Raw genomic sequence first — 54459 nt, forward strand, 5'->3', positions numbered from 1 at the left:
CAATAATAATCATTCTCGTTTGCAAGTCAAATGCTTTTATCTGCGCGATTGGAAAAATCTTTCCCGTCCTCCTAGCAAGCACCCGTGTCTCACCCGTTCTGATCGCCCTCCAGGGATCGATCCACCATCGCCCTGGCCATGTCGATCATGTGCACCGCCGAAAACGCCAGGTCCCGACTTGCGCCTTGCAAATTGCTGGCTGACTCGTACGCGATGGCGGCGGCACAACGTAGCAAATCCGTGGCATGGACCAGCGCCTCTTCGCAGCTGATGTTGCGGTTTACGTCAAAGAAACGCTCTTCGACCACTTCCTCTGAAACAGCTGGTTTCAAGTAATAGTCCAGCGCTCGTTGCGCGGCGGCAGAGCCTTTGGGCGAGGTGAGAGAAGTGTCGATTTGCATGTCAGGCAGGTCGTTGCAGGGGATGGACATGGCGATGGCAAACTCCGTGATAGATTCAGATCCGTGAACTAATCCTAGTACGTACTGTATTTATGACGAGAGATTAAATACTACAATTTGTGTTTTGACGGCCGGAGGCGCCCACGTATCGTGCCGCACATGGATAAATGGATTGAATTGGTCAAGGCCAAGATGAGTGAACTCAAAGTCACTCAAGAAGAACTCGCAGATCGCCTCGGGATGTCCCAGGGCGGCGTCGGCCACTGGCTGAACAAACGCCGCGACCCCGGCGTCGTCAACATGAACCGTGTGTTGAAGGCGCTGGGCATGGACTTTCTCGAAGTGGCGCTGGTGATCCGCGAACCACTCATCTTGGAAGAGGAGGAGATGCCTCTGGCGCTGAAGTACAACCCGTACTTCCGCTACCCGGTCAGTGACTGGAAGGAGCCGGCGCAGCTGCGCGATGGTGAGCTGACGGTGTATCGCAAGGAGGAACGCTTCGAGCTGACCGACTACCACGCCCAAGGCCCGGCCTTCTGGCTGAGTGTGGTGGGCGATGCGATGACCGCGCCCACGGGTATCAGCATTGCCGAGGGCATGATGATCCTGGTGGACCCGGCCATTGTGCCGGAACCCGGAAAGTTGGTGATTGCCCACTGGCCGGACAGCGCCGAGGCGACCTTTCGCAAGTTGATCGAAGAGGGCGGGCAGCGTTACCTGGTCCCGCTCAATCCGACCTATCCGAAGGCTATCTTCACCGACGAGTGCCGAATTATCGGCGTAGTGGTTCAGGCAACCGCCAAATTCTAATCAGATCGGTCCTCGCAAAGCGTAGGACCGATCTTCATTTCATGCTTCTTCAAACTCGACCAACGCACTGCCTTCACTGACCATTTCGCCTTCCTGGCAATACAGCGCCTTGATCACCCCGGCGTGTGGCGCACGAATGCTGTGCTCCATCTTCATCGCCTCCAGCACCACCAGCTGCGCCCCGGCTTCGACCGTTTGCCCGGCTTCCACCAGTACCCGCACGATGCTGCCATTCATGGGCGCGGTCAGCCCGCCGTGATGGCTGTGACTGGCTTCGACGGCACTGATCGGGTCGTAGGACTCGATGCGGCGCAATTCACCTTCCCATTGCAGATACAGAACGTCGCCACGGCGGATTGCCCGATGCTGGCGGCGCAGGCCGTTGTGCTCGGTCAGCAGTTGCTCGCCCTTGAGTTGAGCGGTGTGGGCATCAGCGTCACCCAACGTCAGCGCGCGATCCTGGCCTTCACAACTCAAATGCAGCGTGATTTCTGTCGGCAGTCCGGCACGGAAACCATTGCTGTTGGCCCAAGGCGAAACCGGGTCATCGGCACGGGTCGTACTCGGCTGGCTCTGGGCAAACGCCTGAGCGGCGGCTTGCCAGAATTCGTCACTGAGGTCCGAGGCGACTGGCAGCAGTTCTTCCTGATAACGCGGAATGAACCCGGTATCCAGTTCGGCCGCAGCAAACGCCGGATGGCCGACGATCCGGCGCAGGAAGTTGATGTTGGTCTTGAGCCCGCCAATGGCAAACTCATCGAGCATGCTCAGCAGCCGCAGTCGCGCCTGTTCACGATCCTCGCCCCAGGCAATCAGTTTGCCGAGCATCGGGTCGTAGAACGGTGAAACTTCATCGCCTTCTTCGACGCCACTGTCCACCCGCCGTCCCGGACCTTGCGCGGATTCGCGATACAGTTCCAGTCGGCCGGTAGCCGGCAGGAAATCATTGCTGGGGTCTTCGGCATACAAGCGCACTTCGATGGCATGGCCGATCAGCGGAACCTCGGCTTGAGTCATCGGCAGCGCTTCGCCACGAGCCACACGAATCTGCCAGGCCACCAGATCGAGGCCGGTGATGGCCTCGGTGACCGGGTGTTCGACCTGCAGGCGCGTGTTCATCTCCATGAAGAAGAACTCACCCCGCGAATCCAACAGAAATTCCACGGTGCCGGCGCCGACATAGCCGATGGCCTGTGCCGAACGCACGGCGGCCTCACCCATGGCGCGACGCAGTTCCGGGCTCAAGCCTGGAGCGGGTGCTTCTTCAACGACTTTTTGGTGCCGACGCTGGATCGAGCAATCACGTTCGTTGAGGTACAGGCAGTTGCCGTGCTGGTCGGCGAAAACCTGGATTTCCACGTGGCGCGGTTTGAGCAGGTACTTCTCCACCAGCATCTGGGAATCACCGAACGAGGATTTCGCTTCACGTTGGGCCGAGGCCAAGGCTTCGGCCAACTGGCTGACATCCTCGACCACTTTCATGCCTTTGCCGCCACCGCCCGCGGTGGCCTTGAGCAGCACCGGATAACCGATGCGTTCGCAGGCGTCGCGGAAGGTGTCGAGGTCCTGAGCTTCGCCGTGATAGCCGGGCACCAGCGGCACACCGGCAGTTTCCATCAAGGCTTTGGCGGCAGATTTGCTGCCCATCGCGTCGATGGCCGAGGCGGGCGGGCCGAGGAAAATCAGGCCAGCTTCTTCGATGGCACGGGCGAACCCGGCATTCTCGGAAAGAAAGCCATAACCCGGATGAATCGCCTGAGCGCCGCTGGCCTTGGCCGCGGCGATCAGTTTGTCGATTTGCAGGTAACTGTCAGCGGCTTTGCTGCCACCGAGGTCGACGCGGATATCCGCTTCGCGGCTGTGTCGGGCTTCACGGTCAGTGGCGCTGTGAACAGCCACGGTGGTCAGGCCCAGGGCTTTGGCGGTGCGCATCACCCGGCAAGCGATTTCGCCGCGGTTGGCCACCAGCAGGGTGGTGAGAACAGGTGCGCTCATCAACGCGGCTCCTTGGTGGTGGTTTCGGCTTGCCAGCTCGGCGGACGTTTTTGCAGAAAGGCCCGCAGGCCTTCCTGACCTTCGGGGCTGACGCGAATTCGGGCGATGGCGTTTTCGGTGTAGCGGCGTAGCGCCGGGGTCAGCGCGCCGTGGCCGACTTCGCGCAGCAAGTCCTTGCTGGCGCGCATGGCGGCCGGGCTGTTGAGCAGCAGGTTATCGATCCACTGTTCGACTTTCTGTTCCAATTCAGCGATCGGATAACTCTCCGACAACAAGCCGATTTCCCGCGCTCGTTGTCCGCCGAAACGCTCGGCAGTCAGCGCGTAGCGACGTGCCGCGCGTTCGCCGATGGCTTGCACCACGAACGGACTGATCACCGCCGGGGCCAGGCCGATGCGTACTTCCGACAGACAGAACTGTGCGTCATCGGCGCCGATGGCCATGTCGCAGCAACTGATCAGGCCCAGCGCGCCACCGAATGCAGCGCCTTGCACCACCGCCAGCGTCGGGACTTTCAGCTTGGCGAGGTTGTACATCAACTCCGCCAGTTCCCGGGCGTCGTCGAGGTTGGTGTGGTAATCGAGTTCGGCCGATTGCTGCATCCAGGCCAGGTCTGCACCGGCGCTGAAATGCTTGCCGCGTCCGCGCACTAACAAGAAACGCAGACTGGCATCGCTCGACACTTTGTCCAGCGCGAGGATCAGTTCGCGGATCATTTCGGCGTTGAACGCGTTGTTCTTTTCTTCACGGCTGAGCCACAGGGTCGCAAAACCACGCGGGTCGCTCAGCAGTTCGAGGGTATTGAAGTCGCTCATGATTTTCTCCCGATCACATCCGGAACACGCCGAAGCGGCTCTGTTCGACAGGCGCATTCAGCGACGCCGACAAGGCCAGGGCCAATACATCGCGGGTTTGCGCCGGGTCGATGACGCCGTCGTCCCACAACCGGGCGCTGGAGTAGTAGGGATGACCCTGTTCTTCATACTGGTCGAGGATCGGTTGCTTGATCTCGGCTTCCTGCTCGGCGCTGAAACCGTGACCACTGCGCTCGGCCTGCTCGCGTTTAACCTGCACCAAAACACCCGCCGCCTGCTCGGCGCCCATCACTCCGATGCGTGCGTTTGGCCACATCCACAGGAAACGCGGATCGTAAGCCCGGCCGCACATGCCGTAGTTACCTGCACCGAAACTGCCGCCGATGATCACGGTAAATTTCGGCACCTTCGCGCACGCCACGGCGGTCACCAGTTTCGCGCCGTGCTTGGCGATGCCGCCGGCCTCGTATTTCTGGCCGACCATGAAGCCGGTGATGTTTTGCAGGAACAGCAACGGAATGCCGCGCTGACAGGCCAGCTCGATGAAGTGCGCACCTTTCTGCGCGGCTTCGGCGAACAGAATGCCGTTGTTGGCGAGGATGGCGATCGGATAACCGTGCAAGTGGGCAAAGCCGCACACCAAGGTCGTCCCGAACAGCGCTTTGAATTCGTCGAACACCGAACCGTCCACCAACCGCGCAATCACTTCGCGCACGTCGAACGGCTGTTTGGCATCCGCCGAGACCACTCCGTACAACTCGTCGCTGTTGTAGAGCGGGGCGATTGGCGTGCGCTGTTGCAGCTCACCGAGTTTGCGCCAGTTGAGGTTGGCGATGCTGCGCCGCGCAATGGCCAGAGCGTGTTCGTCGCTCTCGGCGTAGTGGTCGGCCACCCCGGAAATCTTGCAGTGCACATCGGCCCCACCAAGGTCTTCGGCGCTGACCACTTCACCGGTTGCGGCTTTCACCAGTGGCGGGCCGGCGAGGAATATGGTTGCCTGCTCGCGCACCATGATCGCTTCGTCGGCCATGGCCGGCACGTACGCGCCACCGGCGGTGCAGGAACCCATGACCACCGCGATTTGCGGGATGCCCATGGCGCTCATGTTCGCCTGGTTGAAGAAGATCCGTCCGAAGTGCTCGCGGTCCGGGAACACTTCATCCTGACGCGGCAGGTTGGCGCCGCCGGAGTCCACCAGGTAGATACACGGCAAGCGGTTCTGTTGAGCAATGGTCTGCGCGCGCAGGTGTTTTTTCACGGTCAGCGGGTAATACGAGCCACCTTTTACGGTGGCGTCGTTGGCGACGATCATGCATTCGACACCTTCGACCCGGCCGATCCCGGCAATCACGCCAGCGGCCGGAACGTCTTCGCCATAAACCTCGTAGGCCGCCAGTTGGCTGATCTCGAGAAACGGCGAACCTGGATCGAGCAGACGATTGATTCGTTCACGAGGCAGCAGTTTGCCTCGCGAAGTGTGGCGCTCTTGCGCCTTCGGGCCGCCACCTTGCTGCACTTTAACGAGCAGGGTGTGCAAGTCGTCGACCTGTTTGAGCATCGCCGCGCTGTTGGCCGCGAACTCCGCCGAACGGGGGTTGAGCTGGGTATGCAGAATAGCCATGGACAGCTCCGTTTAGCGGGTTTCGTTGAACAGTTCGCGACCGATCAGCATGCGACGGATCTCGCTGGTGCCGGCGCCGATTTCGTACAGCTTGGCGTCACGCAGCAGACGACCGGCTGGGAATTCGTTGATGTAGCCGTTGCCACCGAGAATCTGGATCGCGTCGAGGGCCATTCGGGTCGCGCATTCGGCGCTGTAAAGGATCACACCGGCGGCATCCTTGCGGGCGGTTTCGCCGCGTTCGCACGCTTGCGCTACCGCATAGAGGTAGGCGCGGCTGGCGTTGAGTTGGGTGTACATGTCGGCGACCTTGCCCTGAATCAGCTGGAATTCGCCGATGCTTTGGCCGAACTGCTTGCGGTCGTGGATGTACGGCACGATCAAGTCCATGCAGGCCTGCATGATCCCGGTCGGGCCGCCGGACAGGACAACGCGTTCGTAATCGAGGCCGCTCATCAGCACTTTCACGCCGCCGTTGAGCACGCCGAGGATGTTTTCTTCCGGCACTTCGACGTCATCGAAGAACAGCTCGCAGGTGTTGGAGCCGCGCATGCCGAGCTTGTCGAATTTGTTGCTGCGGCTGAAGCCTTTGGAATCACGTTCAACGATGAACGCGGTGATGCCGTGAGGGCCTTTTTCCAGGTCGGTCTTGGCGTAGATCACGTAGGTGTTGGCGTCCGGACCGTTGGTGATCCAGGTCTTGCTGCCGTTGAGGACGTAGTGATCGCCGCGCTTGTCGGCACGCAGTTTCATCGACACCACGTCGGAACCGGCATTTGGTTCGCTCATGGCCAGGGCGCCGATGTGCTCGCCGCTGATCAGCTTCGGTAGGTATTTGGTTTTTTGTTCGTGATTGCCGTTGCGGTTGATCTGGTTGACGCAGAGGTTGGAGTGCGCGCCGTAGGACAGGGCGACCGAGGCCGAACCGCGGCTGATCTCTTCCATGATGACCACGTGGGCCAGGTAACCCAGGCCAGCACCGCCGTATTCTTCCGGGACGGTCACGCCCAGCAGGCCCATGTCGCCGAATTTGCGCCACAGGTCAGCGGGGAACAGGTTGTCGATGTCGATCTGAGCGGCGCGTGGGGCGATCTCTTTGGCGACGAAGGACTGAACCTGATCGCGCAGCATGTCGATGGTTTCACCGAGGGCAAAGTTCAGGGATGGGTAGCTCATGGGTCACCTTTTGGCTTTTTTGTAGGGTAAGGAGGGCTGTGATTTAGCTCTCACCTTTACGTTAACGTAAGCCTGTGACGAATGGCTGTCAATCACCCTTTACGTTAACGTCAACTTGAGCGAGAGTAGAGCCAGTTCTGAATGATCGGGGCTAGCCATATGCCTCGTTCCAACAACCCACTAATAAAGACAATAGGGGTCGTCATGGATCAACCCAGTGCAAGCCCGCAGCGCAGCTATACCCGTGGTTCACAGGACAAAGCCTTGCTGGCGATGACCATCGGCCAGGCGTTCGATAACACCGTCGCGCAGTATCCGACCGGGGAGGCGCTGGTCGTGCGCCATCAACAGTTGCGTTACACCTGGCAGCAACTGGCCGAGGCCGTGGATCTGCACGCCAGAGCACTGTTGGCGCTGGGCTTGCAGGCCGGTGATCGTCTGGGTATCTGGGCACCGAACTGCGCCCAGTGGTGTATCAGCCAGTTTGCCAGCGCGAAAGTCGGCGTGATTCTGGTCAACATCAACCCGGCCTACCGCAGCTCCGAACTCGAATACGTGTTGAAACAGTCTGGCTGCCAATGGCTGGTCTGCGCCGGTGCCTTCAAGACCTCCGACTATCACGGGATGCTGCAAGGCCTCGTTCCCGAGCTGGCTGAGCAATCCATCGGAAAGTTGCAGAGCGAACGACTGCCGGAACTGCGCGGTGTCATCAGCCTTGATGCTCAGCCGCCATCGGGTTTCCTGCCGTGGTCGCAATTGACCGATCTCGCGGGGAGCGTGTCGGCAGAGCAATTGAGCGAACGTCAGCACAGTCTGCATTTCGACCAGGCGGTGAACATCCAGTACACCTCCGGCACCACTGGTTTCCCGAAGGGCGCGACCCTTAGTCATTACAATATTCTGAACAACGGTTACATGGTCGGCGAAAGCCTCGGCCTGACCGCGAGTGATCGTCTGGTCATCCCGGTGCCGCTGTATCACTGTTTCGGCATGGTCATGGGCAACCTTGGCTGCATGACCCACGGCAGCACCATGATTTACCCCAACGATGCGTTCGATCCACTGCTGACCCTGACCACCGTCGCCGAAGAAAAGGCCACCGCGCTTTACGGCGTACCGACCATGTTCATTGCCATGCTCGATCAGCCCAAACGTGCTGAATTCGATCTGTCGAGCCTGCGCACCGGGATCATGGCCGGGGCGACCTGTCCGATTGAGGTCATGCGTCGGGTCATCAGTGAGATGCACATGAGCGAAGTGCAGATTGCCTACGGCATGACGGAAACAAGTCCGGTGTCGTTGCAGACCGGTCCGTCAGACGAACTGGAATTGCGGGTCACCACCGTCGGTCGCACCCAGCCACAACTGGAAAGCAAGATCATCGACGAGGCAGGCAACCTGGTGCCGCGCGGCACTATCGGTGAGTTGTGCACCCGCGGCTACAGCGTGATGCTCGGTTACTGGAACAACCCGCAAGGCACCGCGGAAGCCATCGACCAGGCTGGCTGGATGCACACCGGTGATCTGGCGAGCATGAACGACGAAGGCTACGTATGCATTGCCGGACGTAACAAGGACATGATCATCCGCGGTGGTGAGAACATTTACCCACGGGAGCTGGAAGAGTTCTTCTTTACCCATCCGGCGGTGGCGGATGTGCAAGTGATCGGGATTCCGTGTTCGCGGTATGGCGAAGAGATTGTCGCCTGGATCAAATTCCATCCGGGCCACAGTGCTACCGAGCAGGAGCTGCAAACGTGGTGCAAGGAACGCATCGCGCACTTCAAGACACCGCGTTACTTTAAGTTCGTCGATGAGTTTCCGATGACCGTAACCGGGAAGATCCAGAAGTTTCGGATGCGCGAGATCAGTATCGAGGAGTTGAAGACCAATAACATCTGACGAAAATCCCATGTGGGAGCGAACTCGCTCCCACATGGGATGGCGCTGCAAATTACAAACGCCAGAAAGCACAAAGGGGAGCCGAAGCTCCCCTTTAATTTTGTCGTTGCGCGTGCTCTTTTTTTATTATTGAGGGGCGGTCTGTTGTTGTTTTTGGAAACCGTGGCCCTTTACCGCTGTTTTTGTCGATCCCCATCCGGGATCAAGAGCAAACGTATTTTTTTGAGCGCTGATCTACTTTTTCGCTAAGCGATCCAACCAGTTCGGGAGCTACCTGAAGGTAGTTTTATTGTTCTCTGCCCGGTTGCGGGTTACTCCGAAAAGCACCCTGAAAAGCACATCCTCTCCAAAAAAATCTGTTAGCTGCGTCTCTGCCGTGTTGTTTTTGTTATGTCAGAGTCGTTACGTCTTATTTTTATTAGGTTTGCCGCTTTTTTTGTTCTTGTTATGCAATAGAGATAGCAGAAGCCGTGCCAACTTTTAAAAAGTCTTTAAAATCAATGGCTTAAGTTTTTATCGGATTTTTCGTTCAGTCAAAACCCGACAATTTGTTTCCGTGTTACTCGCTTGCGCCCCACGTTTCAGACGCAGCGGTAACACCCGGACGCCTCACTGTGCGCTACGAGCCTTGGCCACGCGCGAACCAGTCGGTCGCCCCAGCACCGTGCAAATCTGCTGACCGGCCCGAATCAAGGCGTCCAAGTCGATACCGGTCTCGATACCCAGGCCATTGAGCAGGTAAACCACGTCTTCAGTGGCAACGTTACCGCTGGCGCCCTTGGCGTACGGGCAGCCGCCGAGGCCGGCGATGGAGCTGTCGAATACCGAGATGCCTTCCAGCAGGCTGGCGTAGATGTTGGCCATGGCCTGGCCATAAGTGTCGTGGAAGTGCCCGGCCAGTTTTTCACGGGGTACGTCGGCCGAGACCAAGTCGAACATCTTGCGGGTCGCGCCAGCGGTGCCGGTGCCGATGGTGTCGCCCAGGGAAACTTCATAGCAACCCATCGCGTAGAGCTCGCGAGCGACCCGAGCGACTTGCGCAGGCGCGACGTTACCTTCGTAAGGGCAGCCGAGCACACAGGACACGTAACCACGCACGCTGACACCGTGTTGCCTGGCGGCGTCCATGATCGGCACGAAGCGCTCCAGGCTTTCGCTGATCGAGCAATTGATGTTGCGCTGGGAAAACGATTCCGACGCGGCAGCGAACACCGCGACTTCCTTGACCCCGGCTGCAATGGCGTCTTCAAACCCGCGCAGGTTGGGTGCGAGTGCACCATAAGTCACGCCAGGCTTGCGCTGGATCTGCGCGAAGACGTCGGCGGAACCGGCCATTTGCGGTACCCATTTGGGCGACACAAAACTGCCGACTTCTATATAGCCGAGGCCGGCGGCGGTCAGCGCGTCGACCAGTTGCACCTTGTCCGCAACGCTGATGGGTTGGGCTTCGTTTTGCAGACCGTCGCGCGGGCCGACTTCGACCAGGCGTACGTGAGTGGGTAGGGACATGGGATGCGACCTGTGCTGGTTGTCTGAATGCTCAGAGAGCCCTGTGGGAGCGAGCTTGCTCGCGATGGCGGTAGCACTTCAACACGGATGTCGACTGACCTGACGCTATCGTCGGAACGCCGCCCGGAACAAGCTCGCTCCCACAGGGGATTGTGTTGACCTACTGAACCGTCTGCTCGCTCTTGATGGTCTGTTCCAGCGCCTGGGTGCAACGCTCCTGCGCGGTGTCCAGTTCCAGCTTCATCTGTTCGATGTCGAGCATTTGCTGCTCGAGCTGTTCACGACGTTCGGCGATTTTGGTCAGCATGGTTTGCAGCTGTTTTTGATTGCCGCCGGTGGGGTCGTAGAGTTCGATCAACTCGCGGCATTCGGCCAGGGAGAAGCCAATGCGCTTGCCCCGCAGGATCAGCTTCAGGCTGACCTTGTCACGGGGTGAGTAGATGCGTTCCTGACCGCGTCGCTCGGGGCTGAGCAGGCCTTGCTCTTCATAAAAGCGAATGGCCCGGGTGGTGATGTCGAGCTCGCGGGCGAGGTCGGAAATGCTATAGGTCTGGCTGCTCATGGAAGCGCTCGAAAAAGGTCATGGCGCTAAGCTAATGGCAGGTTGACGTTTACGTCAAGCGTCGCGCCCTGATCCTTCGTCTACCAGGTGTTTCCTACACCTTATCGAGTTTCTTCTCATGTGCCGTCACCTGCTGGCACAACTCGATCATCTGCTCGCGCATCCAGCGGTTGGCTGGGTCCTGGTCAGTGCTTTCGTGCCAATAGAGGTGGGTTTCCACCGGCGGCACATCCTTGACCGGCAGATTCACCGAGTACAGGTCATGGCGACGGGCGAAACGTTCCGGCACGGTCATGACCATGTCGGTCTGCTGCAATACCTGAGATGCCATCAAGTAATGCTGGGATCGCAGGGCGATCTTGCGTTGAATGCCCATTTTTCCCAGGGCCAGGTCGACATGCCCCAGACCGCTGCGGCGGCTGGAGATGTGGATGTGGGTCAGCGACAGGTAATCATCGAGGGTGAATTTCTCTTTGCCGGCCAGCGGATGGCCTTTGCGCATGGCGCACACGTAACGGTCTTCCATCAACTTGACGTGGCGCACTTGCGGGTCAGTGTTGAGCGGCGCATCGACGGCGAAATCGAGACGCCCGGCCGCCAGTTCCTTGGTGGTTTCGCGGCGTTTGGACAGAAAACTTTCAATGATCACCGTCGGCGCCAGGCGCCGCAGACGTTGGAACAGTGGCGGCAGGATCACCGCTTCGGTGAGGTCGGTCATGCTGATGCGGTAGGTCTTGACCGCCTGCAACGGGTTGAAAATACGGCTTTCCTGCACCGACACCCGCAGCAAGGAGAGGGCGTTGCGCACCGGCCCGATAATGTTCTGCGCCATGGGCGTCGGGACCATGCCCTGAGCGGTGCGTACGAACAACGGGTCATTGAAGGTCTCGCGCAGACGGGCCAGAGCGTTCGAGACCGCCGGTTGAGTAATGCCGACAATCTGCCCTGCACGGGTCAGGTTGGCTTCGGTGTAGATCGCGTCGAAGACGATGAAAAGGTTGAGGTCGACCTTGCTCAGATTCATTGCGCTGCACTCTTATTGTTGGGCTCTCGATCAGCCGATCATATATCGGTGATGAATGTTAATACACGCCGAGAATAGGCTAGGTAAATTTTCGTAGCTGTTCTAGCATCGATTGCATGACCTGAACAACTCATCAAAACCCTCCGTTAAAAGGTAGAGCTGCCCATGGATTTCGCTTATTCGCCCAAGGTGCAAGAACTGCGTGAGCGCGTGACCGCGTTCATGGACACCTACGTTTACCCCGCCGAAGCGGTGTTCGAGCGCCAGGTCGCCGAGGGCGATCGCTGGCAGCCGACCGCAATCATGGAGGAGCTCAAACTCAAGGCCAAGGCTGAAGGTTTGTGGAATTTGTTTCTGCCTGAGTCCGAACTCGGCGCCGGCCTGACCAACCTCGAATACGCGCCATTGGCCGAAATCATGGGCCGTTCGCTGCTGGGCCCCGAGCCGTTCAACTGCTCTGCGCCAGACACCGGGAACATGGAAGTGCTGGTGCGTTACGCCAACGAAGAGCAGAAGCAGCGCTGGCTCGAGCCGCTGCTGCGCGGCGAGATTCGCTCGGCGTTCGCCATGACCGAGCCGGACGTGGCCTCGTCCGACGCCACCAACATGGCCGCCCGCGCCGTGCGTGATGGCGACGAGTGGGTGATCAATGGCAAAAAATGGTGGACCTCAGGCGCTTGCGATCCACGCTGCAAGATTCTGATCTTCATGGGCCTGAGCGATCCTGATGCGCCGCGTCATGCGCAGCACTCGATGATTCTGGTGCCGGCGGATGCCCCGGGGGTGAAGATCGTTCGTCCGCTGCCAGTGTTCGGTTACGACGACGCACCTCACGGCCACGCCGAAGTGCTGTTCGAAAACGTCCGCGTGCCGTACGAAAACGTCCTGTTGGGCGAAGGACGCGGCTTCGAAATCGCTCAGGGTCGCCTTGGCCCGGGTCGGATTCACCACTGCATGCGCTCAATCGGCATGGCCGAACGTGCATTGGAACTGATGTGCAAACGGGCGGTAACCCGTACTGCATTCGGTAAACCTTTGGCACGTCTGGGCGGCAACATCGACAAAATCGCCGATTCGCGGATGGAAATCGACATGGCACGGCTGCTGACATTGAAAGCGGCGTACATGATGGACACCGTCGGCAACAAGATTGCGAAAAGCGAAATCGCTCAGATCAAGGTTGTCGCACCGAACGTGGCCTTGCGGGTGATCGACCGGGCGATCCAGATCCATGGCGGGGCAGGGGTGTCCAACGATTTCCCACTGGCCTACATGTATGCGATGCAACGCACCCTGCGCCTGGCCGACGGCCCGGACGAAGTGCACCGCGCGGCGATCGGCAAGTTCGAGATCGGCAAGTACGTGCCTAAAGAGATGATGCGCAGCAGTCACTAAGACCGCGACGCTTGTATCGCGGGCCTGGATCAGGCTCGCGATAGCGTTGAGGCTGCATCAATCAACAGAAGGCAACCCGTAGAACGCTCGCGCACACGCCGTGCTGTGAGCAGCCAGATCTTCCTCGCTCTCCCCGCGATGCAACGCCAATTCCCGCAACACTTCGGTCAGATACGCCGGTTCGTTGCGACCATTCTTCGGCTTGGGTCGCAGACTGCGCGGCAACAGATACGGCGCATCGCTTTCCAGCATTAGCCGTCCCGGTTTGATCTCTTTCACCAACGGATGCAGGTGCGTGCCCCGGCGCTCATCGCAGATCCAGCCGGTGATGCCGATGTGCAAATCCAGATCGAGGTAACTGAACAGCGCCTTCTTTTCGCCCGTGAAGCAATGCACCACGGCGGCCGGCAACTGATCACGGTAATCGCGAAGGATCTCCAGCAAGCGCTGACTGGCATCGCGCTCGTGGAGGAACACCGGCAATTGCAGCTCGACCGCCATCGCCAGATGCTCTTCGAGGACTTTTTCCTGCTGCGGGCGCGGCGAGAAATCACGATTGAAATCCAGCCCGCATTCACCCACCGCCACGACGTTCGGCTCCTTGAGCAAACTGCGCAGACGCTGGGCGCTGTCGGCGTTCCAGTCGCTGGCGCTGTGGGGGTGAATGCCGGCTGTGGCGAACAGCCGTTGAGCCGTTTCGTCCAGTTGCCGGCACAGTTCCAGCGCCTGCTCGCTGCCCTCGACACTCGTGCCGGTGAGCACCAATTGGCAGACCCCGGCAGCGTAGGCACGGTCGAGTACAGCCTGGTGTTTGTCGGCAAAACTGGGGTTGGTCAGGTTGACGCCGATATCGATGAGTTGCATGGTGCTACCTCGGACCAAAGGCCGGAAAGCATATCAGAGCTGTAGATTTATAAGAAAAGCCAAGAACTACAACGAGTTAAAGCTGTCTCTTGATGCCGCGAGACAGGTCAGGGTGGCTAAGGTGCCATCACTGTGCCAGTCTTTCGCACTTTGCCAGCGCTCAAGGCGCTCTGTTTCTGTCGTTCGATTTCATGAAAATTCTTGAGATCGGCCCAGTATTCTTTCTGGAGAGTGGATGATACGTCCCTCGGTTTTGCTACTGCTGTGTTGCTCGTTGCTGCTGCCGATGCCGGCGGTTGCGCGTCTCGCCGGGCCGCTGCAAGCCGTGCCTTCGACCAAAGCGCGCGACTTGGCGGAAATCCGCAGCAGTCGCGTGCTGCGCGTGTTGGTCAACCAGAGCCGCAACAGTTCCGGCGAAGTCCAGGGCCAGGCCATCGGTGTTGAGTACCACCGCTTGCGTGCCTTCGAGCAATACCTCAACGGTCACACCCGTGACGGTCAGGAAATTACCCTCAAGATCATTCCCAAGGGCAAGGATCAACTGATCGGCGCTTTGCAGCGCGGCGAGGGTGATCTGGTCGCACCGGGGGAATTGCTGGACCTGCAACCGGGTCACGCGGTCAGCACCAGTGCACCGCTTGCCAGCAATATCCCGTTGATATTGGTCGGGATCAAAGGCGAGCGACGTTACACCCGTCTCGAACAACTCTCCGGCAAAACCCTGGCGTTACCCACCGGCAGTGCCGCCGGGGACGCGGTCAGTCAGATCAATCAAAAGCTCGCGTTGCTCAAACTGCCACCGGTGATCATCGAGTGGGTTGATCCCAGTCTGGCGGTCGAGGATGTGCTGGAGATGGTCCAGGGCGGAATCTTTCACCTGACGATCGTCGAACAACCCATTGCCGAACGCTGGGGCAAGATTCTGCCTAAATTGCGTTTCGATCGGCAGGTGCTCATCAGTGAACCGGGCGAAGAGTTCTGGTTCGTGCGCCGCGACGCCTCAATGTTGCGCGCGAGCATTGATCGCTTCCTGACCGGTTACAAAAAACCGTCGGATCAGGATGCCGCGTTCCTGCGGATCTATCGACGTCTGTATCAAGTGCACTATCCATTGGCCAAGGCTGATCGGCAGCGCCTCGAGAAACTTCGGCCGGTGCTGCAGAAACACGCGGAAGCCCAAGGCATGGACTGGTTGAACCTTGCGGCACTGGCGTTCAAGGAATCGGCCCTGCAACCCAATGCCCGCAGTGGCAGCGGCCCTACCGGCCTGATGCAGATCACCCCGTCCGCCGCCCAGCGGGTGGGGGTCAACAACATTCAGAATCTCGACGCCAATGTGCAGGCCGGGGCGAAGTATCTGGCGATGATTCGTCGCAAGTTCTTTGCCAGCCCCAAACTCAACGAGCGCGAGCGCATGGCGTTCGTGCTGGCGGCCTACAACATGGGGCCGGAGCGGGTTCAGGGCATGCGTGCCGAGGCTCGTCGGCGCGGTTTGAATCCCAATCAGTGGTTTTTCCAGGTCGAACGCATCGCCATGGAGCAGGTGGGAATGGGCGCCGTCAGCTATGTTAATAGCGTGAACAAGTATTACCTGGCGTTCGATCGGGAGCGGGAGTCGTTGGAGCCCCAGGGGCAGAAAGTTGCCTCACGTAAGTAATCGAATAAACTGATTGTTATGGCGAATATATTGCGCTTATAACATGAGATTTACTGATTAATATAGCGGCCAACCAACACACACTGACAACGGATGACACAGCATGAGCACACTGATCAACAAGGTACTGTTTACCCGCGCTGGCTACGGCCTGACTGTCTTGCGGATTTTCGTCGGCATCATCTTCGCTGCCCACGGCTCGCAGAAACTCTTTGGGGCGTTCGGCGGTTACGGCCTGGCCGGCACCGCGCAGTACATGGAAAGTATCGGTCTGGCACCGGGTTATCTGATGGCGACGCTGGCGGGCGGTACTGAGTTTTTCGGCGGTCTGGCCTTGATCATCGGTCTGCTGGCACGCCCGGCGGCGCTGGGACTGACCTTTCTCTCGTTGGTCGCAATCTTTTCCGTGCATATCAGCCACGGTCTGTTCATGGCCAACAACGGTTATGAATTCGCCCTGGCCCTGCTCGGCGGCAGCATCGCGGTGCTGATCGAAGGCGCAGGCAAGCTCTCGGCTGACCGCGCTATCGCTGGCTGACCGCTCTGGCTCAATGAAAAGGCTCGCATTGCGCGGGCCTTTTTGTTGCTCGTCATTCTTGACACTGTCCGGTCAGCTTCTCTAGGATGCTGCCCATGCGCCGATTTAAACAGCTACTTGCGGGGCGCCAGGTGACTCATACAGTTGCCGATAGAAGCCTGAAGCAGGCTTCGAAATACCGCTAAAGCGCTGGTTCGGTGTTGCCTCTCACCTGCCATGCAGACTTTTGAGGCAGAGACACGACACAATGAATGCACTAAGCCCTGTTATACGCCCCGCGCCGATCACGGCACACCTCACCCAGCGCAATCCAAAAATCCTGCTTGGCGGCAAACATCAGCCGACACTCTTGCGTTATCTCGACGGCTGGCCACGTCGCACCGGTGGGCCTGCGGCCTTCCTGATCCAGTTTGTCGAAGAGGGTGAATCGCTGGCTCGATTTGCCAGCGACAGTTTCGATCTGGCGGTGATTCAATCGCCCAGCCTCGAGGATGCCCCCGAAGTGATCAGGCAATTGACTCGCGTTGCCCGGCAGGGGCTGATTACCCGCCGTTGAGGCTTTAAACGCTGCGGTTCAAAGATAGTCGATCGCCACGATATACACGCACTGTTCACCGGTCGGTGTCTGGACCCGAACCTCGGCGTCCAGCGCCTTGCCGATCAGGGCGCGGGCCAGCGGTGAGTCGATGCTGATCAGACCCAGCTTCAGGTCCAGCTCATCCGGCCCGACAATGCGATAGCGCGACTCTTTACCGTCCTCGTCTTCAATCGTGACCCAGGCGCCGAAATAAACTTTGTTCGGATCGCTCGGTTTTTCGCTGACGACTTTGAGCGCTTCCAGCCGTTTGGTGAGAAAACGTACGCGACTGTCGATCTCGCGCAGCATCTTTTTACCGTAGGTGTATTCGGCGTTTTCCGAGCGATCGCCCTGTGCCGCGGCCTCGCTGACTGACTGTGTCACCTGCGGCCGCCGAACATGCCAGAGCTCATGAAACTCGGCCCGCATCCGCGCTTCACCTTCGGGGGTGATCAGCGCGGTGCCAGCGGTGCGGGGAGGGCGATAACGGCTCATGGCAACTTCTTGTGATAGAGAGAGCTTGAGTCTATCAACCCTCGCGCAAGACTGTCAGGGGGCTGGCGTTCAGCGCACGGCGAGTACCGAACACACCGGCGCCCCCGATCAGCACCGCACCGATCAGTGGCAGCACCAACAACCACGGATGCGGGTGCCACGGCAGGTCGAAGGCGTAGCGGTAGAGCACCATACTCACCAGTTCCGAACCCAGCGCTGCCAACAATCCGCTGACCGCCCCCAGCAAACCGAACTCGATCCGCCGGGCCTTGACCAATAGTTGCCGCTCGGCCCCCAGCGCTCGCAACAAGGCACCTTGGCGAATGCGTTCATCGAGCGTCGCTTGCAAGCCTGAAAACAACACAGCCATCCCCGCCGCCAACACGAACAACAACACGTATTCCACCGCAAGGGTGACTTGGGCGAGGATGCTGCGCAGCTGTTCGAGCAAGGCTTCGACTTGCAAGATGGTCACCGCCGGGAAGGCTCGCGACAGATCCACGATCTGCTGATCATGACCGGCCGCCAAATAAAAACTGGTCAGGTAGGTCGCCGGCAGATCCTTCAGCGTGCCGGGCTGGAAGATCATGAAGAAGTTAGGCTGGAAGTTGTCCCAGTTGATCTCCCGCAGGCTGGTGACTTTCGCTTCGCGATTGACGCCACCCACGGTAAACACCATGTGATCGCCGAGCTTGAGCTTCAGGCTTTCGGCGACTTTGCCTTCCACCGATACGCCGGGAATCTCGTCCGGCGTCTGTTCGGCCCACCAGTTACCCGCAGTGAGTTTGTTGCCCGCCGGCAAATCCGCCGCCCAGGTCAGGCTCAGATCACGCTGGATCGCTCGATCACCGGCCGAATCCTTGCTGACGATTTCCTGTACCGGCTCGCCGTTGACGCTGATCAGCCGTCCAGGTACCACCGGGTATAGCGGCGCCGATTGTGCCGACAGTTTGATCAGGCGATCGATGAACGCCTGTTTGTCCGCCGGCAGAATGTTAAGCGCGAAATAGTTAGGCGCGTTTTTCGGTAGCTGGTTCTGCCAGGTGTCCAGCAACTCGCCGCGCAGCAATGCGATCAGCGCCATGGACAGCAGAATCAAACCGAAGGCCAGGGATTGCCCCGCGGCCGCCAGTGGGTGACGCAGCAATTGGCCCAGCCCGAGGCGCCATGGCAAAGAGGCGCGCGCCAGCATTCGGCGCAGACTCTTCAGAAGTAGTAACAGCAAGCCGCCAAGTACCAGCGCTGCGATCACACCGCCACCGAGCAGGGCGAAGGTCAACACCAGATCCAGGCTCAGACGCCACATGATCAGCCCGAGGGCGCCCAATGCCGCGCCGTAAACCATCCAGGTGCTGGAAGGAATCGGCAGCATGTCCCGACGCAATACCCGCAATGGCGGAACCCGGCCCAGTGCCGCCAGTGGCGGCAAGGCAAAACCGGCCAACGCCACCAATCCGGTGCCGATCCCGGCAATGGCAGGAAACAGACCGCCCGGTGGAACGTCGGTCGGTAATAAATCATGCAGCAGCGCGAACAGCCCCAACTGCGCGAACCAGCCGATCAGCGCGCCGCTGATACTGGCGAGCAATCCGAGCACCGTCAGCTGCAAACTGAACAGCACCATGGTTTCCCGTCGGGACAGCCCCAGGCAACGCAGCAATGCACTGGCATCGAACCGGCGGGTGGCGAAGCGCGTCGCCGACAGCGCCACCGCCACACCAGACAGCAGCACCGCCACCAGACTGGCCATGTTCAAGTAACGCTCGGCCTTGCCCAACGCGCCGCCGATCTGTCGGTTGCCATCGCGGGCATCCTGCAAACGCTGGTTGGCGGCCAGGCCGGGTTTGATCAATTGACGATAGGTTTCCAGCGCCTCGGCTTTACCGCGCCAGAGTTCGCGGTAACTGACCCGACTGCCGGGTTGCACCACGCCGGTCGCGGCGAGGTCGCTGAGGTTGATCAGCACGCGCGGCGTGAGGCTGTAGAAGTTGCCGGCACGGTCCGGTTCGTAGGTCAGCACTCGCGCCAGTTTGAGGGTTCGAATGCCGACGTCGATGCTGTCGCCGATCTTCAGGTCCAGCGCGGTCAGCAGTCGTGCTTCGACCCAGGCTTCACCGGGTTTCGGTCCGCCACCGGGTTCTTCCGGGGCGAAGGGCGCCGGGGCGCTTTTCAGTTCGCCACGCAGCGGATAAACGTCGTCGGCCGCCTTGATGCTGGACAGCTGAATGCCGTTGTCAGTGGCGATGACGCTGGAGAATTCCACCACCTGAGCGTGTTCGAGCCCAAGCTCCGTGCCGCTTTTAATCTGTTCGGGTCGCGCGGGAGAGCTGCCTTCAAGCAGCAAGTCGGCACCGAGAAACTCGGTGGCGCGCAGCATCATGGCGCCGTTCAGGCGGGCGCCGAAGTAGCCGATGGCGGTACTTGCCGCAACGGCCACAAGCAAGGCAAAAAACAACACGCGCAACTCACCGGCGCGGGCGTCGCGTAGCAGCTGGCGGATGGCAAGACTGAACAGGCGCAACAGCGGCAGGCGTGCCATTAAACCTCCAGAGGCGGGACGAGCAGGCCGGCGTCAAGGCGGATCAGGCGCCGGCAGCGGTGTGCCAGTCGTTCATCGTGGGTCACCAGCACCAGAGTCGTGCCACGTTCCTGATTGAGTTCGAACAGCAGATCGCTGATGCGCTCGCCGGTATGGCTATCGAGGTTGCCGGTGGGTTCGTCGGCAAACAGCACATCGGGCTCGGCGGCAAAGGCTCGGGCAATGGCTACGCGCTGCTGTTCACCACCGGAGAGCTGACGGGGCGAATGGGTCAGCCGTTGGCCCAGCCCGACGCGTTGCAGCAGTTCGGTAGCGCGCTCACGGGCGTCCTTGCGGCCATCGAGTTCCAGCGGCAGCATGACGTTTTCCAGGGCATTGAGACTGTCCAGCAACTGGAACGATTGAAAGACAAAACCCACATGCTCGGCGCGGATGCGCGCGCGCTGGTCTTCATCGAGATTGCTCAGGGCTTGCCCGGCGAGCGTGACTTCACCGCTGCTCGGCAGATCGAGACCGGCGAGCAGGCCCAGGAGGGTGGATTTGCCGGAACCGGAGGCGCCGACGATGGCCAGACTGTCGCCCTTGTTCAGTTTCAGGCTGAGTTCGTGCAGGATAGTCAGTTCACCTTCCGCGCTGGGAACCACTTTGCTGAGGTTCTTCGCGGTGAGAATGCTTGCGCCCATGGAGAATCCGATGCGTGTGTGGTTTTTGAGTGCTGGCCTGGCCTTGATGTGCATGGCCCAGAACGCAGCGGCGGGTACAGTCCTGATCGTTGGCGATAGTATCAGCGCGGGTTTCGGGCTGGATACCCGGTTGGGATGGGTCTCCCTACTTGAGGACCGGCTCAAGCGCGAAGGTTTCGACGATAAGGTAGTCAATGCGTCCATTGGCGGCGACACCAGCGCCGGAGGCCGGGCGCGCCTGCCCGCGCTGCTTGCAGAGCATAAGCCTGAGCTGGTAATCCTCGAGTTGGGCGGTAACGATGGCCTGCGCGGATTGCTGCCAACGCAATTGCAACAAAACCTTGCAGCAATGATCGACAGCTCCCGCGCCAGTGGCGCCAAGGTGCTGCTGCTCGGCATGCAATTGCCACCCAACTACGGCGTTCGTTATACCGAGGCCTTCGCGAAGGTCTACAGCACACTGGCCGAGGAGAAAAAGATCCCCCTGGTGCCGTTTTTTCTCGACGGCGTAGGCGGTCATCCGGACTTGATGCAAGCCGATGGCCTGCACCCGACTGCCGGGGCTCAGGACAAGTTGCTGGAAAATGTCTGGCCTACACTGAAACCGCTGCTTTGACGCTTTTCTAGCGGCGGTGTTTCGGCTAAGGTGGCGCCCCCGATTTGGAGCCCCCGATGCCGCGTCCCGCCTGGTCACTTTTTGCCTACCAACTGATCGAGCCTGACGAACAGCTGGATCTGTTCGCCTGCCAGGAAGTGCGGGTACATCTGGTGACCCGTCAACTGGAGTTGGGCGGCTCGGCGGACCGCACCTTGTGCGGCAGCCTGTTGCCAGCACAACCGCGCTGGTCGAGCGTCGATCGCCGTGTGTTCCAGGATCAGCGCCTGTGCTCGCTGTGCCGGGCCATTCTGGAATCGCAAAAACGCGGCACATCGCCGATCTGGCCGGAATTGCGTTTCGAGCTTTAGATCTCGATAGATTGCTTGCTATCGGTCAACTCCCCGATTTTCCAGATGCCGGTGTACAATCCCGTTTTTATACCCTTGTCGATCATGCGAAGGATTTTCCGGATGTTGCCGCGCTTTCCTGCCGTCACCCGCTACCTGTCTCTCGCCGCCCTCTGTGTGGCGGGTCCCGTAGCAGCATTGGAGCTGCCCCTGCCACCGCCCGGTGAAGACATCATCGGTCAGGTCCAGGTGATCAAGGCCAAGTACGAAGATACCTTCGCTGACCTTGGCACCACCTACGATCTGGGCTATTCGGAAATGGTCGCGGCCAACCCAGGCGTCGATCCATGGCTGCCGGGCGCTGGCACCGAAGTGGTGCTTCCAACACGCTTCATCCTGCCGCCGGGTCCGCGTGAAGGCATCGTCATCAACCTGGCCGAGTACCGCCTCTATTACTTCCCGAAAGGCCGGAACGTGGTGTACACCTTCCCGCTGGGTATCGGCCGTGAAGGCTGGGGCTCGCCGATTGCCCATACCAGCATCATCGCCAAGACGCCGAACCCGACCTGGACCCCTCCAGCGTCGATCAAGGCCGAACACGCTGCCGATGGCGATCCGCTTCCGAACGTGGTGCCTGCCGGCCCTGACAACCCGCTGGGGCCGTTCAAGTTCACGCTGGGCACGCCGGGCTACCTGATCCACGGTTCGAACAAGAAGTTCGGCATCGGCATGCGCACCAGTCATGGTTGCTTCCGCATGTTCAATAACAACGTGCTGGAAATGGCGGGCATGGTGCCGGTAGGGACGTCGGTGCGCATTATCAGCGACCCGTACAAGTTCGGTGTCAGTGGCGGCAAGGTGTATCTGGAAGCGCACACTCCGCTGGACGACAAAGGCAACCCTTCTGTGGTCGACAAACACACTGCGGTGATCAACGCGATGCTCAAGCGTGAGGACATCACCAACAACCTGCGCATGAACTGGGATGTGGTCCGCGACGTGGTTGCCGCCGAAGATGGTCTGCCGGTGGAAATCGGAGTGCCGAACTCCTCGGCGCCGATGGTGACGAGTGCACCGATCGACCCGTTGCAGTAATGCTTGAAAGGAACCCGCCGATGCTGACCGCATCGGCGGGTTTTTTATTGCCGGTACGAAATAGCGGGCAATAAAAAAGCCGACCCAAAAAATGGGTCGGCTTGATAACAATCCCGAAGGATTATTACTTGCGGCTAGCTTTGTCCAGCATGCGCAGAGCACGCTCGTTAGCTTCGTCAGCAGTCTGTTGTGCTTTTTGAGCAGCAGCCAGAGCTTCATCAGCTTTACGGTAAGCTTCGTCTGCACGAGCTTGGGAGCGAGCTGCTGCGTCTTCAGTAGCGGTCAGACGTGCTTCGGTTTCTTTCGATACGCTGCTGCAACCGGTAGCCAGAACTGCGGCCAGAGCCAGAGCAGAGAATTTCAGAACGTTGTTCATCGTGTTCCCCTTCAAGGACTTTCTATTAAGTTAGCTGTCTCCTCAGAGTGAGGAAATAGCCGGCGTACATACTACCCATTACTTGTCGTAAGTAAACTGACGTAAAGCAAGAAGCCAAAAAAATTGTAGGCGTTGATTCTTTTTCGAGCAACTTTTAACTGCATTGTTTAAAAAATATCCAGCTGGGAGGCCCGAGCTGAGCGAGCCGCCAAAGAAAAGTTCCGCGAGCGCAGGGCTCTTTTCTCCGTATTGGCTAAAGTCTGCCTAGATGGATTCGTCCACACTTTTGTTCGGATTTTGCGTGGCGCCTCTCATATCTTTCTCCATGTTCAGGTGACTTTAACAACGGGCGCTCGTCTTAAGTCTCAACATCCGGCAATGTTCAGGCTGTCGACCTTCAGAGATCTTGGTCGAGCCGTCTCTGCGTAACCCGGAGCAGCACCCCCGCCACCAGCGTGATGACGAGCGTACCTTGAGCATTTCTGCCAATAGTGCCTACTATTTGATACGTGCTCGGTTGCGCGAGATTGGTGCAGCTCTTCTCGGTGTCCATTCAGGCACGGGGTGGCGTAGATGTTCCTTCGCCGGAAAAACATCGGTAAGGTAGGGGTCAGAATTCCAGACCCGCGAGGAGTAGTGATGAGCGAGGCGTTGTCCATCCACCATGACCAGGCTGGTCATCAGTTCGAGACCAATGTGGACGGTCATCGTGCCTACCTGACCTATATGGATCTGGGGAAACAGACCCTGGATATCTATCGCACCTTTGTGCCCAACGCACTGCGTGGTCGCGGTATTGCGGCAGCCTTGACCGAGAAGGCGTTGGAGTACGCTGAAGAAATGGGTTACACCGTCATTCCATCGTGTTCCTACGTGGAACGCTACATGGAGCGCCACCAGCGGCATGCAGCCAAGCTGAGCCAGTAACCTTTCAAAGAATCGAACGCATAAAAAAACGCCGGGTCAAGCCCGGCGTTTTTTTTGTGCGGCGAAAAGTGATCAGCTGCGATCGCGTTTCGGCAGCACGTCCTTGAGCTTGGCATGCATGCTGCGCAAGGTGTTTTCGGTGGCGGTCCAGTCGATGCAGGCATCGGTGATCGACACGCCGTATTGCAGGTCGGCGAGGTCTTTCGGAATCGCCTGGCAGCCCCAGTTCAGGTGACTTTCGACCATCAGGCCGATGATCGACTGGTTGCCTTCGAGGATCTGGTTGGCGACGTTCTCCATCACCAGCGGTTGCAGGGCCGGGTCCTTGTTGGAGTTGGCGTGGCTGCAATCGACCATGATGTTCGGCTTGATCTTCGCTTTGTTCAGCGCTTGCTCGCAGAGCGCGACGCTGACCGAATCGTAGTTCGGCTTGCCGTTGCCACCGCGCAGTACCACGTGACCGTAGGCATTGCCCTTGGTGGTGACGATCGACACGCCACCTTCCTGGTTGATACCCAGGAAGCGGTGAGGGCTTGAAACCGATTGCAGGGCGTTGATAGCGACGGTCAAGCCGCCGTCGGTGCCGTTCTTGAAGCCGACGGCCGAGGACAGGCCGGAGGCCATTTCACGGTGAGTCTGGGATTCGGTGGTGCGCGCACCGATGGCCGACCAGCTGATCAGGTCCTGCAAGTACTGCGGGGAGATCGGGTCGAGGGCTTCAGTTGCGGTCGGCAGGCCCATCTCGGCCAGGTCCAGCAACAATTGACGACCAATGTGCAGACCGTCCTGAATCTTGAAGGAGTCGTCCAGGTACGGATCGTTGATCAAGCCTTTCCAGCCGACGGTGGTGCGTGGCTTCTCGAAATACACTCGCATGACCAGATACAGGGTATCGGACACTTCGGCCGCCAGCGCCTTCAGGCGCTCGGCGTATTCGTGGGCAGCCTTGATGTCGTGGATCGAGCAAGGCCCGATGACAACAAACAGGCGGTGGTCGGTGCCATCAAGAATGTTGCGAATGACTTCGCGGCCCTTGGTGACGGTGCGCAGGGCAGCGTCGCTCAGAGGGATATCACGCTTGAGCTGATCGGGAGTGATCAGCGTCTCGTTGGAGGCGACGTTTAGGTCGTTGATCGGTAAATCAGCCATCGTTTACTCGTCAGGTCACGGGTGCCGGCCGCCAGCGAACCCGCGCGGCGGAGCACAGCAAATTAAGCGCGTCGGGGAGCAGAACCTTAGCGCGTTACACCGTGGCTCGACAATGGGCAGACACCGGTTTAATCCAGCACGGCCTGTGCAAATGCCTTGCGAACCGTGTCTTGAGAGAACTCGTCGGCGTGCTGCTGGACCCATTCGAGGGCCAGGGCTTGAGTTTCCTGCAGGTCGTCGTGCGCGTCATGCAGGCGACAGTAACGTTCGATCTGGCAAACCTGCTCGCCCATCCGGGCACTGAACATCATCTGCTCGTCAACAAAGGCAATGCCTACCAGATAGCCGCGCTTGCGTCGCAGGCACCAGGCCACATAGCCCAGATAGCGCAAGTCGGGGTTTAAGGTCGGCATGCGCACTTCCAGTGCCGTACCGTGGCGCCACGCCCGGTGATAATTGCAAGCCATGCCCCCGAGGCTGATAGTGTGCAGCTGTTGCCGCGAAATGCATTCAGGTGTGAGCAACGTTAATTCGACGGGCACATCGTCAGGGTGAGGAATAAAACGTCCCATGAACACGGACTCCATGTGTCAGCCATCTGACATTGTTCCACCCAGTATAGTGGTCGAATTGGAACTGACTGATTTCGACGCCGACCAACGGCTGCTGGCGATGAGCGGTGTGTCGCTGGTCATTTTCACCAGCGTCGGCTGCGCCAGTTGCCGTTTTGCCCGTGAGCAATTGCCACGACTCGATCTGGAGGTCGATCGGCTGTGCTGGATCGATGCCGGGAACAATGGCGGGGTGGTCGATCGTTATCAGGTTTTTTATTTGCCGGCGCTGTTTGTGGTGCGCGACGGTGAATTCTTCGGGGCACTAAAATCGCGCCTGACCCGCACCGAGCTCAATGACGCCGTGGGTCAGGCGTTGAGTCGAATTGCAGAGGAGTTGCCATGATGGGGGCAGTGACCAAACCGACAATCGGTATTATCGGAACCGGCGCGATCGGCGGTTTCTACGGGTTGATGCTGGCGCGTGCCGGTTTCGATGTGCATTTTCTGTTACGCAGTGAGTTTTCGGCGGTGGCCGAGCGAGGGTTGAAGCTCGACAGTGCGGTGCACGGCGCGCTGACGTTGAATCCGGTTCAGGCGTATTCGACGGCCGAAGACATGCCGCCCTGTGACTGGTTGCTGGTGGGCGCGAAAACCACCAGTAACGCGCAGCTTGCACCGACGATCATTCAAGCCGCCACCCCCGATGCGAAAGTGCTGCTGATGCAAAATGGCCTGGACGTTGAAGACAGTCTGCGAGCTTTGCTCCCTGATTCGCTGCACGTGCTCGGGGGGCTCTGCTATATCTGCGTTCATCGCGACGGACCAGGCGTCATCACCCATCAGGCGCTTGGCGTGGTGAATGTTGGCTATCACAGTGGCCCTGCAGCTGATGAGCAGGCGCGCATGGCGATTGTCGAGGAGGGCGCCGGGCTGTTCCGCGCCGCCGGCATCGACTCCCAGGCCATGGCGAACCTGCATCAGGCGCGCTGGCAAAAACTGGTCTGGAATATCCCTTACAACGGTCTGTCGGTTCTGCTCGGGGCAAGCACCACGCCGTTGATGGCCAATGCCGACAGTCGGGAATTGATCAAGTCTCTGATGGCTGAAGTGGTTCAGGGAGCAATCGCCTGCGGTCACGACGTACCGGCCGGTTATGCCGATCATCTGTTCATGGTGACCGAGAAAATGCCGGACTATTGGCCGAGCATGTACCACGATTTTCTGCACAAACGACCGCTTGAGCTGGATGCGATTTACGCCCGGCCACTGGCGGCAGCCAAGGCCGCAGGGTGCGAGTTGCCGCGAATCGAAGCCTTGTATCGAAGTTTGAGTTTTATCGATCGACGTAACACCTGAGTCGATCATCCTGAGGGGGAAGGGCATGGCAAAAACTATCGACGACAAACTGGTGCTGGCGATTTCTTCCCGTGCGCTGTTCGACCTGAGCGAAAGCCACAAGGTCTATCTGTCGGGCGGTGTCGAGGCCTATCGGCAATATCAGATCGAACACGAAGACGAAATCCTCGAGCCCGGTGATGCATTCCCGTTGGTGCAGAAACTCCTCAACTTGAACACCAGCCTGGGCCGCGCCCGGGTCGAGGTGATCCTGGTGTCGCGCAACAGTGCCGACACCGGCCTGCGGGTTTTCAATTCGATCCACCACTATGGCCTGGCGATTTCCCGCGCGGCGTTTGTCGGCGGGCGCAGTCCTTATCCGTACCTCAAGGCGTTCGGCTGTGACCTGTTTCTTTCGACGCATGCCGAAGACGTGCGCAGTGCACTGGATGCCGGGTTCGCCGCGGCGACCATTCTGTCGGGTGGCGCCAGCCGTGCGGCCAGTGATGAATTGCGTATTGCCTTCGATGGTGACGCGGTGCTGTTTTCTGACGAATCGGAACGCGTCTATCAGTCCGGTGGTCTGGAAGCGTTTCAGGCCAGCGAGCGTGAAGCCGCCCGCGAGCCTTTGCGCGGCGGGCCGTTCAAAGGCTTCCTCGCCGCCCTCAATCTGTTGCAACGCGAGTTCCCGGAAGACGCCTGTCCGATCCGCACCGCGCTGGTGACCGCGCGATCGGCGCCCGCCCATGAGCGAGTGATCCGTACCTTGCGCGAATGGGACATTCGTCTGGACGAGTCTCTGTTTCTCGGCGGCCTGACCAAGTCGGCGTTTCTCGAAGCCTTTGCCGCCGACGTGTTTTTCGACGATCAGGCGGGTCATTGCGAGTTGGCCCGCGAGGTGGTCGCCACCGGCCACGTGCCGCACGGCATAAGCAACGAGCAAAAGGTTTAAGCCCGCGGTTCAACGCGTTACGCGGGACGTCGTACTCGCCAAGGCACTGCTAAGCTGAATCAATCTCCGCCATGTTGGCACTCAAGGAGGTCATATGATTCATTCGATGCTGTACGCCACTGACCTCGGCCTGTACGCACCTTTGGTAATGCAGCATGCCTTGGCGCTGGCGCGCACATTCAATGCCGATCTCTACGTGGTGCACGCCGTTGAACCGATGGGGCTGTTTGCCGAGTCGGTGCTTCAGAGTTACCTCGATGAGCAGTCGTTGAACGAGTTTCACAGTCAGGGCTTGAACACGGTGATTGCCAATATCGAGCAGCGGGTGCTCGACAGCTTTCGTGAAGAATTGGGGGATGAAGGGGAGCAGGACCTGGAGCGGATCAAAGCAGTGCGGGTGCTTCAGGGTGATCCGTCACAGGTGATTCTCGACCAGGCGCAGAAACTCTCCGTGGATTTGTTGATCGTAGGTAGTCATAGCCATGGTGCTGGCGCGGAAACGCCTTTGGGCCGGACTGCAGCGCGGGTGTTGCAACTGTCTCGGGTACCGGTCTATCTGGTGCCGCTGGTGGAGCGTCGTCGCCAAGGGGATCGTTAGTGTCCTGCCTCGTATTCACTAGGCAGGACACTAGAACACGAATAGTGGCAGTTCGATGAAAAAGTTCTAGATTTATTCTTCAAACCATTAATATAGTTATATACCGTCGCTGATGCCCGTGGCGTCTACCTGCTTTGAGGGATTCATATGAAGCTTCAACAATTGCGCTACATCTGGGAAGTGGCGCACCACGACCTCAACGTTTCCGCTACAGCCCAAAGCCTTTACACGTCGCAACCGGGCATCAGTAAGCAGATCCGTCTGCTGGAAGACGAATTGGGGGTTGAGGTTTTCGCCCGTAGCGGCAAGCATCTGACCCGCGTCACCCCGGCCGGCGAGCGCATTATCACTACCGCCGGCGAGATCCTGCGCAAGGTTGAAAGCATCAAGCAGATCGCCCAGGAATTCTCCAACGAGAAGAAAGGCACCCTGTCGATCGCCACCACGCACACCCAGGCGCGTTATGCGTTGCCACCGGTTATCAGCAATTTCATCAAGCAATACCCGGACGTTGCCCTGCATATGCACCAGGGTTCGCCGATGCAGATCGCTGAAATGGCCGCTGACGGCACCGTCGATTTCGCCATCGCCACCGAAGCGCTGGAGCTGTTCGGTGATCTGGTGATGATGCCGTGCTATCGCTGGAACCGCTGCGTAGTTGTGCCTCAGGGTCACCCGTTGACCAAGCTGTCGAAGTTGTCCCTCGAAGCCCTGGCCGAATACCCGATCGTGACGTACGTATTCGGTTTCACCGGTCGTTCGAAACTCGACGAAGCGTTCAGCCATCGCGGCCTGACGCCGAAAGTGGTGTTTACCGCCGCCGACGCCGACGTGATCAAGACGTACGTTCGCCTGGGTCTGGGCGTGGGTATCGTGGCGAAAATGGCGGTCGATGCCAAACTCGACAGCGATCTGGTCATGCTTGATGCCAGCGACTTGTTCGAATCCAGCATTACTAAAATCGGTTTCCGTCGCGGTACGTTCCTGCGTGGCTTCATGTGCGACTTCATCGAGAAGTTCGCCCCGCACCTGACCCGCGAAGTCATGGCCAAGGCCATCCAGTGCCACAACAAGCAGGAACTGGAAGAGCTGTTCGACGGCGTCGAACTGCCGGTGCATTGATCTCCCGCGCTAGACCACCTCGGTAACAGAAAACTGTTGCCGAGCACCTGCCACCAGAATCTCCACCTCGTCCCCTTCGAACTTGCCCAGCAGACTCTTGCCCAGCGGCGAGCGAGGGGTGATGACGGTAATCCATTGCCCCACCACATCGACCTTCAAACCCGCCGCGTCGGGGGCCAGAAACAACCATTGCTCACGACCCTTTTCGTCTTCCAGACCGAGCAGGGCACCAACTTCGATGCCGCGCTGATCGTCATAAGGTCGTAGCGTCAGGTTCTGGCAAAGCGTCAGTGAATGCCTGATTTCTTCCACCCGTTTGGCTTGCCCGGCTGCCAGATAAGACGCCTCCAGACCCAGTGTGTCGTACTTGTTCTCGGCGATGTTTTCTTCGTGGGTCGCGGTTTCGTAAGCGGTTTGTGCGGCGCGCTCGGCGATGTCAAGGTCGATTCGCAGTTTGTCGAGAATCAGTTGGTGGACGGTCGGCTTGTGCATAGAGAGCTTCTTGATCAATCGCAGAATTGCTGGACGTTGGCGCGGCTTTTTTCGCTCGGTGCAGTCTGGTCCTGCTGCAACCAGAACTGGCATTTGGGGTTCGATAAATTGCGGTTGTTGCTGCGCGCCTGATCAAGCCTTTGCTGCTGCTCGTTCTTGCGCAGGTTCTCTTCGTACTGTTCGAACAACGGGCTCTGCGGTGGGATATCCGGTGCCGGTTGCACCACCACCGGTGGCTTGACCAGTTGCTGCACGGCTTCAGCCACGGGCGCCAGCTGCTCGCTGAACAACAGTCGGGAGGCGAGCCAGCACGTCAGTGCGATCGCGATAAACCCCAGCCACATACCCAGGGCAATGCTGCCGGTCAGTTGCAAGGCGTTGAGCTGGATCGGCAACGGGCGGCGCGGGTTGGGACGGTAGGGCATGGCTGCCTCCTGGCGGGTGGTCGCGGGCAAGTGGCGATTGTCGCATGAAGATTAATCGCCGTCGGCTCTTCTGCACGGGGTAATTTATGAGGACAATCGGCGCCTTTGCCAACGGGAGCCTGGAATGCCTGAAATGCCTCAAGTAAAAAACTGCTGGCGCTGGGATATTTTCTGCACGGTAGTCGACAACTTTGGTGACATCGGCGTGACCTGGCGTCTGGCGCGACAACTGGTGGCCGAACATTCGGTGGCGGTGCGTTTGTGGGTCGATGATCTGCGGGCCTTCGAGCGCTTGTGCCCGGACATTGACATCAACGCCTCACAGCAATGGCAGCAGGGCGTCGAAGTGCGTCAGTGGACGGCCGACTGGCAGCCCACTGAAGCCGCTGATGTGGTGATCGCCGCGTTCGCGTGCCAATTGCCGAGTGCTTACATGGAGGCCATGGCCGAGCGGGAAAAACCGCCGCTGTGGATGAATCTCGACTATCTGAGTGCCGAGGACTGGATCGTCGGCTGCCACGGCTTGCCGTCGGTGAAATATAAGAGCGTACAAAAATTCTTCTTCTTTCCGGGATTTCAGAAGGGCACCGGTGGCTTGCTGCGTGAAAGCGGATTGCTTGAGCGTCGTCAGCAGTTTCAGCAAAACCCCGAGGCCCAGCGAGAATTCCTGCAAGGTTTAGGGATTGATCGCGCGCAAGGTGCGCAGTTGATCTCGCTATTTGCCTACGAAAATAATGGGCTGGCCAGTTGGCTCGAGGCAATGGCTGCCGACTCGACGCCCACGCATCTGCTGGTGCCCGAAGGTCGGATTCTTGGGGATGTCGAATGTTGGCTCGGTGTGGACGGTTTGGTGGCCGGCGCGGTGCATGTGCGCGATGCCTTGACCGTGCAAGTGCTGCCGTTCGTCCGACAGGACCAATATGACCTGTTGCTGTGGTGCTGCGATTTCAACGCCGTGCGCGGAGAAGATTCCTTTGTCCGCGCGCAATGGGCGGGCCGGCCGCTGCTCTGGCACATCTATCAGCAGGACGAAGACATCCACCTGGACAAGCTCGACGCCTTCCTCGCGCTGTACACCAAAGGCTTGTCCGAGCCTGCCCGCGAGGCGATCAGCGGTCTTTGGCGCGCGTGGAATGCGGGTGACAATATGACCGGGCACTGGCAATCGACCCGAAAACACTGGCCAGAACTGCAAAAACACGCCGAAGCGTGGTGTCTGGAACAGGCTTTGCAGGCAGATCTTGCCGCAGCGCTGGTACAGTTTTATGTAAATTGGATATGATACGCGGCCTAGATTTTTGTAAATCCCATCCAAATTCGGATATTCGCAATGAAAACTGGTAAAGAACTGAAACCCGGTACCGTGATCCGTCTCGAAAACGATCCTTGGCTGGTTCAGAAAGCTGAATTCACCAAGTCTGGTCGTAACAGCGCGATCATGAAGACCAAGCTGAAAAACCTGCTGACCGGCTACAAGACCGAGATCGTTTACAGCGCCGACGACAAGCTGGACGACGTAATCCTCGACCGCAAAGAAGCGACCCTGTCCTTCATCAGCGGCGACACCTACACGTTCATGGACACCACCGACTACACCATGTACGAGTTGAACGCTGAAGACATCGAAGCCGTTCTGCCTTTCGTTGAAGAAGGCATGACCGATGTTTGCGAAGCGATCTTCTTCGAAGAGCGTCTGGTTTCCGTAGAGCTGCCGACCACCATCGTGCGCGTAGTTGACTACACCGAAGGTTCGGCTCGCGGCGACACTTCCGGCAAGGTGATGAAGCCTGCCAAGCTGAGCAACGGTACTGAGCTGCAAGTTGCTGACTTCATCGAAATCGGTGACAGAATCGAGATCGATACCCGCGAAGGCGGTTCCTACAAAGGCCGTGCTAAATAAGCACTGCTTCAGGAATGAAAAAGCCCGACCATTGAGTCGGGCTTTTTTGTACCTGCGATTTACCGCTTATTTCAGGTGTTGCTTGAGCTCTTCAGAGGCTTGAAGCATCGCCGAACGCACCGCTGGCACCTGGCTCACCACGTTGAGCAACCCGTAGTCGTGGATCATGCCGTTATAGCGCACTGCGGTGATCGGCACGCCGGCTTCGTCGAGTTTGCGGGCGTAGGCTTCGCCTTCATCGCGCAACACGTCGGCGCCGGCTGTCTGCACCAGGGCAGGTGGCAGGCCCTTGAGTTGCGCGGTGGTCGCCCGCAGCGGCGACGCGTAGATCTCGTTCCGCTGTTTGGCATCGGTGGTGTAATTGTCCCAGAACCACTTCATCATGTTTTTGGTGAGGAAGTGCCCCTCGGCAAACTGGTTGTAGGACGCCGTCTCGAAGCTGGCGTCAGTCACCGGCCACAGCAGCACCTGGAACCTGATCGCCGGTGTGCCCTTGTCTTTGGCCATCAGCGCAACCACTGCCGCCATGTTGCCACCGACGCTGTTACCGGCCACGGCCAGACGTTTGCCGTCGACGTTGATCTCTTTACCGTGCTCGGCCACCCATTTGGTTGCGGCGTAAGCCTGGTTGATCGCCACCGGGTAATGCGCTTCCGGCGACGGGGTGTAATTGACGAACACTGCCGCCGCCCCCGAACCGGTAACCAGGTCCCGAACCAGACGTTCATGGGTCGGGAAATCCCCCAGCACCCAGCCACCGCCGTGAAAGAACATGAACACTGGCAGCGGACCTTTGACCCCGGCCGGCCGAACGATGGTCAGGTTGATCGGTTGGCCGTCGACTTGAATGGTCTTCTCGCTGACATCGGCTTTTGGCAGCGTCAGTTTCACCCCGGCCTGCGCGCCGACCAGCACGGCGCGGGTTTCTTCAGGCGTGAGTTGTTCCATCGGTTTGCCGGTGCCGGCATTCAGAACGTCGAGGAACGCCTGGGTGTTGTGTTCAACACCCTCACCTGCAAACGCGCTGTTAATGGACAAGGCGAGAAGGGTACCGGTCAAGACTTTACTGAAAGTGCGCATGTTCGTTTCCTGGTTCGGGCCTGGGAATCAGCGGTTAGACGGTAACGTGCAGGCGCACATCGACGTTGCCACGGGTGGCGTTGGAGTACGGGCAGACCTGGTGTGCGGCGTCGACCAGGCTTTGTGCGTCGGCTTGTTCAAGCCCTGGCAAGCTGACGTGCAGGTCGATGTCCAGACCGAAACCGCCAGGGATCTGGCCGATGCCGACATGAGCGGTGATCGAGGTGTCGTCCGGGATTTTGCGTTTGGTCTGGCTGGCGACGAATTTCAGTGCGCCGATGAAGCAGGCGGAGTAGCCGGCTGCGAACAGTTGCTCAGGGTTGGTCGCTGCGCCGCCGGCACCACCGAGTTCTTTGGGTGTGGCGAGTTTCACGTCGAGGATGTTGTCGCTGGAAACTGCACGACCGTCACGGCCGCCGGTGGAAGTTGCGATAGCGGTGTAGAGAGTTTGCATGGTGCGAGCCTCATTCGGGTTTGGTTGTTTTGCGCTAAATGTTTGCGCGCTAAGTAAGTGCGAGATAAATGTAGCTCGCGAATATTTGGCGCGCAAGATAATTTTTTGAGAAGGTTTTGGTTTGAGGAGGGGGCGCTGATTGGATGTATTGAGTTAGAGCGGTCGCGGCAGGATTTTCAGCGGAAGATTTTTTTGACGGGAGGGAACGAGGTCGGAGGGACACCCCAAAACAAATGTGGGAGCGAGCTTGCTCGCGATAGCTATGTGTCAGTCAACATCAATGTTGAATGTCAGATCGCTATCGCGAGCAAGCTCGCTCCCACAGGGGATTTTTGATGGTTTGGAGATTAGAGACTGTCCTGCAGATTACTGCGCAGCGCTTGCAGCTCCGCTTGCAGTTTCTGCAGTCTCTCCAGCGTCATCCCGCTGGCGCCGAGGATGCACTGGGGAATACCGCGCGCGCGCTCCCGCAATGCACGACCCTGTTCAGTGAGTTCGACAATCACTACTCGCTCGTCTTCACGGCTGCGGGTGCGGCTGAGTAAACCTTCGACTTCCAGGCGTTTGAGCAACGGCGTCAGTGAGCCAGGATCGGTCAGCAGGCGTGTGCTGATTTCGCCTACGGTCAAACCGTCCTGTTCCCACAACACCATCATCGCCAGGTATTGCGGATAGGTCAGGCCCAGTGCTTGCAACAGCGGCTTGTAGACCTTGGTCATCAGCAGCGAGGTGGAGTGCAGGGCGAAGCAGGCCTGATTATCCAGCAGCAGGTCGTCGCAGTTATCCGGGGTGTTGCGCTCGGTGGTCATTTCGAAGCCTTGATCAGTGATCGTCATAAATCTAGCGGGCGAATCTTTAATGCACCAGACAATTCTAGCCTAGTGCCGGTCGAGGGTACTTTGCAGGGCCAGATCCCACGGCGGGATCGGGCTGAAGCGGGTCTTCAGGTATTCCAGCAATAAGCGGCTGCGGGGGTTGGGTTGTTGCTCAAGACGCAAGGCATAAATGCCGGTCGTTTCCGGTGGTGGCAGGCCGTGTTCGCAGAACAGCGGAAGCAGTTCACCGCGTAACAGGTATTCGCTGGTCAGCCAGGTTGGCAAGTGCGCGATACCCAGCCCGGCCAATGCGCCGCAGACCAAAGCCTCGGCATTGTTGGCACTCATGCGGATGCGCGCCGGGCGGTGCAAGTGCATCTGCCCGTCCCGCTCGAAACGCCAGGCGAACGGCGGGGCCAGGCCATCCCAGTCGAGGCCATCATGCTCAATCAGCTGCGCCGGGTCGGTCGGTACACCACGTCGCTGCAAATACCCAGGGCTGGCGCAGGCGATGCGCACCATGCTCGCCAGCGGCGTGGCCACCAACCGGGTATCGGCCATTTGCCCGGCGCGCAGCACCAGATCGACCTTGCCCAGATTCAAACCCTGCATGTCGACGAAACTGTCGATCAAGTGCAACTGCACGTCGAGGCCGGGGTAGAGCATTAGAAAGTCGGCAATCACCGGCGCCAGATGTCGCCGTCCGAACGCTGCCGGTGCATCGATCCGAATCAAGCCTTCCGGTGCGCTGCTCAAGGATACCGCCTCAGCCCTGGCTAGCCGCAGTTCAGCAACGATCCGCCGCGCGCGCTCGGCAAACGCCAAACCCGCCGGGGTAGCGCGCACTGCGTGGGTGCTGCGAATGAACAACTGGCTGCCGACGGCACTTTCTAGGCTGTCGATGCGCCGCGCCACCGCCGACGGGGTCAGCGGGTGGCGGCGGGACGCGGCGGAAAAACTGCCGGTTTCCAGCACATCGAGGAACAGACCCAGTTGTTCGGTTAATTGATTGGGGTTCATGGTGTTGTCGGTGCTTATGCGAAGTTGGCACAGCCATTGTGCGTTGCTGTGCGTTTCCCCACCAGCGCCGACTGCGTAGGATGAATAGCCTGACGTGAAGGGAAAATCGCCTGTGATTGAGTTTTTGATGTACCTGATGTTTGGCGCTGCCCTAGGCACCCTCGGTGGATTATTCGGCATTGGCGGTGGTTTGATCGCGATCCCGTTGCTGGGCGTGTTGTTCGGCCTCGATCAGCAGATTGCCCAGGGCACGGCGCTGGTGATGGTGGTGCCCAACGTGATGTTGGCGCTGTGGCGTTATCACCAGCGTAATCGCATTGAATTGCGCCACGCGCTGCCATTGGCTTCGATGGGGTTCTGTTTCGCCTGGATCGGTTCGATCTGGGCGGTGGGCATTGATGCGCAAACCATGCGCGTCGGATTTGTCGCGTTCCTGATTGCTCTGTCGGCCTACAACCTGGTGCGAATGTTCTGCGCCAACGCGCCGGCGTCGGCGCAGATGAATTACTCATGGCCATGGCTGGGCGTGCTCGGTGCCGCCTCCGGGACCATGGGCGGGTTGTTTGGCGTGGGCGGGGCGGTGGTGGCAACTCCGGTGCTGACCAGCCTGTTCGGCACCAGTCAGGTGGTTGCGCAGGGTTTGTCGCTGGCGCTGGCGTTGCCGAGTACTGGCGTCACGCTGGTGACTTACGCGGTGCACCATCAGGTGGACTGGATGATCGGCCTGCCCTTGGCGGTCGGCGGGCTGATGAGCATCAGTTGGGGCGTGAGAATCGCCCACGCGCTGCCGGAGCGACTGCTGCGTGGGTTGTTCTGTGGTTTTCTGGTGCTCTGCGCGGTGATGCTCGCCCTTAAAGTTTGAAGCCTTCGACGATGTGTTCGGCCAGGCACTCGGTGATCGGCGACGGATTGTGCAGGTTGCGCACCAGCATGATGCTGGCTTCGGGCAAAATCGGCAGGTCTTCAGCTTCACCGAGAATGCGCATGTCGGGCGTGATCAGGCTTTCGAGTTGCGCGGTGACGGCCAGTCCGGCGCTGACCACCGCCATGATCGCCGACAGGCTGTCGCTGTTGTATGCCACGCGGTAATCGCGACCCATGGCGTCCAGCGCATTGCAGGCCCATAAGCGGCAGAAACAATCACTGTTGAACATCGCCAGTGGCAGCGGTGTTTGCTCATGGGCGCTGAAGCATTGCGCCTCGGCCCAGACAAAATGCTCCTTGCGCAATAACTGGCCGATTTCGTTGCCCGGCTCGCGGGTGACGATGGTCAAGTCCAGGTCCTGGCGCAGCAGCAATTGTTTTGATGATTCGCAATGCACCTCGATCTGGATCAGCGGATACGTCTGGGCAAATCGCCGCAGAATCCCCGGCAAAAAACGCATCACGTAATCGTCCGGCGTTCCGATGCGCACCATGCCAACCATGTGCGGCTCGCGCAACGTATTGAACACCTCGCTGTGTAGCTTGAGGATGCGCCGGGCATAGCCGAGCAATACCTGGCCCTCGGCCGTCAGCCGCACCTGCCGTCCGTCGCGCTGGAACAATTGACGCTGCAACACATCCTCTTCCAGGCGCTTCATCTGCATGCTCACGGCGGACTGAGTGCGGTTGACCAACTCGCCGGCACGGGTAAAACCGCCCTGGTCGGCGATGGCGACAAAGGTGCGCAGCACTTCGGTGTCGATACTCGGGTAGGCAGACATTCATCAATCTCCGAGATGTGTTACATCAGAAACATTCGTTGGATTGATCTTAGCCCCGGCGCGACACTTGAGCCATCCAAACGGAGGGCAACAAGATGAAAGGTCAAAAAGGTTATGTCGACGTAGAAAAACACTCGGTGCACCTGATCTCCGATTTGCTGCACAAATTCAATCGCTGGTACGAACTGCACCGTGAGCGTGAAATGTTGGCGGGCATGAGTGATGAAGCGTTGAAGGACATCGGGCTCAGTCGTGCGGATGTCGAGCACGAAACCATCCGCCCATTCTGGGATGACCCGATGCACAAATGAGTCATACACAACTACACAAACCGTCTCCCGGTGAGGTAGGTTGCGAGCAGACAAGGAGATGCTCATGCCCGCAACACTGTCCTTTTCCATCAAACAGGCTCGGCGTCTGGCGCTGGCCGCCCAAGGGTTCAACGGGCGCCAGCCGCCGGCGGCGATCAAACCGGTTCAGCTCAATCGGCTGATTGAACGGCTGGGCATTCTGCAGATCGATTCGGTCAATGCGTTGGTGCGTTCGCACTACCTTCCCTTGTTTTCCCGCCTCGGCAATTACTCATCCGACTTGCTCGACCAGGCTGCCTGGAGTTCGGGCCGGCGACGCACGCTCTTCGAGTATTGGGGGCATGAAGCCTCGTTGCTGCCCTTGTCGATGTACCCGTTGATGCGCTGGCGCATGCTGCGCGCGACCCGTGGCGAAGATATCTATCAGCAATTGGCACGTTTCGGGCGGGAGCAGCAGGACACGATTCGCCGGGTGCTGGCCTCAGTTCAGGAACTGGGCGCGCTGGGTGCCGGAAGCCTGTCGACCCGTCAGGAACGGGCGGGTCCCTGGTGGGACTGGAGCGCGGAAAAGCATGCGCTGGAATGGTTGTTCGCCGCCGGTGAAGTGACCGTGGCCGGGCGGCGCGGGTTCGAGCGGCTTTATGATCTGCCGGAGCGGGTGATTCCTTCGGCGATTCTTGCGCAACCGCTGCTGAGTGAGGCCGAGGCCCAGCGCGGCCTGTTGCTGCATGCCGCGACAGCGTTGGGCGTCGGAACAGAAAAAGACCTGCGAGATTACTTTCGCCTGAGTCCCGGTGATGCCCGTCCGCGCTTGGCGGAACTGGTGGAGGCGGGTGAATTGCTGGCTTGTGAAGTCCAGGGCTGGCGGCAACCGGCCTATTGTCTGTCTGAGCCGAAAGTGCCGCGCAAGGTTGAGACCAGCGCCTTGCTTTCACCCTTCGACTCGTTGATTTGGGAGCGCAGTCGCACCGAGCGCCTGTTCGATTTTCGCTATCGGTTGGAGATCTATACGCCGCAGGACAAGCGGATCTACGGCTACTACGTGTTGCCGTTTTTGCACAACGAACGGATTGCCGCGCGGGTGGATCTGCGCGCCGAGCGGGCGCAGGGCAGGCTGGCGGTGCACGCTGTGCATGAGGAGGAGCCGGGGCTGGATGACGAGGGGATGCTGGCGTTGGCGGTCAATCTGCGGCGAATGGCGGATTGGTTGGGGCTTGAGCGGGTTCAGTTGAATTGCCCGCGGGCGAGTGCGGCGCGGTTGCGGGTGGCGTTGGCGCAGATTGATAGTGACTGAACTGGCCCCTTCGCGAGCAGGCTCGCTCCCACATTGGTTCTGTGTTGTTCACAAATCCAGTGTGGGAGCGAGCCTGCTCGCGAAAGCAATCTATCAGGCAACCCAAGATTTACAGATTCACCGCCGGACTTGTTTCAGCGTCTCGGCAATAAGAAACGCCAACTCCAGCGACTGATCAGCATTCATCCGCGGGTCGCAATGGGTGTGATACCGATCCGACAACCCGTCTTCCGTAATCGGCCGCGCACCACCAATGCATTCGGTGACATTCTGCCCGGTCATCTCGATGTGGATGCCGCCGGCATACGTGCCTTCCGCTTCGTGAACCTGGAAGAACTGCTTCACCTCACCAAGAATCTGCGCAAAGTCGCGGGTCTTGTAGCCGCTGCTGGCCTTGATGGTGTTGCCGTGCATCGGGTCGGAGCTCCACAGCACTTGCTTGCCTTCACGCTGCACCGCGCGGATCAGTGCCGGCAAATGATCGCCGACCTTGTTCGCACCCATCCGCGCAATCAGGTTCAGACGGCCCGGATCGTTGTCCGGGTTGAGCACGTCGATCAGGCGAATCAGGTCTTCGGGGTTCATGCTCGGGCCGACTTTGACCCCGATCGGATTGTTCACGCCGCGCAGGAACTCGACGTGAGCACCGTCGAGCTGACGGGTGCGGTCGCCGATCCACAGCATATGCGCCGAGCAATCGTAGTAATCGTTGGTCAGGCTGTCACGACGCACGAAGGCTTCTTCATAGTTCAGCAACAGCGCTTCGTGGGCGGTGAAGAAACTGGTTTCGCGCAGTTGCGGCGAGCTGTCCATGCCGCAGGCGCGCATGAAGGCCAGGGTTTCATCGATGCGATCGGCCAGGTGACTGTACTTCTCGGCCAGCGCCGAGTTGGCGATGAAGTCCAGGTTCCACTTGTGTACCTGATGCAGGTCGGCAAAACCGCCCTGGGCGAAGGCGCGCAGCAGATTCAGGGTCGCGGTGGACTGGTGGTAGGACTGGAGCAAGCGTTCCGGGTCCGGCACGCGGCTTTTTTCGTCGAAACCGATGCCGTTGACGATGTCGCCACGGTAGGCCGGCAGGGTGACGCCGTCGATGGTTTCGTCGTTGGCCGAACGCGGTTTGGCGAACTGCCCGGCCATGCGCCCGACCTTGACCACCGGGCAACCGGCGGCGAAGGTCATGACAATCGCCATTTGCAGCAGGACTTTAAAGGTGTCGCGGATTTTCGCGGCGGAGAACTCGGCGAAACTTTCGGCACAATCGCCGCCCTGCAGCAGAAACGCGCGGCCCTGGGTCACTTCGGCAAACTGACGGCGCAACTCCCGGGCTTCACCGGCAAACACCAGCGGCGGATAACTGGCCAGCGTTTGCTCGACGTGCAGCAAATGCGCTGCGTCGGGGTAATGGGGTTGTTGCTGGATCGGCAGGGCGCGCCAGCTGTCAGGGCTCCAGGGTTGGCTCATCACGGTCTCTAGTGTTTTACGCTCGGACTGTCATGTTATCAGCAATTAGTGCGTGACCTGTTCCCGTCGCTTCGCGGACAATCGCGCCTTTGCCGCTTCAACCCTGCGGTTTATTACGTTACCGGGCCCGGTAACGATCAGGAGACGAAATGACTGAGGAGCGCGTCGAGCATCTGCTCGCCGAGGTACAGGATGAGTTCGGCGTGATTCGCGTGCTGGAAGTGGCTGATTACCGTTTTCTCGAGTTCGGTGATGCCATCGAACAGAGCTGCGTGTTCACGGCTGACCCGAGCTGGCTCGAATACGATTACACAAGGGGGATGCTGATTGGCGCGTTGTGCCACGAGCAGCCGGAAAGCGCTCTGTTCCTCGGCCTCGGTGCTGGCACCTTGACCCAGGCCTGTCTCAAGTTCTTGCCGCTGGAAGACGTCGAAGCCATCGAACTGCGTCCCGACGTGCCGCGCCTGGCTATTGAATTCCTTGGGCTGGATGACGATCCGCGGCTGTATATCCGGGTGGGCGATGCGCTGGAACTGCTCGATACCGCTGAGCCGGCGGATCTGATTTTCGTCGACCTCTATACCGATGTCGGGCCGGGTGTCGGGCATCTGGCGTGGAATTTCCTGGAAAACTGTCAGAAACGCCTGAATCCGGGTGGTTGGCTGGTGATCAATCAGTGGGCCACCGATGATGGCAAGCCGTTGGGCGCCGCATTGTTTCGCGGGCTCTATCACCGGCATTACTGGGAACTGCCGGTGAAGGAGGGCAATGTGATTCTGCTCGTGCCTTCGGAGCTGGATCAGGAACTGGACATGGACGGCTTGATCGCCCGCGCCGAAGGGCTGGCGCCGCGTTTGGGGTATTCGTTGCAGTCATTGATCAAGGCCATCCGCCCGGCTACCTAAGTTGTCGTCTGCAATGACCCCATCGCGAGCAAGCTCGCTCCCACAGTGATTTGCGTCGTACACGAAACCTGTGGGAGCGAGCTTGCTCGCGATGAGGCCCTCAAAGCCAATACAAAACTAAAGTCCTTTAAAGACCCCCGGCCGCTTCTCGATCATCGACCGCACCCCTTCCTTGGCGTCTTCACTGGCCAGCAACTTCCTCACCAGCGGCGGCAATCCCTGCGCCGCCGCTGTTTCCCCTTCGTAACGCGCCTGCCTCGCAGACATCAATGTCGCTTGAACCCCCAGCGGCGCTTGCCGGGCAATCCGCTCGGCCAGTTCAATCGCCCGTGGCAGCAGGTCCTCGCTGGCCATGACTTCCTGCACCAACCCCAGGTGCAACGCCTCATGGGCGTCGAATTCATCGCCGGTCAGCAACCAGCGCATGGCATTGCCCCAACCAGCGACCTGATGCAGGCGCAACGTGGCGCCGCCGAACGGGAAGATCCCCCGTTGCACTTCTTTCTGGGCGAAACGGGTGTTGCTGGCGCACAGGTTGATATCGGCGGCCAGCATCAATTCGATACCGATGGTCAGGCAGTAGCCTTGCGCGGCGACAATCACCGGTTTGCTGACTCTGGGGCCGGCGAATACACCCCATGGATCGCAGCCGCCGGGTGGGGCCTGCCAGCCTTCAGCCAGTGCCGCGCTGGCACTGACCAGATCCAGCCCTGCGGTGAAATGCTCACCATGGCCGAACACCACCGCCACCCGCGCTTCGCTGTCGGCCTCGAACTCGCCATAGGCCAGGCTCAGTTCGTTGAGCAGGTCGAGATCGAAGGCGTTGCGTTTGGCCACTCGATCCAGGCCAATCATCAGGACATGACCGTGCCGTTCACGGCTCACACGACTGGAGCAGGGCTGATTCATGGTGCATTTCCTCGGGCGGGAAGGGGTGGGTAGGGGTATGTGAGACGGCAGGTCTGCGTCACAAGGGTGAACCGTTTTAGCGTGATCGTCAGCAGGGCTGGGCCTTGGAAAAATAGACCGTTGCCCGATTATCCGCAAAGCGTGTGACAGAACGCTGTAAACGGCAGTTTTCCGACAAATAAAGCTCCCTTTTTGAGCGAATTCCGGTATAGTGCGCGCCGGCCTTTAACCGGGCCGCGTTTAGGTAGCGCAATTCCCCGAAGTCAGCTTCGGCTGCACGTCCGCACAGCGGACTCTCCCTTGACGAATCTTTTTCATTCATTCGTTTTCGCAAATCCCCGCCGACAAAGCAGCCAGGGCGACTCTTGAGTCTTACACGGCATGCGCAGCTTTGGAGCATGGGTCTTTGCGGATGCACTTAGAGGCAGACCCATGACCCAGGAAACCGGCGGCTTCGCCGCTTTTAATCTTAATCCGAACATTCTTGCAGCCGTCATCGCGACTGGCTACGAAGAACCTTCGGCTATTCAGCAGCAATCGATCCCGATCATTATGGCCGGTCACGACATGATTGGTCAGGCGCAAACCGGTACGGGTAAAACCGCTGCGTTCGCCCTGCCGATCCTGCATCGCATCGATCCTGCTAAGCGCGAGCCGCAAGCCCTGATCCTGGCGCCAACCCGTGAGTTGGCGCTGCAAGTAGCAACCGCTTTCGAAACCTACGCCAAGCAAATGCCAGGCGTTACCGTTGTGGCCGTTTACGGCGGCGCCCCTATGGGTCCACAACTGAAAGCAATCCGTAATGGCGCGCAGATCGTTGTCGCCACTCCGGGCCGTCTGTGCGACCACCTGCGTCGCGACGAAAAAGTTCTGTCGACCGTGAACCACCTGGTTCTCGACGAAGCGGACGAAATGCTCAAACTGGGTTTCATGGACGACCTCGAAGTTATCTTCAAGTCGTTGCCTCCAACCCGTCAGACCGTATTGTTCTCGGCCACCTTGCCGCAGTCGATCCGTGCCATTGCCGAACGCCATCTGCGCGATCCGCAACACGTGAAGATCCAGACCAAGACTCAGACCGTTACCGCGATCGAACAGGCTCACCTGTTGGTTCACGCTGACCAGAAGACCTCGGCTGTATTGAGCCTGCTGGAAGTTGAAGACTTCGATGCCCTGATCATGTTCGTGCGCACCAAGCAAGCGACCCTGGACCTGGCCAGTGCCCTGGAAGCCAAAGGCTACAAAGCCGCTGCGCTGAACGGTGACATTGCTCAGAACCAACGTGAGCGCGTGATCGAGTCCCTCAAGGATGGCCGTCTGGACATCGTTGTGGCGACCGACGTTGCTGCTCGTGGTCTGGACGTTCCGCGTATCACTCACGTGTTCAACGTTGATATGCCGTACGATCCAGAGTCCTACGTTCACCGTATCGGCCGTACCGGCCGTGCCGGTCGCGAAGGTCGTGCACTGCTGCTGGTGACTCCGCGTGAGCGCCGCATGCTGCAAGTGATCGAGCGTGTAACCGGTCAGAAAGTTGCCGAAGTTCGCCTGCCGGACGCTCAGGCTGTTCTCGATGCCCGCATCAAGAAACTGACCAACAGCCTGTCGCCGCTGGTGGCTGATGCCGAATCGACCCACGGTGATCTGCTGGATCGCCTGACCGCCGACATCGGTTGCACCCCGCGTGCCCTGGCCGCTGCTCTGCTGCGCAAGGCAACCAACGCTCAGGCGCTGACCCTGGCTGCGATCGAGAAAGAACGTCCACTGGTGCCGAACAACGCACCGCGTGGCGATCGTCCAGAGCGTACCGGTGATCGTCCGGACCGTGGTGATCGTGAGCGTCGTGCTCCGGTTCCATTGGCCGAAGGTCGTGCTCGTTGCCGTACCGCGCTGGGTGCGCGTGATGGTATCGCTGCCAAGAACCTGCTGGGCGCTATCCTCAATGAGGGTGGTCTGGCTCGCGAAGCAATCGGTCGCATCCAGGTGCGTGACAGCTTCAGCCTCGTTGAGCTGCCGGAAGATGGTCTGGAGCGTCTGCTGACCAAGCTGAAGGACACTCGCGTTGCTGGTAAGCAGTTGAAGCTGCGTCGCTATCGCGAAGATTGATCCGCTCTCGGGCTGATTGATCGAACATAAAAAATCCCCGACTGGTTCGGGGATTTTTTTTGTCTGCGTTTTAGGGGGTCAGGTTTTTGACTCAGGGTTTGGCGTTAGCGTAGAGATAGTCCGTGGCCAATGACGCCAGCGTCCGCACGCCCACCACCAGCGCCGCCTCATCCACAAAGAACCCCGGATTATGGTTCGGCGCAGCCTTGCTCATGTCCTGATCTTTGGGTGTGACGCCCAAAAATACAAACAGCCCCGGCGCCTCTTTGGCGTAGAAGGAAAAATCTTCCGCCCCACCCACCAACGGCCCCTGCACCACGTCGTCCTTGGCCGCCCAGCGCAAGGTCGGCAGCATTTTCTCGGTCAGCGCCGGGTTGTTGATCGTCGGGTCATACTTTTCGATGATCGTCACTTCAGCTTTGGCACCGCCGCTTTCGGCGATTTTCTCGACGGTCTGGCGTACATCTGCGTGCAGCTTCTGGCGGATGGCGTAGTCGTAGGAGCGGATGGTGCCGCTCATGTCCACGGACTCGGGAATGATGTTGTAACGCGTGCCGCCGTTGATCGTGCCAATGCTGACCACCGACGGATAAGACGAGATGTCCGTCCGGCGGCTGACCACAGTTTGCAGGCCGACGATGGTTTGCGCGCCGACGGTGATCGGGTCGATGCCGTCCCATGGGCGCCCGGCGTGGGTCTGCTTGCCGAGAATTTTAATGCGCAGGTCATCGGAGCTGGCCAGGGTCGGGCCTGGGCGATAGGCGATCCGGCCGGCGGGGACGCCGGCCCAGACGTGCAGGCCGAAGACCGCGTCCGGTTTCGGCGATTTCATCACGCCTTCCTCAATCATCATTTTCGCTCCCCAAGTGTTTTTTCCATCGGGGATAAAATCGCTTGGGCCTTCTTCTGCCGGTTGGAAATAGAACACCACCGTGCCGGGCAAGGTGTCGCGCATGCCGGTAAGGATTTTCGCTGTGCTTAGCAGGATTGCGGTATGAGCGTCGTGACCGCAAGCGTGCATCACGTCGACTTCTATACCGAGGTAGGTGCCTTTGGCTTTCGAGGCGAAAGGCAAGTCCAAGACTTCCTTGACCGGCAACGCATCCATGTCGGCGCGCAACGCTACGGTCGGTCCGGGTAGCGCGCCTTTGAGGATGGCGACGACGCCAGTGCGGGCTACACCGGTTTTCACTTCCAGGCCCATGGCGCGGAGTTGTTTGGCGACCAGTTCCGACGTGCGTTTTTCGGTGTTGCCCAGTTCCGGATGGGCGTGGATGTCGCGGCGGGTTTCCAGCAGTTCGGGTTCCAGGGCCTTGGCCTGTTCGGCGATGTGCGTGCGGGCGTCTTCCAGTGTGTCGGCGCTGGCGTGGCCGGCCAGTGCGCCGAACAGGGTCAGCAAACACGTTTGTGCAATGCGGGTCAGCTGCATCGGGATTCTCCATGACTATTGTTTTTTGGCTTCAGTGCCTATGACTTGAGCGTCGCAGTTAAGTGCTATTCCTGCACCTGGCCGCCACCTGCCGTGATCACTTGCACACTCATGCGTGGTGTCGCCAGGTCGAGCCCGGCTTCGTCCAGGTGCCGCTTGAGTGACAGGTTGAACGCTCGGGACACTTCCCACTGCTTGATCGGCGCGGTCTTGAACCGGGCGCGGAGAATCGCGTTGCCTGACTCGAAACTCTCGACACCCTGAATCTCCAGTGGCGACCAGATGTTGCGCCGTTGCAGTGGGTCGGTGCGCATCTTCTGGCCGACGTCGCGCATTAGTTTGATCGCGTTATCGATGTCCATGTTGGAAGGTATCGCCACCCGGAAAATCGCGTAGCCGAATTCCCGGGAGTAGTTCTTGATGCTTTTGATTTCGCTGAACGGAATGGTGTGGACGATGCCGTCAATGTCCCGCAGGCGCACGGTACGAATGGTCAGCCCTTCGACGGTGCCCAGGTGGCCGCCAACGTCGACGTAGTCGTCGATGGCCAACGAATCTTCGATGATGATGAACAGCCCGGTGATCAGGTCCGCCACCAGTGACTGTGCACCGAAGCCGATCGCCAGGCCGATCACGCCGGCGCCGGCCAGCAATGGTGTGACGTTCATGCCCATGTTCGCCAGGGCGACGATCAGCGCAATGATGAAAATCGCCACGAACAACACGTTGCGGATCAGCGGCATCATTGTCTGTGCGCGGGCATTTGCCAGGCCTTTGCGCGAGCGGGTGAGGGCGTGGTGCACGGCAGTGTCGCTGAGAATCCAGATCAGCCAGGCAAAAATCAGCGTGCCGCCGAGGCTGAACAGTTTGACGCTGACTTCATGGCCTTCGCCTTCGGTGAAGCGGATCAGTGACATGCCCCAGACCCGCAGGCCGAGTTCGATGAACGCCAGCCACACCACCAAGTGGGCGAGTGTGTAGAAGAAGCTTTTCAGGCGCTCCGAATACAGCGCATGACGCTTCACGCCGCGCTGTGGTTTGAGTGAATGGCGGCGCACCAAGCCGTTGATGACCATGCACAACACCAGCAGCACGGTGCAGATCAGCGACTGGCGCAGCGCGGTGCTGGTATCGCCGGCCGAGACGAACGTGGCGAACAGCGAAATACCCACCAGCACCAGCGCCGGCATGTACCAGAAAGTCCCGAGAATTTCGATCGTGTCGCTGAGGGCGCGGCGGGTCAGGCGCCGGGACAGCGGTTGGTTGCGGATCAAGTGGGCGATGGGGCGACGGAACCGCAGGATGAACAGCCCCGTGGACAATGCCGCCAGTACGTTGGCGACCGTCGCGGCGGTGTGCGCCAGATGACTGCCAAGGCTTTCGACCAGTCGCGGATCGCTCAGGGCTTCACCGAAGGCGGCGAAACTGCCGATCAGCCACAGCGGTCGAAAGGCTTGATGCCGCAGGATGTACAAGGCGCGGTGGCGGTGTGGGCCGTCGAGCACCGAAAAGGCGATCACGCAGATCGCCGAAAAACAGGTGCCGACCACCAGCGCATAGGCCAGCACCATCGCCAGGCTTTTGCCCAGTGACGAAGGCAGGGCGTAGCTCATGTAGACCGTCATGACCAAAGCAATCAGCCACGGCCCGAGTTTGCGCAGGGCGAAGCGCAACATGTCCAGGGCCTTGGGGTGCTGCGGCAGTTCTTCGGTCAGGCCGAAGCGCATCCGCACCCGATGGCTGACCCAAATCAGCGCGGCGGCCAGCAAACTCCAGAGCATCAGGATCATGGCAAAGGCAAAGATGATCGGCAGCCATTCATCGGCCGGCAGCACCAGCGCTGTCAGTTCATCCTCGGCCAGTTTGAATTCTTCGGACCAGCGAGTGAGAGGGCTGTCTGCGCCTGAAAACTGTTTTTCGAAACTGGCCAGGGTGCCACCGATCAGTCCCAGGACGCCTACATCGGTGACCGGCTGGGCCTTTTTGGTGACATCGCGTAGCTTCTTCAAATCCGCCAGCAATTTGCTGCGTTGCTGATCGTTCTCCAGCGACTTGATGACTTCGTCCAGGGATTGCCCCAAGGGCTCTTGCGCCTCTGGCTGTTTTGCCGAGCTGTTGAGCAGGCCAGGCAAGCCGACTGCCTGGGCGGGCGCCATCGGCAGCAGCGTCATGAGGCAGACAAGGAACAAACACGGCAGGGCAAAAAGACGAGCGAACACTAGGCGGTCAACCTCGGGATGAGCGGATCGACCGAGTGTACGAGCCCGTCAAAATCAATGCGAGCCAGGGGTGAGGATTTATTCGTTGAGTTTGGCGAGGATCTTGAAAATCACGGTGGCGAGGATCATCAACATGCCGATCCACATCGCGAACACGCCGACGTTCTTGTCGCGAAAATTGAAGCCGATAGCCAGCATGATCATCCCGGCAAGAATCGGGATCAGCATGGCGTGGAACGAAGACAACGAGATCATGAGCGACTGCCTTGTCGAAAGGGGTAGTTAAAGTCTAGGTGGCTTTTGGGCGACCGGTGGTGAGGTGTATCAGAAATGAGTCACTGATGAAATCCGCTTTGTTTGTGCTGACGTCATCGCGAGCAAGCTCGCTCCCACATTGACCGCGTTCCTATGTGGGAGCGAGCTTGCTCGCGATGTTTTTGGGGATTACGGCAACTCGCGGCAGGCGTAAAACGCGCTCAGCACTTTGACCAGGTGCGCCAGATCATGGCTGCCGCACAGTTCACGGATCGAGTGCATGGCGAAGGTTGGCAGGCCGATGTCGACGGTGCGCACGCCCAGGTGGCTGGCGGTGATCGGGCCGATAGTCGAGCCGCAACCCATGTCGCTGCGCACCACGAAGCTCTGTACCGGCACTTCTTCGGCCATGCACAGGTGGCGGAAGAACCCGGCGGTTTCGCTGTTGGTGGCGTAGCGCTGGTTGCTGTTGACCTTGATCACCGGGCCGGCGTTGAGTTTCGGGCCGTGATTGGCGTCGTGCTTGTCGGCGTAGTTGGGGTGCACGCCGTGGGCGTTGTCAGCCGAGACCAGCAGGGATTTCTGAATGGTGCGCACGAATTCATCGCCTTCAGGCAGCAGGCGACGTAGCGTCTGCTCCAGCATCGGGCCGTCGGCGCCGCAGGCCGAGCAGGAACCGACTTCTTCGTGATCGTTGCAGACCAGCACGCAGGTTTCGTCGGTTTCGGTGGTCAGCAAGGCTTGCAGACCGGCATAGCACGACAGCAGGTTGTCCAGGCGCGCCCCGGCAATGAAGTCGCCATGCAGGCCGATGACCGCGGCGCTTTGGGTGTCGTAGAAGCTCAGTTCATAGTCGAGCACCACGTCGGCGTTCAAGCCATGTTCGCGGGCGAGTTGATCGGTGAGCACGGCGCGGAAGTCCACGCGCTCGTCACCGGCAAATTGCGCAAGGATCGGCGGCAGTTCGGTCTGGGCGTTGATCGCCCAGCCCATGTTGGCTTCACGGTTCAGGTGAATGGCCAGGTTCGGGATGATGGCGATCGGCGCCTTGAAGTCGACCAGCTGGCTCTCGACCTTGCCGTCACGGCGGAAGGTCACGCGGCCGGCCAGGGACAGGTCGCGGTCGAACCATGGCGCCAGCAGTGCGCCACCATAGACTTCGACACCCAGCTGCCAGAAGCCCTGACGTTGCAGTTCCGGCTGGGGTTTGACCCGCAGGCACGGGCTGTCGGTGTGCGCGCCGACCAGGCGGATACCGCCATGCAGAGGCGAATGACGGCCCATCTTGAACGCGACGATCGACGAGTCGTTACGGGTGACGTAGTAACGACCGTTGGCTTCGGTGGTCCATGGCTCGCGCTCGTCAAGGCGTTGATAGCCCGCCGCTTCCAGGCGCTGAACAAGGCTGGCGGTGGCATGGAATGGGGTAGGGGAGGCCTTGAGGAAATCGATCAGGCCTTGGTTCAACTCTTCGCGCATAAGTAGCTCCAGACAGCAATGGCGCAAGTTTAACGTATTGGCTCACGGCATTGCAGAGACAATGCCGTTCGACCTACGCCGGCTGCCGATTGGCGAAGAGGATGAGTCAACCAGTGATCAGCTTGCCATTGAGGAACACTTCGCGCCGCTGCTTGCGGCCCACATATTCATGTTTGCTCGCGAGGTATACCTCGTTGAATTTTTCCTTCGAGATACCCGGGATCTGTCGAATGTATTCGTCCACCAGTCGGTCATAGGCGGCTTCGGTGATGAGCTTGTAGATGTCCCGGCGATAGAAGAAGCCCAGTTGAAAGCCCAGGGTTTCGCTTTGATGGTTTGTCTGCCCGGCAAAGCAGTTCTCAAAGTCGATGGCTTTGAGTGGGGTCCGCGGCGTTTCCGGGATCATGATGTTGCCGGCCCAGAAATCCATGTGCGTGATGTTCTTGCGCGACAAGGAGCTCAGCAATTCGAAGGCATCGAGAATGAATGTTTCGACGTTGTCCGGGTTGCGTTTAAGCCATTGCACACCGTCGATATGATCGTCGAGCAGGCGCGTGATAATGAAATATTCCTGGGTCAGCCCCAGTCGGTCCTTGGTGTAACCGAATCCTTGCAGCGGCGACATTTGTGCGCCACGGCGCTGCGCTTCGAGCGTATTGATCAATTCTTCCAGCGGCCAGTCGAATCGACCATTGCGCTGCGGTTTGCCAAAGGTCACGCGTACTTTTGCCTTCAGGCTATCCAGCGGCTGGACCTTGGCAAACAGTGGGGTATCGCCGGAGGCAAGCGGCGCACTCGCACGGGTGAGCTTGTGGGCGCGTCGTTTGTGGATGAGCTGTTCAAGCGCCAGTTGTGCTTCGGCTGAAGGCTGCTCGCTAAGGTGTAGCGTGGTGTTGAATAGGCAGAAGGTGAACGGGTAGTCGTCTTGGAGTGTCTTGTTGCTAAGCACGAGGGCTTCCTGCCTGGTATCAAAGTGCTGGCATTTTACGTTTTATTACAAATTCGTGACAATATTTTCACGCTGTTTTCACGCTATTTTCACGTCTATTTGTAACAAGAAATAAAAAAACGCCCTTCAATGGAAGGGCGTTTTTTGGGCTGAGCGGTTGCTTAAAAGGGAGCAGGACACTCGAAGCGCAAGCGTTCGCCGCTTTGCGGGTGAGTGAAGCTCAGCATGCTCGCGTGCAAACATAGTCGTGGCCAGGCGGCCAGTGCTTGCTCGTGGGCATACAGCCCGTCACCCAGCAGTGGGTGGCCGATGGAAAGCATGTGCACGCGCAACTGATGGGAGCGGCCGGTGATCGGCGTCAATTCGACACGACACCAGTCGCCGCAACGCTCCAGTACGCGCCAGAAGGTCAGGGCATGTTTGCCGAATTCATGGTCTACCACGTGGCGTGGCTTGGTCGGCGGGTCGTAGCGCAAGGGCAGATCGATGCTGCCACTGTCCAGTTCCGGTTGTCCCCAGCACAGGGCGGTGTAGGCCTTTTCGGTTTCGCGGTCGTGAAATTGCCGAGACAGTTCGCGATGCGTGTCCGGATCACGGGCCAACAGAATAATACCGGAGGTTTCCCAATCCAGACGATGGACGATTCGCGCTTCCGGGTAGCCGTTTTCCTGCAGGCGGGTAATCAGGCAGTCCTTGTTGTCGTCGGCCCGGCCAGGGACGGAGAGCAGCAGGGTCGGTTTGTTCACCACCAGTACGGCGGCGTCCTGATGGATGATGCGGATGTTGGACAGCGGCATTAAAACAGCCTCGTAACAAACGCCAACGGCGGATCAGGCCGCTTCCATTAACAGAAGGGGCCTGAGCCGCCGTGGCTCCAGCCGGATCGACTAGCGGTCAGGCAGGGTGATATTGAGTTCCAGAATCGAGCAGCTGCCCTGGTTTTCCAGAGCGACGTGCACGTCATCGGACCCGATATTGACGTACTTGCGGATGACCTCGACCAATTCCTTCTGCAAGGCTGGCAGGTAGTCCGGTGTACTGCGCTGGCCGCGTTCGTGCGCCACGATGATCTGCAGACGCTCTTTCGCTACCGACGCGGTGCTGACCTTTTTGCTGGCACGAAAGAAGTCAAAAAGATTCATTATCTACCTCCAAACAGGCGCTCGAAGAATCCCTTCTTCGTTACATCGAGAAAACGATGCTCCACGGTTTTGCCCAGTAGGCGATCGACCGCATCGCTGTATGCCTGACCGGCATCGCTCTGGTCGTCGAGAATGACCGGCACGCCCGAGTTGGAAGCTTTGAGTACCGCTTGGGATTCCGGAATGACACCCAACAGGGCGACTGCCAGAATCTCTTTGACGTCTTCGACGCCGAGCATCTCGCCGTCACTGACTCGTTGCGGGTTGTAGCGGGTCAGCAGCAGGTGTTCCTTGATCGGCTCTTCGCCCTTTTCCGCACGGCGCGATTTGCTGGCCAGCAGGCCGAGCATCCGGTCCGAGTCACGAACCGAGGACACTTCCGGGTTGGTCACGATAATCGCTTCGTCTGCGAAGTACATGGCCAGGTGGGCGCCTTTTTCGATGCCGGCCGGAGAGTCGCAGACCACGTATTCGAAGTCTTCTTTCAGCGCCATCAACACTTTTTCCACGCCTTCCACGGTCAGCGCGTCTTTGTCGCGGGTCTGACTGGCGGCCAAGACGTAGAGGTTTTCCAAGCGTTTGTCTTTGATCAGGGCTTGTTGCAGGTTGGCTTCGCCGTTTACCACGTTGACGAAGTCATACACCACGCGGCGCTCGCAACCCATGATCAGGTCGAGGTTACGCAAACCGACGTCGAAGTCGACGATAACTGTTTTGTGACCGCGCAGTGCGAGGCCGGTACCGATAGCAGCACTGGTGGTGGTCTTACCCACACCACCCTTGCCGGATGTAACCACGAGAATCTTGGCCAAGGTGTTTCACCCCTAAGGAAAAAGGACATTTAGCCCCTGAAAAACATCTCTAGAAAAACTACTGCAGTCGGACAGCCTTGGCTGGAATCCGGTCCAGAACGGCGCTTACCTCGGGTAAACACTGCTTATGGCCTTTTTCCTACTTCGTTTGAGCCGTTTTCGCTACGTTTTAGAGATGTTTGGAAAATGCGGCAGTATCCGTTAAAGCCGAATGATGTTCAACACATCGCCCGACAGGCTGACCTGTACGCCCGCGCCCCACAAAGGGTCGCGACGCAGATCCTCCGAAACCTTGTAGTGGCCTGCGATGGAGACCAGTTCAGCGCTCATTTGCTGACAGAAAATCCTGGCTTTCGTGTCGCCTTTGACGCCGGCCAACACTCGACCACGCATCGGGCCGTATACATGGATGTTCCCGTCGGCGAGAAGTTCCGCCCCCGGGCTGACCGACGAGATCACCACCAGATCGCAGCCCTGGGCATAAATCTGCTGCCCGCCGCGTACGGGCGAGGTGATGATCTTCGTTGGCTTGATAGTCGGCTCCGGCGGTTTTTCCGGTTTTTTCTTGACCTGGCCTTCGAGCGGGTCCAGCGGGCGCTCACGGGCGCCGGACGGTGGCAGCACCGGCAGGTCGACCGCGATGGCCGCGGCGATGTCTTCGATGCGGCTGGCACGGATCGCCAGGGTGCGCAGGCCATGCTGGCGGCAGACGCGCATCAGGCCCGGCAGATCAACTGCGCCTTCGCTGGCCGGGAGTTTGTCCAGGGCCAGCACCAGTGGCGCGTTACTGAAGAAGTTAGGCGCCTGGGCGACCTTGGCAGCCAGTTGACGATCGAGGTTCTCGAGGTCGTTACGGGCCAGTTCCAGCACCGTAATGGCGAGCATGCTGCCCTTCAGCTGGAACACGGGATCTTGGTCTAGCGGTTCGGTTTGGCTCATGGTCGGCATACAACGACTTGTCACTAAAAGTGCCGAGACTTATAACGAGAACGCCCGCGAGCCGCAAGCCGGGTCGAACGATGTAGAATGCGCGGCCATTGTCTTTCCGGAACTTTTAATGGATCGCCCGCGTTTTCGAACAGCATTTCTTTCTCCACGTTTCTGGCCGCTGTGGTGTGGCTTGGGGCTGTTGTGGCTGATTGTGCAGCTGCCGTATCCGGCGTTGCTGTCGATCGGTCGCGCCCTGGGTGCATTGATGTATCGAGTAGCGGGCGACAGACGGCGCATTGCCAAGCGCAATCTCGAACTGTGTTTCCCTGAAAAAACCGCTGCCGAACGCAAGCGCCTGCTCAAGGAAAACTTCGCCTCTACGGGCATCGCGTTTTTCGAAATGGCCATGAGCTGGTGGTGGTCGCGGGAGCGTCTGGCGAAGCTGGCCCATGTCGAAGGGTTGGAGCATCTGAAAAAAGCCCAGCGTGACGGCAAAGGCGTGATCCTGATGGCCGTTCATTTCACCACGCTGGAAATCGGCGCGGCGTTGCTCGGCCAGCAGCACACCATTGATGGCATGTACCGCGAACACAAAAATGCGTTGTTCGACTACGTCCAGCGCCTGGGGCGCGAGCGGCACAACGTCGATTCGCTGGCGGTGGAGCGCGACGACGTGCGCGGCATGCTCAAATTGCTGCGCGCAGGCCGGGCAATCTGGTACGCACCGGATCAGGACTATGGCGCCAA

At 59.3% G+C, this 54459-nt stretch carries 56 protein-coding genes (1 of these 56 only partly in view); 23 read left to right on the top strand and 33 right to left on the bottom strand.

Annotated elements, in window-relative coordinates; all coding sequences use genetic code 11:
• Window positions 1-89: 89 nt before the first annotated feature.
• Window positions 90-431 (bottom strand): DUF6124 family protein, encoded by a 342-nt coding sequence (locus ACA056_RS09595; RefSeq protein ID WP_046047549.1) that lies wholly within the window; start codon window positions 429-431, stop codon window positions 90-92.
• A 129-nt stretch (window positions 432-560) separates the two neighbouring features.
• Between ACA056_RS09595 and ACA056_RS09600 the strand changes: the two genes are divergently transcribed.
• The gene (locus ACA056_RS09600) at window positions 561-1211 is read left to right on the top strand and encodes a LexA family protein (protein WP_497272237.1); all 651 of its coding nucleotides are present in this window, start codon (window positions 561-563) and stop codon (window positions 1209-1211) included.
• Window positions 1212-1250: 39 nt separating this feature from the next.
• Here ACA056_RS09600 and ACA056_RS09605 read toward each other — a convergent pair whose 3' ends face one another.
• From ACA056_RS09605 to ACA056_RS09620, 4 genes are read right to left on the bottom strand one after another with little or no spacing between them, the layout of a single operon-like run.
• Entirely contained in the window at window positions 1251-3206 is a 1956-nt protein-coding gene (locus ACA056_RS09605) for an acetyl/propionyl/methylcrotonyl-CoA carboxylase subunit alpha (RefSeq protein WP_497272239.1), read from the bottom strand.
• Window positions 3206-4021, bottom strand: coding sequence for a gamma-carboxygeranoyl-CoA hydratase (locus ACA056_RS09610; RefSeq protein WP_462004784.1), 816 nt, complete (start codon window positions 4019-4021; stop codon window positions 3206-3208). The genes ACA056_RS09605 and ACA056_RS09610 overlap by 1 nt, the downstream gene beginning before the upstream one ends.
• Window positions 4022-4034: 13 nt before the next feature.
• Window positions 4035-5642 (bottom strand): carboxyl transferase domain-containing protein, encoded by a 1608-nt coding sequence (locus ACA056_RS09615; protein WP_497272241.1) that lies wholly within the window; start codon window positions 5640-5642, stop codon window positions 4035-4037.
• Window positions 5643-5654: 12 nt separating this feature from the next.
• On the bottom strand, window positions 5655-6818 hold the full coding sequence (locus ACA056_RS09620) for an isovaleryl-CoA dehydrogenase (protein ID WP_046047545.1): 1164 nt from the start codon (window positions 6816-6818) through the stop codon (window positions 5655-5657).
• 204 nt (window positions 6819-7022) lie between these two features.
• Between ACA056_RS09620 and ACA056_RS09625 the strand changes: the two genes are divergently transcribed.
• Entirely contained in the window at window positions 7023-8720 is a 1698-nt protein-coding gene (locus ACA056_RS09625) for an AMP-binding protein (protein WP_497272243.1), read from the top strand.
• A 609-nt stretch (window positions 8721-9329) separates the two neighbouring features.
• Here ACA056_RS09625 and ACA056_RS09630 read toward each other — a convergent pair.
• From ACA056_RS09630 to ACA056_RS09640, 3 genes are all read right to left on the bottom strand, one after another.
• Window positions 9330-10229: a hydroxymethylglutaryl-CoA lyase gene (locus ACA056_RS09630; protein ID WP_497272245.1), complete on the bottom strand. Its 900-nt coding sequence runs from the start codon at window positions 10227-10229 to the stop codon at window positions 9330-9332.
• A gap of 160 nt (window positions 10230-10389) precedes the next feature.
• The gene (locus ACA056_RS09635) at window positions 10390-10791 is read right to left on the bottom strand and encodes a MerR family transcriptional regulator (protein WP_497272247.1); all 402 of its coding nucleotides are present in this window, start codon (window positions 10789-10791) and stop codon (window positions 10390-10392) included.
• A gap of 94 nt (window positions 10792-10885) precedes the next feature.
• Window positions 10886-11815, bottom strand: a complete 930-nt coding sequence (locus tag ACA056_RS09640; protein ID WP_449645414.1) for a LysR family transcriptional regulator — start codon at window positions 11813-11815, stop codon at window positions 10886-10888.
• 165 nt (window positions 11816-11980) lie between these two features.
• Here ACA056_RS09640 and ACA056_RS09645 point away from each other — a divergent pair, with 165 nt between their 5' ends.
• Window positions 11981-13210, top strand: a complete 1230-nt coding sequence (locus ACA056_RS09645) for an acyl-CoA dehydrogenase (RefSeq protein WP_497272250.1) — start codon at window positions 11981-11983, stop codon at window positions 13208-13210.
• A gap of 57 nt (window positions 13211-13267) precedes the next feature.
• Here ACA056_RS09645 and ACA056_RS09650 read toward each other — a convergent pair whose 3' ends face one another.
• Window positions 13268-14074 carry a TatD family hydrolase gene (locus tag ACA056_RS09650; RefSeq protein WP_497272252.1) on the bottom strand — a complete coding sequence of 269 codons (807 nt, stop codon included), beginning with the start codon at window positions 14072-14074 and terminating at the stop codon, window positions 13268-13270.
• A gap of 235 nt (window positions 14075-14309) precedes the next feature.
• Between ACA056_RS09650 and ACA056_RS09655 the strand changes: the two genes are divergently transcribed.
• From ACA056_RS09655 to ACA056_RS09665, 3 genes are all read left to right on the top strand, one after another.
• Entirely contained in the window at window positions 14310-15731 is a 1422-nt protein-coding gene (locus tag ACA056_RS09655) for an MltF family protein (protein WP_497272254.1), read from the top strand.
• Window positions 15732-15834: 103 nt separating this feature from the next.
• Complete coding sequence (locus ACA056_RS09660; RefSeq protein ID WP_497272256.1) at window positions 15835-16269, top strand: DoxX family protein; 435 nt, start codon at window positions 15835-15837, stop codon at window positions 16267-16269.
• Window positions 16270-16516: 247 nt separating this feature from the next.
• The gene (locus tag ACA056_RS09665; protein WP_497272258.1) at window positions 16517-16825 is read left to right on the top strand and encodes a class I SAM-dependent methyltransferase; all 309 of its coding nucleotides are present in this window, start codon (window positions 16517-16519) and stop codon (window positions 16823-16825) included.
• 18 nt (window positions 16826-16843) lie between these two features.
• Here the strand turns inward: ACA056_RS09665 and greB are convergent, their stop codons facing one another.
• The 3 genes from greB to ACA056_RS09680 are packed head-to-tail and all read right to left on the bottom strand — an operon-like array spanning window position 16844 to window position 20563.
• On the bottom strand, window positions 16844-17341 hold the full coding sequence (greB, locus tag ACA056_RS09670) for a transcription elongation factor GreB (protein WP_129436988.1): 498 nt from the start codon (window positions 17339-17341) through the stop codon (window positions 16844-16846).
• 34 nt (window positions 17342-17375) lie between these two features.
• Window positions 17376-19880: an ABC transporter permease gene (locus ACA056_RS09675; RefSeq protein ID WP_497272260.1), complete on the bottom strand. Its 2505-nt coding sequence runs from the start codon at window positions 19878-19880 to the stop codon at window positions 17376-17378.
• Complete coding sequence (locus tag ACA056_RS09680; RefSeq protein ID WP_008148510.1) at window positions 19880-20563, bottom strand: ABC transporter ATP-binding protein; 684 nt, start codon at window positions 20561-20563, stop codon at window positions 19880-19882. The genes ACA056_RS09675 and ACA056_RS09680 overlap by 1 nt, the downstream gene beginning before the upstream one ends.
• 10 nt (window positions 20564-20573) lie before the next feature.
• On the opposite strand from ACA056_RS09680, the gene ACA056_RS09685 reads away from it, so the two are divergent.
• From ACA056_RS09685 to ACA056_RS09695, 3 genes are all read left to right on the top strand, one after another.
• Window positions 20574-21179, top strand: a complete 606-nt coding sequence (locus ACA056_RS09685; protein ID WP_497272263.1) for an arylesterase — start codon at window positions 20574-20576, stop codon at window positions 21177-21179.
• A gap of 56 nt (window positions 21180-21235) precedes the next feature.
• Complete coding sequence (locus tag ACA056_RS09690; protein WP_003226812.1) at window positions 21236-21529, top strand: hypothetical protein; 294 nt, start codon at window positions 21236-21238, stop codon at window positions 21527-21529.
• A 102-nt stretch (window positions 21530-21631) separates the two neighbouring features.
• Window positions 21632-22603, top strand: coding sequence for a L,D-transpeptidase family protein (locus ACA056_RS09695; RefSeq protein ID WP_282376525.1), 972 nt, complete (start codon window positions 21632-21634; stop codon window positions 22601-22603).
• Between the two features lie 124 nt (window positions 22604-22727).
• Here the strand turns inward: ACA056_RS09695 and oprI are convergent, their stop codons facing one another.
• On the bottom strand, window positions 22728-22979 hold the full coding sequence (gene oprI / locus ACA056_RS09700) for an outer membrane lipoprotei OprI (RefSeq protein ID WP_002553018.1): 252 nt from the start codon (window positions 22977-22979) through the stop codon (window positions 22728-22730).
• A 639-nt stretch (window positions 22980-23618) separates the two neighbouring features.
• Between oprI and ACA056_RS09705 the strand changes: the two genes are divergently transcribed.
• Window positions 23619-23906, top strand: a complete 288-nt coding sequence (locus tag ACA056_RS09705) for a GNAT family N-acetyltransferase (protein ID WP_008057026.1) — start codon at window positions 23619-23621, stop codon at window positions 23904-23906.
• Between the two features lie 72 nt (window positions 23907-23978).
• On the opposite strand, the gene ACA056_RS09710 is transcribed toward ACA056_RS09705, so the two are convergent.
• Window positions 23979-25055 carry a 3-deoxy-7-phosphoheptulonate synthase gene (locus ACA056_RS09710; protein WP_007899930.1) on the bottom strand — a complete coding sequence of 359 codons (1077 nt, stop codon included), beginning with the start codon at window positions 25053-25055 and terminating at the stop codon, window positions 23979-23981.
• A gap of 128 nt (window positions 25056-25183) precedes the next feature.
• Complete coding sequence (locus ACA056_RS09715) at window positions 25184-25627, bottom strand: PilZ domain-containing protein (RefSeq protein ID WP_497272271.1); 444 nt, start codon at window positions 25625-25627, stop codon at window positions 25184-25186.
• On the opposite strand from ACA056_RS09715, the gene ACA056_RS09720 reads away from it, so the two are divergent.
• The 5 genes from ACA056_RS09720 (at window position 25626) to cysB (ending at window position 29616) form a co-directional block, all read left to right on the top strand.
• Window positions 25626-26012, top strand: a complete 387-nt coding sequence (locus ACA056_RS09720) for a thioredoxin family protein (protein WP_497272273.1) — start codon at window positions 25626-25628, stop codon at window positions 26010-26012. The genes ACA056_RS09715 and ACA056_RS09720 overlap by 2 nt on opposite strands.
• Entirely contained in the window at window positions 26009-26965 is a 957-nt protein-coding gene (locus ACA056_RS09725; protein WP_497272275.1) for a putative 2-dehydropantoate 2-reductase, read from the top strand. The genes ACA056_RS09720 and ACA056_RS09725 overlap by 4 nt, the downstream gene beginning before the upstream one ends.
• A 25-nt stretch (window positions 26966-26990) precedes the next feature.
• A complete protein-coding gene (locus ACA056_RS09730; RefSeq protein WP_497272277.1) occupies window positions 26991-27896 on the top strand; it encodes a 5'-nucleotidase in 906 nt (301 codons plus the stop codon).
• Between the two features lie 94 nt (window positions 27897-27990).
• A complete protein-coding gene (locus ACA056_RS09735) occupies window positions 27991-28494 on the top strand; it encodes a universal stress protein (protein ID WP_008148547.1) in 504 nt (167 codons plus the stop codon).
• A gap of 147 nt (window positions 28495-28641) precedes the next feature.
• Window positions 28642-29616 carry an HTH-type transcriptional regulator CysB gene (gene cysB, locus ACA056_RS09740; RefSeq protein ID WP_109633635.1) on the top strand — a complete coding sequence of 325 codons (975 nt, stop codon included), beginning with the start codon at window positions 28642-28644 and terminating at the stop codon, window positions 29614-29616.
• A 9-nt stretch (window positions 29617-29625) separates the two neighbouring features.
• Here cysB and ACA056_RS09745 read toward each other — a convergent pair whose 3' ends face one another.
• Both ACA056_RS09745 and ACA056_RS09750 read right to left on the bottom strand, forming a co-directional pair.
• Window positions 29626-30108, bottom strand: a complete 483-nt coding sequence (locus ACA056_RS09745) for a GreA/GreB family elongation factor (protein ID WP_102616313.1) — start codon at window positions 30106-30108, stop codon at window positions 29626-29628.
• A gap of 14 nt (window positions 30109-30122) precedes the next feature.
• Window positions 30123-30533, bottom strand: coding sequence for a hypothetical protein (locus ACA056_RS09750; protein WP_497272280.1), 411 nt, complete (start codon window positions 30531-30533; stop codon window positions 30123-30125).
• A 124-nt stretch (window positions 30534-30657) separates the two neighbouring features.
• On the opposite strand from ACA056_RS09750, the gene earP reads away from it, so the two are divergent.
• Together earP and ACA056_RS09760 are read left to right on the top strand one after the other, a co-directional pair.
• The gene (earP, locus tag ACA056_RS09755) at window positions 30658-31815 is read left to right on the top strand and encodes an elongation factor P maturation arginine rhamnosyltransferase EarP (RefSeq protein WP_497272282.1); all 1158 of its coding nucleotides are present in this window, start codon (window positions 30658-30660) and stop codon (window positions 31813-31815) included.
• A gap of 48 nt (window positions 31816-31863) precedes the next feature.
• Entirely contained in the window at window positions 31864-32433 is a 570-nt protein-coding gene (locus ACA056_RS09760) for an elongation factor P (protein WP_032626910.1), read from the top strand.
• A 66-nt stretch (window positions 32434-32499) separates the two neighbouring features.
• Here the strand turns inward: ACA056_RS09760 and ACA056_RS09765 are convergent, their stop codons facing one another.
• The 4 genes from ACA056_RS09765 to ACA056_RS09780 form a co-directional block, all read right to left on the bottom strand.
• Complete coding sequence (locus ACA056_RS09765) at window positions 32500-33513, bottom strand: alpha/beta hydrolase (protein ID WP_497272285.1); 1014 nt, start codon at window positions 33511-33513, stop codon at window positions 32500-32502.
• A 34-nt stretch (window positions 33514-33547) separates the two neighbouring features.
• Window positions 33548-33967, bottom strand: coding sequence for an organic hydroperoxide resistance protein (locus ACA056_RS09770; protein ID WP_497272287.1), 420 nt, complete (start codon window positions 33965-33967; stop codon window positions 33548-33550).
• Window positions 33968-34314: 347 nt separating this feature from the next.
• The gene (locus tag ACA056_RS09775) at window positions 34315-34776 is read right to left on the bottom strand and encodes a MarR family winged helix-turn-helix transcriptional regulator (RefSeq protein WP_497273507.1); all 462 of its coding nucleotides are present in this window, start codon (window positions 34774-34776) and stop codon (window positions 34315-34317) included.
• Between the two features lie 69 nt (window positions 34777-34845).
• A complete protein-coding gene (locus ACA056_RS09780) occupies window positions 34846-35802 on the bottom strand; it encodes a LysR family transcriptional regulator (protein WP_403141515.1) in 957 nt (318 codons plus the stop codon).
• 112 nt (window positions 35803-35914) lie between these two features.
• On the opposite strand from ACA056_RS09780, the gene ACA056_RS09785 reads away from it, so the two are divergent.
• Complete coding sequence (locus tag ACA056_RS09785) at window positions 35915-36664, top strand: sulfite exporter TauE/SafE family protein (RefSeq protein ID WP_497272289.1); 750 nt, start codon at window positions 35915-35917, stop codon at window positions 36662-36664.
• Here ACA056_RS09785 and ACA056_RS09790 read toward each other — a convergent pair.
• Window positions 36654-37508: a LysR substrate-binding domain-containing protein gene (locus ACA056_RS09790; RefSeq protein ID WP_283180922.1), complete on the bottom strand. Its 855-nt coding sequence runs from the start codon at window positions 37506-37508 to the stop codon at window positions 36654-36656. The genes ACA056_RS09785 and ACA056_RS09790 overlap by 11 nt on opposite strands.
• 95 nt (window positions 37509-37603) lie before the next feature.
• Between ACA056_RS09790 and ACA056_RS09795 the strand changes: the two genes are divergently transcribed.
• Entirely contained in the window at window positions 37604-37819 is a 216-nt protein-coding gene (locus ACA056_RS09795; protein ID WP_008146193.1) for a DUF1127 domain-containing protein, read from the top strand.
• 64 nt (window positions 37820-37883) lie between these two features.
• Complete coding sequence (locus tag ACA056_RS09800) at window positions 37884-39113, top strand: winged helix-turn-helix domain-containing protein (protein WP_497272292.1); 1230 nt, start codon at window positions 37884-37886, stop codon at window positions 39111-39113.
• Window positions 39114-39230: 117 nt separating this feature from the next.
• Here ACA056_RS09800 and ACA056_RS09805 read toward each other — a convergent pair whose 3' ends face one another.
• Window positions 39231-40577, bottom strand: coding sequence for a class II 3-deoxy-7-phosphoheptulonate synthase (locus ACA056_RS09805; RefSeq protein WP_461954042.1), 1347 nt, complete (start codon window positions 40575-40577; stop codon window positions 39231-39233).
• Window positions 40578-40726: 149 nt separating this feature from the next.
• Between ACA056_RS09805 and ACA056_RS09810 the strand changes: the two genes are divergently transcribed.
• On the top strand, window positions 40727-41482 hold the full coding sequence (locus tag ACA056_RS09810; RefSeq protein ID WP_497272295.1) for a spermidine synthase: 756 nt from the start codon (window positions 40727-40729) through the stop codon (window positions 41480-41482).
• 117 nt (window positions 41483-41599) lie between these two features.
• Here the strand turns inward: ACA056_RS09810 and ACA056_RS09815 are convergent, their stop codons facing one another.
• A complete protein-coding gene (locus ACA056_RS09815) occupies window positions 41600-42391 on the bottom strand; it encodes a crotonase/enoyl-CoA hydratase family protein (RefSeq protein ID WP_497272297.1) in 792 nt (263 codons plus the stop codon).
• Window positions 42392-42823: 432 nt separating this feature from the next.
• On the opposite strand from ACA056_RS09815, the gene ACA056_RS09820 reads away from it, so the two are divergent.
• On the top strand, window positions 42824-44497 hold the full coding sequence (locus tag ACA056_RS09820) for a DEAD/DEAH box helicase (protein WP_076027971.1): 1674 nt from the start codon (window positions 42824-42826) through the stop codon (window positions 44495-44497).
• A gap of 91 nt (window positions 44498-44588) precedes the next feature.
• Here the strand turns inward: ACA056_RS09820 and ACA056_RS09825 are convergent, their stop codons facing one another.
• From ACA056_RS09825 to minC, 9 genes are all read right to left on the bottom strand, one after another.
• On the bottom strand, window positions 44589-45926 hold the full coding sequence (locus ACA056_RS09825; protein ID WP_497272299.1) for an amidohydrolase: 1338 nt from the start codon (window positions 45924-45926) through the stop codon (window positions 44589-44591).
• Window positions 45927-45991: 65 nt separating this feature from the next.
• Window positions 45992-48145, bottom strand: coding sequence for a mechanosensitive ion channel family protein (locus ACA056_RS09830; protein WP_497272301.1), 2154 nt, complete (start codon window positions 48143-48145; stop codon window positions 45992-45994).
• Between the two features lie 78 nt (window positions 48146-48223).
• Window positions 48224-48400 carry a hypothetical protein gene (locus ACA056_RS09835; protein ID WP_165353224.1) on the bottom strand — a complete coding sequence of 59 codons (177 nt, stop codon included), beginning with the start codon at window positions 48398-48400 and terminating at the stop codon, window positions 48224-48226.
• 189 nt (window positions 48401-48589) lie between these two features.
• Window positions 48590-49879 (bottom strand): M18 family aminopeptidase, encoded by a 1290-nt coding sequence (locus ACA056_RS09840; protein ID WP_046047516.1) that lies wholly within the window; start codon window positions 49877-49879, stop codon window positions 48590-48592.
• A 106-nt stretch (window positions 49880-49985) separates the two neighbouring features.
• On the bottom strand, window positions 49986-50828 hold the full coding sequence (locus tag ACA056_RS09845; protein ID WP_497272304.1) for a protein kinase family protein: 843 nt from the start codon (window positions 50826-50828) through the stop codon (window positions 49986-49988).
• Between the two features lie 161 nt (window positions 50829-50989).
• Window positions 50990-51625, bottom strand: a complete 636-nt coding sequence (locus tag ACA056_RS09850) for an RluA family pseudouridine synthase (RefSeq protein ID WP_008146175.1) — start codon at window positions 51623-51625, stop codon at window positions 50990-50992.
• Window positions 51626-51715: 90 nt separating this feature from the next.
• Window positions 51716-51970, bottom strand: a complete 255-nt coding sequence (gene minE, locus ACA056_RS09855) for a cell division topological specificity factor MinE (protein ID WP_007898843.1) — start codon at window positions 51968-51970, stop codon at window positions 51716-51718.
• The gene (minD, locus tag ACA056_RS09860) at window positions 51970-52782 is read right to left on the bottom strand and encodes a septum site-determining protein MinD (RefSeq protein ID WP_033057165.1); all 813 of its coding nucleotides are present in this window, start codon (window positions 52780-52782) and stop codon (window positions 51970-51972) included. Before minD ends, minE begins: the two co-directional genes overlap by 1 nt.
• A gap of 201 nt (window positions 52783-52983) precedes the next feature.
• Window positions 52984-53721 carry a septum site-determining protein MinC gene (gene minC, locus ACA056_RS09865; RefSeq protein ID WP_095129096.1) on the bottom strand — a complete coding sequence of 246 codons (738 nt, stop codon included), beginning with the start codon at window positions 53719-53721 and terminating at the stop codon, window positions 52984-52986.
• Between the two features lie 118 nt (window positions 53722-53839).
• Between minC and ACA056_RS09870 the strand changes: the two genes are divergently transcribed.
• Window positions 53840-54459, top strand: partial view of a lipid A biosynthesis lauroyl acyltransferase gene (locus tag ACA056_RS09870; protein WP_497272308.1) — the 5' portion only. The gene runs 313 nt beyond the window's last position; only the first 620 of its 933 coding nucleotides appear in the window; its start codon is at window positions 53840-53842; its stop codon lies beyond the right edge, outside the window.

This window comes from Pseudomonas sp. LBUM1666, from assembly GCF_059695775.1.

What these genes read in the sequence shown, in the direction of transcription:
- ACA056_RS09595 (WP_046047549.1), bottom strand. Translation starts at nt 431, where the DNA reads ATGTCCATCCCCTGCAACGACCTGCCTGACATGCAAATCGACACTTCT.
- ACA056_RS09600 (WP_497272237.1), top strand. Translation starts at nt 561, where the DNA reads ATGGATAAATGGATTGAATTGGTCAAGGCCAAGATGAGTGAACTCAAA.
- ACA056_RS09605 (WP_497272239.1), bottom strand. Translation starts at nt 3,206, where the DNA reads ATGAGCGCACCTGTTCTCACCACCCTGCTGGTGGCCAACCGCGGCGAA.
- ACA056_RS09610 (WP_462004784.1), bottom strand. Translation starts at nt 4,021, where the DNA reads ATGAGCGACTTCAATACCCTCGAACTGCTGAGCGACCCGCGTGGTTTT.
- ACA056_RS09615 (WP_497272241.1), bottom strand. Translation starts at nt 5,642, where the DNA reads ATGGCTATTCTGCATACCCAGCTCAACCCCCGTTCGGCGGAGTTCGCG.
- ACA056_RS09620 (WP_046047545.1), bottom strand. Translation starts at nt 6,818, where the DNA reads ATGAGCTACCCATCCCTGAACTTTGCCCTCGGTGAAACCATCGACATG.
- ACA056_RS09625 (WP_497272243.1), top strand. Translation starts at nt 7,023, where the DNA reads ATGGATCAACCCAGTGCAAGCCCGCAGCGCAGCTATACCCGTGGTTCA.
- ACA056_RS09630 (WP_497272245.1), bottom strand. Translation starts at nt 10,229, where the DNA reads ATGTCCCTACCCACTCACGTACGCCTGGTCGAAGTCGGCCCGCGCGAC.
- ACA056_RS09635 (WP_497272247.1), bottom strand. Translation starts at nt 10,791, where the DNA reads ATGAGCAGCCAGACCTATAGCATTTCCGACCTCGCCCGCGAGCTCGAC.
- ACA056_RS09640 (WP_449645414.1), bottom strand. Translation starts at nt 11,815, where the DNA reads ATGAATCTGAGCAAGGTCGACCTCAACCTTTTCATCGTCTTCGACGCG.
- ACA056_RS09645 (WP_497272250.1), top strand. Translation starts at nt 11,981, where the DNA reads ATGGATTTCGCTTATTCGCCCAAGGTGCAAGAACTGCGTGAGCGCGTG.
- ACA056_RS09650 (WP_497272252.1), bottom strand. Translation starts at nt 14,074, where the DNA reads ATGCAACTCATCGATATCGGCGTCAACCTGACCAACCCCAGTTTTGCC.
- ACA056_RS09655 (WP_497272254.1), top strand. Translation starts at nt 14,310, where the DNA reads ATGATACGTCCCTCGGTTTTGCTACTGCTGTGTTGCTCGTTGCTGCTG.
- ACA056_RS09660 (WP_497272256.1), top strand. Translation starts at nt 15,835, where the DNA reads ATGAGCACACTGATCAACAAGGTACTGTTTACCCGCGCTGGCTACGGC.
- ACA056_RS09665 (WP_497272258.1), top strand. Translation starts at nt 16,517, where the DNA reads ATGAATGCACTAAGCCCTGTTATACGCCCCGCGCCGATCACGGCACAC.
- greB (WP_129436988.1), bottom strand. Translation starts at nt 17,341, where the DNA reads ATGAGCCGTTATCGCCCTCCCCGCACCGCTGGCACCGCGCTGATCACC.
- ACA056_RS09675 (WP_497272260.1), bottom strand. Translation starts at nt 19,880, where the DNA reads ATGGCACGCCTGCCGCTGTTGCGCCTGTTCAGTCTTGCCATCCGCCAG.
- ACA056_RS09680 (WP_008148510.1), bottom strand. Translation starts at nt 20,563, where the DNA reads ATGGGCGCAAGCATTCTCACCGCGAAGAACCTCAGCAAAGTGGTTCCC.
- ACA056_RS09685 (WP_497272263.1), top strand. Translation starts at nt 20,574, where the DNA reads ATGCGTGTGTGGTTTTTGAGTGCTGGCCTGGCCTTGATGTGCATGGCC.
- ACA056_RS09690 (WP_003226812.1), top strand. Translation starts at nt 21,236, where the DNA reads ATGCCGCGTCCCGCCTGGTCACTTTTTGCCTACCAACTGATCGAGCCT.
- ACA056_RS09695 (WP_282376525.1), top strand. Translation starts at nt 21,632, where the DNA reads ATGTTGCCGCGCTTTCCTGCCGTCACCCGCTACCTGTCTCTCGCCGCC.
- oprI (WP_002553018.1), bottom strand. Translation starts at nt 22,979, where the DNA reads ATGAACAACGTTCTGAAATTCTCTGCTCTGGCTCTGGCCGCAGTTCTG.
- ACA056_RS09705 (WP_008057026.1), top strand. Translation starts at nt 23,619, where the DNA reads ATGAGCGAGGCGTTGTCCATCCACCATGACCAGGCTGGTCATCAGTTC.
- ACA056_RS09710 (WP_007899930.1), bottom strand. Translation starts at nt 25,055, where the DNA reads ATGGCTGATTTACCGATCAACGACCTAAACGTCGCCTCCAACGAGACG.
- ACA056_RS09720 (WP_497272273.1), top strand. Translation starts at nt 25,626, where the DNA reads ATGAACACGGACTCCATGTGTCAGCCATCTGACATTGTTCCACCCAGT.
- ACA056_RS09715 (WP_497272271.1), bottom strand. Translation starts at nt 25,627, where the DNA reads ATGGGACGTTTTATTCCTCACCCTGACGATGTGCCCGTCGAATTAACG.
- ACA056_RS09725 (WP_497272275.1), top strand. Translation starts at nt 26,009, where the DNA reads ATGATGGGGGCAGTGACCAAACCGACAATCGGTATTATCGGAACCGGC.
- ACA056_RS09730 (WP_497272277.1), top strand. Translation starts at nt 26,991, where the DNA reads ATGGCAAAAACTATCGACGACAAACTGGTGCTGGCGATTTCTTCCCGT.
- ACA056_RS09735 (WP_008148547.1), top strand. Translation starts at nt 27,991, where the DNA reads ATGATTCATTCGATGCTGTACGCCACTGACCTCGGCCTGTACGCACCT.
- cysB (WP_109633635.1), top strand. Translation starts at nt 28,642, where the DNA reads ATGAAGCTTCAACAATTGCGCTACATCTGGGAAGTGGCGCACCACGAC.
- ACA056_RS09745 (WP_102616313.1), bottom strand. Translation starts at nt 30,108, where the DNA reads ATGCACAAGCCGACCGTCCACCAACTGATTCTCGACAAACTGCGAATC.
- ACA056_RS09750 (WP_497272280.1), bottom strand. Translation starts at nt 30,533, where the DNA reads ATGCCCTACCGTCCCAACCCGCGCCGCCCGTTGCCGATCCAGCTCAAC.
- earP (WP_497272282.1), top strand. Translation starts at nt 30,658, where the DNA reads ATGCCTGAAATGCCTCAAGTAAAAAACTGCTGGCGCTGGGATATTTTC.
- ACA056_RS09760 (WP_032626910.1), top strand. Translation starts at nt 31,864, where the DNA reads ATGAAAACTGGTAAAGAACTGAAACCCGGTACCGTGATCCGTCTCGAA.
- ACA056_RS09765 (WP_497272285.1), bottom strand. Translation starts at nt 33,513, where the DNA reads ATGCGCACTTTCAGTAAAGTCTTGACCGGTACCCTTCTCGCCTTGTCC.
- ACA056_RS09770 (WP_497272287.1), bottom strand. Translation starts at nt 33,967, where the DNA reads ATGCAAACTCTCTACACCGCTATCGCAACTTCCACCGGCGGCCGTGAC.
- ACA056_RS09775 (WP_497273507.1), bottom strand. Translation starts at nt 34,776, where the DNA reads ATGACCACCGAGCGCAACACCCCGGATAACTGCGACGACCTGCTGCTG.
- ACA056_RS09780 (WP_403141515.1), bottom strand. Translation starts at nt 35,802, where the DNA reads ATGAACCCCAATCAATTAACCGAACAACTGGGTCTGTTCCTCGATGTG.
- ACA056_RS09790 (WP_283180922.1), bottom strand. Translation starts at nt 37,508, where the DNA reads ATGTCTGCCTACCCGAGTATCGACACCGAAGTGCTGCGCACCTTTGTC.
- ACA056_RS09795 (WP_008146193.1), top strand. Translation starts at nt 37,604, where the DNA reads ATGAAAGGTCAAAAAGGTTATGTCGACGTAGAAAAACACTCGGTGCAC.
- ACA056_RS09800 (WP_497272292.1), top strand. Translation starts at nt 37,884, where the DNA reads ATGCCCGCAACACTGTCCTTTTCCATCAAACAGGCTCGGCGTCTGGCG.
- ACA056_RS09805 (WP_461954042.1), bottom strand. Translation starts at nt 40,577, where the DNA reads ATGAGCCAACCCTGGAGCCCTGACAGCTGGCGCGCCCTGCCGATCCAG.
- ACA056_RS09810 (WP_497272295.1), top strand. Translation starts at nt 40,727, where the DNA reads ATGACTGAGGAGCGCGTCGAGCATCTGCTCGCCGAGGTACAGGATGAG.
- ACA056_RS09815 (WP_497272297.1), bottom strand. Translation starts at nt 42,391, where the DNA reads ATGAATCAGCCCTGCTCCAGTCGTGTGAGCCGTGAACGGCACGGTCAT.
- ACA056_RS09820 (WP_076027971.1), top strand. Translation starts at nt 42,824, where the DNA reads ATGACCCAGGAAACCGGCGGCTTCGCCGCTTTTAATCTTAATCCGAAC.
- ACA056_RS09825 (WP_497272299.1), bottom strand. Translation starts at nt 45,926, where the DNA reads ATGCAGCTGACCCGCATTGCACAAACGTGTTTGCTGACCCTGTTCGGC.
- ACA056_RS09835 (WP_165353224.1), bottom strand. Translation starts at nt 48,400, where the DNA reads ATGATCTCGTTGTCTTCGTTCCACGCCATGCTGATCCCGATTCTTGCC.
- ACA056_RS09840 (WP_046047516.1), bottom strand. Translation starts at nt 49,879, where the DNA reads ATGCGCGAAGAGTTGAACCAAGGCCTGATCGATTTCCTCAAGGCCTCC.
- ACA056_RS09850 (WP_008146175.1), bottom strand. Translation starts at nt 51,625, where the DNA reads ATGCCGCTGTCCAACATCCGCATCATCCATCAGGACGCCGCCGTACTG.
- minE (WP_007898843.1), bottom strand. Translation starts at nt 51,970, where the DNA reads ATGAATCTTTTTGACTTCTTTCGTGCCAGCAAAAAGGTCAGCACCGCG.
- minC (WP_095129096.1), bottom strand. Translation starts at nt 53,721, where the DNA reads ATGAGCCAAACCGAACCGCTAGACCAAGATCCCGTGTTCCAGCTGAAG.